This window comes from Kribbella sp. C-35 (assembly GCF_046549195.1).
Classification (GTDB): Bacteria; Actinomycetota; Actinomycetes; order Propionibacteriales; family Kribbellaceae; genus Kribbella.
Map to the genome: position 1 here is coordinate 1,110,487 of NZ_JAJPWG010000001.1, position 54,972 is coordinate 1,165,458.

The window sequence follows — 54,972 nt, forward strand, 5'->3', positions numbered from 1 at the left end:
GCCGCCGATCGCTCCGCCGCGGCCGTGATGCGGGTGGTTGTCCTTCTTCCGCTCCGGGAAGTTCCCCGGCGCGGGCGCCGGCTTGCTGTCCTGCACCACCTTGGGCGTCTCGTACGTACGCATGGCCGGCAGGTCGCGCACCAGCGGCTCGAGCTCGCCGTACGTCTGCACGGTGTAGAGCTGGTCGAGCCGGGACGAGAACTCGGGCTGGTCCAGCCGGCCGTCAGCGAACGCATCCCGCAACCGCCCGACGATCTTGTCCCGGTCGGCTTCGGTGAAACGCTGGTGCGGCTGGTACTGAGGCATGTCACAAGTGTGCCTCAGCCCCGGTCCCCTCCGCGTCCCCCAACGGGTGGACCCGGAGGGTCCGTCAGTCGGCCAGGGCGCCGAACTTGATGCCCAGGTCGGCGAGGTGGGATTCGCCGCCGTCGAGCGCGGTCAGCACCCATGGCCCGGCTGGTGTCAGCGTGAAGGTGTGCTCGGTGTGGGCGGCGTACCGGCCGTCGTCCGTGACGACCGTCCAGTCGTCCTCGAGCGTGTGGTTGTCCTGCTTGCCGAGCGTGAGCATCGGCTCGACGGCCAGGGCCATGCCCTCGACCAGCTTCGGCCCGCGACCGGGACGGCCGAAGTTCGGCACGTTCGGCGGCTGGTGCATCGCCGAACCGATCCCGTGCCCGACGAAGTCCTCGACGATCCCGTACGACGAGTTCGCGCGGACGTGCGCCTCGACCGCGGCCGAGATGTCCGACAGCCGCGCGCCGAGCCGCGCTGCGGCGAACCCGCGCCACATCGACTCCTCGCAGATCCGGGCGAGCTCCAGCAGTTCCGCGTCCACCTCACCGACCGGCACGGTGATCGCGGCGTCGCCGTGCCAACCGTCCACGATCGCACCGCAGTCGATCGAGATCAGATCGCCGTCGGCCAGCACCCGGTCACCCGGAATGCCGTGCACGATCTCGTCGTTCACCGACGCGCAGATCGAGCCGGTGAACCCGTGGTACCCCTTGAACGACGGTGTCGCGCCGGAGGACCGGATGTTGTCCTCCGCGATCGCGTCCAGCTCGCCGGTGGTGATGCCGGCCCGGACCGCCCCGCGGAGCAGCTCCAGCGTGCGGCCGACCACCAGGCCGGCCTTACGCATGGAGAGGATCTGCTCGCGGGTCTTGATCTCGATACCGCGATCCCTGAACATCATCGGGCTAGTCGGTCACCGTCTTGAGGGCGGCGAGCACCCGCTCGCTCACTTCGTCGATCTCGCCGACGCCGTCGACCTCGACCAGCAGGCCGCGCTCGGCGTACACCTGCAGCAGCGGCTTGGTCTCGGCCGCGTAGACGTCCTGCCGGTGCCGGACGACTTCTTCGGAATCGTCCGTCCGGCCCTCGATGTGCGCCCGCTTCGTCATCCGCTCGACGAGTACGTCGATGTCGGCGACCAGCGCGACCACGGCATCCAGCTTGTGACCGTGGTCGGCCAGGATCTCGTCCAGCGTGCCGACCTGGGCCAACGTCCGCGGGTACCCGTCGAGCAGGAAGCCCTCGCCCGCGTCGGCCTCGGACAGCCGGTCGCGCACCATCGCGTTCGTGACCTCGTCCGGGACGTAGTCGCCGGCGTCCATGTACCGCTTGGCCTCGAGACCCAGCGGCGTCTCGGCCTTCACGTTCGCACGGAAGATGTCGCCGGTGGACACGGCCGGGATCTTCAGGCGTTCCGCAAGCACCTTTGCCTGCGTGCCCTTGCCCGCCCCGGGCGGACCCATCAGCAACATTCTCATCAGCGCAGGAACCCTTCGTAGTTTCGCTGCTGCAGCTGACTCTCGATCTGCTTCACCGTGTCGAGTCCGACGCCGACCATGATCAGGATCGACGTACCGCCGAACGGGAAGTTCTGGCTCGCGTTCAGCAGGACGAGAGCGACCAGCGGGATCATCGAGATCGCCGCGAGGTAGATCGCGCCGGGCAGCGTGATGCGGTCCAACACGTACTTCAGGTATTCCTCGGTCGGCCGACCCGCCCGGATGCCCGGGATGAAGCCGCCGTACTTCTTCATGTTGTCGGCGACCTCCTTCGGGTTGAAGGTGATCGAGACGTAGAAGTACGTGAAGAAGATGATCAGAGCGACGTACGTCGCCATGTAGATCGGGTGGTCGCCCTTGACCAAGTTGCCCTGAATCCAGTTGGACCAGCCCTTGCCCTGCTGGAACTGACTGACCAGAACGGGGAGATACAGCAGGCTGGAGGCGAAGATGACCGGGATGACGCCGGCCTGGTTGACCTTCAGCGGGATGTACGTCGAGGTGCCGCCGAACATCTTGCGGCCCACCATGCGCTTGGCGTACTGCACCGGGATCCGGCGCTGGGCCTGCTCGATGAAGATGACCGCGGCCATGATGACCAGACCGATCGCGATCACCACGACGAACGTGGTGACGCCCTTCTGCTTGCGGATGCTCCACAGCTGGGTCGGGAAGGTGGCGACGATCTGGGTGAAGATCAGGATCGACATACCGTTACCGACGCCACGGTCGGTGATCAGCTCGCCGAGCCACATGATCACGCCGGTGCCGGCGGTCATGGTCAGCACCATCACCATGATGGTGAACCAGTCGTCCTTGTACAGCAGCGGCTCGCTGCAGCCCTGGAACAGCCGTCCCGGCGTCCGGGCCAGCGCGACGAACGCGGTGGACTGCAGGATCGCCAGACCGACGGTCAGGAACCGGGTGTACTGCGTGATCTTGCCCTGGCCCGCCTGGCCTTCCTTCTTCAGCGATTCCAGCCGCGGGATCACCACGGTGAGCAGCTGCAAGATGATGCTGGCGGTGATGTACGGCATGATGCCGAGCGCGAAGATCGCGAGCTGCAGCAGTGCGCCGCCGGAGAACAGGTTGATCAAGTTGTACAGGTTGGCGTTCTGACCGCCCTGCGAGATCTTGATACACGTGTGCAGCGACTGCACGTTCACACCGGGAGCCGGAACGACGGAGCCGATCCGGAAGATCACGACGATGAAGAGCACGAACAAGATCTTCCGGCGCAGGTCCGGAGTCTTGAACGCGTTGGCAAAGGCGCCTAACACCCTGTCCTCCCACAAGTTTCCCTACCGCGGGCACGGCAGGGGCCTAGCTAAGCCGCTGGGCAAGAGACGAACCAGGGCCCGTCCGACCGGCGCAGGATATCAAGCACCGGGCGTTACGAGCCCTGGACCTCGTGTCACACCTCGGTCGTGGTTCCCCCAGCCGCCTGGATCTTGTCCGTGGCGGACTTGGAGAACTTGTTTGCCGAGACCTGCAGTGCCACGGTCAGTTCGCCGTCACCCAGTACCTTGACCGGCTGACCGCTACGAACCGCGCCCTTGGCGACCAGGTCGGCAATGCCGACCTCGCCACCTTCGGGGAACAGTTGTCCGAGCTTGTCCAGGTTAACGACCTGGAACTCCACCCGGTTCCTGCTCTTGAAGCCCTTCAGCTTCGGGAGCCGCATGTGCAGCGGCATCTGGCCACCCTCGAACCACTCGGGGATGTTGTTACGCGCCTTGCTGCCCTTGGTACCGCGGCCGGCGGTCTTGCCCTTGCTGCCCTCACCACGACCCACGCGGGTCTTGGCGGTCTTGGCGCCGGGCGCCGGACGCAGGTGATGAACCTTGAGCGCCATGTCAGTCGACCTCCTCGACGGTGATGAGGTGGCGAACCGCACGCACCATGCCGCGAACCTCGGGCTTGTCCTCGTGGACGGCGCTGTCGCCGATCCGCTTGACGCCCAGGGTGCGCAGCGTGTCGCGCTGGTTCTGCTTGCCACCGATGCCCGAACGGGTCTGGGTCACCTTCAAGCGTGCCATCAGGAAGCCGCCTCCGCCCGCGCCTTCAGCAGCGCCGCCGGAGCGACGTCCTCGACCGGCAGGCCACGGCGCGCGGCCACGGCCTCCGGGGTCTCCAGGCTGCGCAACGCCTCAACGGTGGCGTGCACCACGTTGATGGAGTTGGACGAGCCCAGCGACTTGCTGAGGATGTCGTGGATCCCGGCGCACTCCAGTACGGCGCGCGCCGAGCCACCCGCGATCACACCGGTACCGGGAGCGGCCGGACGCAGCATGACAACGCCTGCGGCCTTCTCGCCCTGGACCGGGTGCGGGATGGTGCCCTGGATCCGCGGCACCTTGAAGAATGCCTTCTTGGCCTCCTCGACACCCTTGGCGATCGCCGCGGGCACCTCCTTGGCCTTCCCGTAACCCACACCGACGGTGCCATCGCCGTCGCCGACGACCACGAGGGCGGTGAAGCTGAAGCGACGACCACCCTTCACGACCTTGGCGACACGGTTGATGGCTACCACACGCTCGATGTAGGCGGTCTTGTCCGCCTGCTGACCGCGACCACCGTCGCGGCCACGGCGCTCACCACCGGCGCCGCCTCCGCGACGCTGCTGGCCTCCGCTCATTTCGAACTACCTTCTTCCCTTGTCGCCATCAGAAGCCGAGCCCGCCCTCGCGGGCGGCGTCGGCCAGGGCCGCGATGCGGCCGTGGTACTTGTTTCCGGCCCGGTCGAAGACGACCGAGTCGATGCCGGCGGCCTTGGCCCGGTCGGCGATCAGGCCGCCGACGGTCTTGGCCTTGTCGGTCTTGTTCGCCTCCGCGCCGCGCAGGTCGGCTTCCATGGTGGAAGCCGAGACCAGCGTCTTGCCGGCGACGTCGTCGATGACCTGCGCGAACAGGTGCTTCGACGACTTCGAGACCACCAGGCGCGGCCGGTCGGCCGTGCCGTTGATCTTCTTCCGGACCCGGATCTGCCGACGCAGCCGGGAAGCCGTCTTCTTGGCGGAGTGCTTGTGCGGACGCAGTCCGATCGCCATGGTTACTTACCAGCCTTTCCGACCTTGCGGCGCACCTGCTCGCCCGCGTACCGCACACCCTTGCCCTTGTACGGCTCGGGCTTGCGCAGCTTGCGGATGTTGGCGGCGACCTCACCGACGGACTGCTTGTCGATGCCGATGACCGAGAAGCGGGTCGGGGCCTCCACGTTGAAGGTGATGCCGTCGGGGGCATCGACCGTGATCGTGTGGCTGTACCCGAGCGAGAACTCCAGCTGGGTCGGTCCCTTGGACAGGACGCGGTACCCGACGCCGACGATCTCGAGCTTCTTCTCGTAGCCGTCCGTCACGCCGGTCACCAGGTTGGCGATCAGGGTGCGGGACAGGCCGTGCAGTTCCTTGCTCTTGCGCTGGTCGTCGGGGCGGGTCACGGCAATCGCGCCGTCCTCGTCCCGGTCGACCGCGATGGGCTCAGCGACGACGTGCGACAGCTGACCCTTGGGACCCTTGACAGTGACCGTCTGGCCGTCGATCGTGACGTCGACGCCGGACGGGACCGTGACCGGGAGCTTACCGATGCGAGACATTTCTGTGGTCCTCCTTCCGGTTCTTCGTCACCAGACGTAGGCGAGGACTTCCCCGCCAACGCCCTTGTTCTTGGCCTGACGGTCGGTCAGCAGTCCCTGGGACGTCGAGATGATCGCGACGCCCAGGCCACCGAGGACCTTGGGCAGGCTGGTCGACTTCGCGTAGACCCGCAGGCCCGGCTTGCTGATCCGGCGGACGCCCGCGATGGAGCGCTCCCGGCTCGGGCCGAACTTCAGGTCAACGGTCAGAGTCTTGCCGACGGCCCCTTCCTTGGGGTCCTCGACCTGGTAGGAGGCGATGTAGCCCTCCTGCTGGAGGATGTCGGCGATGCCCTGCTTGATCTTGCTGTACGGCATCGTGGTCGACTCGTGGTACGCCTGATTGGCGTTCCGCAGACGCGTCAACATGTCTGCGATCGGGTCGGTCATCGTCATGGCCTGGGGCCTCTTTCCCGCCGTGGTTTCGCCGTTCGGCGACCTACGGTGACTAGATGGTTAATAGGGAGAAGTTCGGGGGTGGAGACGGTCACCAGCTGGACTTGGTCACGCCGGGCAGCTCGCCCCGGTGCGCCATCTCCCGCAGGCAGATCCGGCACAGGCCGAACTTGCGGAAGACCGCCTTCGGCCGGCCGCAGCGCTGGCAGCGCGTGTAGCCACGCACCGCGAACTTCGGCTTCCGGGCCTGCTTGACCTTGAGTGCTGTCTTCGCCACGTCAGTTCTCCTTGAACGGGAAGCCGAGCGCCCGCAGCAGGGCCCGGCCCTCGTCGTCGTTCTTCGCGGTGGTCACCACGGTGATGTCCATGCCCCGGACCCGATCGATCCGGTCCTGGTTGATCTCGTGGAACATCACCTGCTCGGTCAGACCGAAGGTGTAGTTCCCGGTGCCGTCGAACTGCTTCGGGGACAGGCCGCGGAAGTCGCGGATCCGGGGCAGCGCGAGCGCCAGCAGCCGGTCCAGGAACTCCCACATCCGGTCGCCGCGCAACGTCACGTGGGCGCCGATCGGCATCCCCTCACGCAGCTTGAACTGCGCGATCGACTTGCGGGCCTTGGTGACCTGCGCCTTCTGGCCGGTGATCGCGGCCAGGTCCTTCACGGCGCCCTCGATCAGCTTCGAGTCGCGCGCCGCCTCGCCGACGCCCATGTTCACCACGATCTTGGTGAGCCCGGGCACCTGCATGACGTTCGCGTACTGGAACTGCTCGTGCAGCTGGCCGACGATCTCCTCGCGGTACTTCGTCTTCAGCCGCGGCTGGACCTTGTTCTCGGTTACTGCGGTGGTCATCAGATCTCCTCGCCGGTGCGCCGGGCGACCCGGACGCTCCGGTAACCCGTGTACGTCGAACCGTCGGGACGGCGCTTCTGCACCTCGACACGGTTGTAGCCGACGCGCGTGGTCACCTTCTCCTTCTTGCCGTCCTTCTCGACCTCGACAAGAAGCGCCACGTTCGAGACGTGGATCGGGGCTTCCTGGGTGACGATGCCACCGGTGGTGCCGCCGCGCTGGGCCTGCTGCACCTTGGTGTGCTTCTTCACCCGGTTGACGCCCTCGACGATGACCTTCTCGTCGTCCGGGAAGACCTGGATGATCTTGCCCTCGAGGCCCTTGGACCTACCGGCGATCACGCGGACCTGATCGCCCTTCTTCACGTTCAGCTTCTTCTGCTGGGCCATCTCAGAGCACCTCCGGCGCGAGCGAGATGATCTTCATGAAGCGCTTCTCGCGCAGCTCCCGGCCGACCGGCCCGAAGATACGGGTGCCGCGCGGCTCGCCGTCGGCCTTCAGGATCACCGCGGCGTTCTCGTCGAAGCGGATGTAGGAGCCGTCCGGACGCCGGCGCTCCTTCACGGTACGCACGACGACCGCCTTGACGACGTCACCCTTCTTCACACCGCCGCCGGGGATCGCGTCCTTGACGGTGGCGACGATCGTGTCACCGACACCGGCGTAGCGCCGACCGGAGCCACCGAGAACGCGGATGCACAAGATCTCCTTGGCACCCGTGTTGTCGGCGACCTTCAGTCGCGACTCCTGCTGGATCATCTGTTGATCTCCTGGTTGTCTCGCTGGTTCTCACTCACGTGAGCCTTGCGGAACGAATAATTTCGATTGGTTGCCGATCGCGCCGCTTGTCAATGGGCGCAGCCCGGGAACAGCTAGAATTACTTGGCCTTCTCGAGGATCTCGACGACGCGCCAGCGCTTGGTCGCCGACAGCGGCCGGGTCTCCATCAGGAGGACGCGGTCGCCGATGCCGGCGGCGTTCTGCTCGTCGTGCGCCTTGAGCTTGCTGGTACGACGGATGACCTTGCCGTACAGCTTGTGCTTGACCCGGTCCTCGACCTCGACGGTGACGGTCTTGTCCATCTTGTCGCTCAGCACCAGGCCCACCCTGGTCTTCCGGTGGGCTCGCGCCTCGGGGGTCGTGCTCACGGTCTCGTCCTTCACGTTCTCGGTCATGCGTTCGCCTTCTCACTGTCGTCCGCTTCGTCGGCGACGACCTCGGCCTCGACCGGGGCGTCGACCTCCTCGGTGATACCGAGCGCACGCTCGGACAGCACCGTGTAGATGCGGGCGATGTCCTTACGGACGGCACGCAGCCGGCCGTGGGACTCCAGCTGGCCCGTGGCAGCCTGGAACCGGAGGTTGAACAGCTCCTCCTTGGCTTCGCCGAGCTTCGTCATCAGCTCGTCACGACCCAGGTTCCGCAGCTCAGCGGCGGTCAGGGTAGCCATCAGTTCTCACCTGCCTCTCGGGTGATGAAGCGGCACTTCATCGGCAACTTGTGGATCGCGCGGCGCATCGCCTCGCGAGCGATGTCCTCCGGCACACCGGAGAGTTCGAACATCACGCGACCGGCCTTCACGTTGGCGATCCACCATTCCGGCGAACCCTTACCGGAACCCATCCGGGTCTCGGCCGGCTTCTTGGTCAGCGGGCGGTCGGGGTAGATGTTGATCCACACCTTGCCGCCACGCTTGATGTGCCGGGTCATCGCGATACGCGCGGCCTCGATCTGCCGGTTGGTGACGTAGTGGCTCTCCAGCGCCTGGATGCCGAAGTCACCGAAGGCGAGCGTCGTACCACCCTTGGCCGCGCCGGAGCGCGTCGGGTGGTGCTGCTTGCGGTGCTTGACCTTGCGGGGGATGAGCATTGTTCAGCTCTCCGTTCCGGTCGTCTCGGCGGGCTTGTCGGCCGCCGGCGCGCTCGCCTCGGCGGCAGGCGCCGCGTTGTTGTTGCGCGCGTCGTCGCGCCGGTCGCCACCGCGACCGCCACGGTCACCGCCGCGACCGCCACGGTCACCGCCGCGTCCGCCACGGTCACCCCGGTCGCCACCGTCACGGCGGGCCGGACGGCCACGCTGCTGGGTAGCAGCGCGGGCAGCAGCCTGCGCCTCGCGCTCGGCGCGAGTGCCGGCGACGTCGCCCTTGTAGATCCAGACCTTCACGCCGATCCGGCCGAAGGTCGTGCGGGCCTCGTAGAAGCCGTAGTCGATGTCGGCCCGCAGCGTGTGCAGCGGGACGCGGCCCTCGCGGTAGAACTCCGACCGCGACATTTCCGCGCCACCGAGCCGGCCGGAGCACTGGATCCGGATGCCCAGGGCGCCGCCACGCATGGTGGTCTGCATCGCCTTGCGCATCGCGCGGCGGAACGCCACGCGGCCGGACAGCTGCTCGGCCACGCCCTGCGCGACCAGCTGAGCGTCGACCTCGGCGTTCTTCACCTCGAGGATGTTCAGCTGCACCTGCTTGCCGGTGAGCTCCTCCAGGCTGCCCCGAATCCGGTCCGCCTCGGCGCCGCGGCGACCGATGACGATGCCCGGACGAGCGGTGTGGATGTCGACCCGGACCCGGTCACGGGTGCGCTCGATCTCCACGCGGGAGATGCCGGCGCGCTCCATGCCCTTGCTCAGCAGACGACGGATCTTGACGTCCTCGCCCACGTAGTCCTTGTACAGCTTGTCGGCGTACCAACGGCTCTTGTGGTCGGTGCTGATGCCGAGACGGAACCCGTGCGGGTTTACCTTCTGTCCCACGTCAGGACTCCTTCTTCTCAGCGGTGGCCTTCTTGGTGGCCGCCTTCTTGGCGGTCGCCTTCTTGGCCGGCTTCTCGGCGGCCTCGGCCGGCTTGTCGGCGGCCTTCTTGGCCGCCTTCTTCGCCGGTGCCTTCTTCGCCGTGTCAGCGGTGTCCGCGGACTTCTTCGCGGCGGCCTTCTTGACCGGGGCCTTCTCGACCGGCTCGTCGGTGACCCGCGGGGTGACCACGATGGTGATGTGGCTCGTCCGCTTGTCGATCCGGGTGGCCCGGCCCTGTGCACGCGGGCGGTGACGCTTCAGCGTCGGTCCCTCGTCCACGAGGACCTTGGCCACGACCAGGTCGGCCCGGTTCAGGTGCTCGGTGCCCTCGGCGTTCGCCGCGGCGCTGTCGACGACCTTGTACACGGTCGCGGCAGCGGCCTGCGGGGCGAACTTCAGAGTGGCGAGTGCGTCGTCGACGCCCAGACCGCGCACCAGATCACCCACGCGGCGCGCCTTCATCGGCGTCACGCGGACGAAGCGCGCGACCGCGAAGGCCCCGGGCTGCTCGCCCAGCAGGCTCTCGCGACGGGCGCTGATCGCCCTACGCTCTTGAACGCTCATGATGTTCGAATCTCTCCGTAGATTGCTTTCGCTTCGTCACTGTCCCTGCGGGATCAGCGACGCCGTGACTTCCGGTCGTCCTTCTCGTGACCCTTGAACGTCCGGGTCGGGGCGAACTCGCCGAGCTTGTGCCCGACCATCGAGTCCGTCACGAACACCGGCACGTGCTTGCGGCCGTCGTGCACCGCAATCGTGTGGCCGATCATGTCCGGCACGATCATCGATCGGCGAGACCAGGTCTTGATGACGTTCTTGGTGCCCTTCTCGTTCTGCACCTCCACCTTCTTGGCCAGGTGGTGGTCGACGAACGGGCCCTTCTTCAGGCTGCGTGGCATTCTGGCCGGCTCCTATCAGCGCTTCTTGCCGGCCTTGCGGCGCCGGACGATCATTCGGTCGCTTTCCTTGCGGGTGCGGGTCCGGCCTTCCGGCTGGCCCCACGGGGACACCGGGTGGCGACCACCCGAGGTCTTACCCTCACCACCACCGTGCGGGTGGTCGACCGGGTTCATCGCGACACCGCGGACGGTCGGGCGCTTGCCCTTCCAGCGCATCCGGCCCGCCTTGCCCCAGTTGATGTTCGACTGCTCGCCGTTGCCGACCTCACCGAGGGTGGCGCGGCAGCGCACGTCGACCATCCGGACCTCGCCGGACGGCATCCGCAGGGTGGCCATCCGGCCTTCCTTCGCGACCAGCTGAATGCTGGTACCGGCGGAGCGGCCCATCTTGGCGCCACCACCCGGACGCAGCTCGACAGCGTGGATCGTGGAGCCCACCGGGATGTTGCGCAGCGGCAGGTTGTTACCGATCTTGATGTCGGCGGCCGGGCCGTTCTCGACGACGGTGCCCTGCTTCAGATTGGTCGGGGCGAGGATGTAGCGCTTCTCGCCGTCGACGTAGTGCAGCAGCGCGATCCGCGCGGTCCGGTTCGGGTCGTACTCGATGTGCGCGACCTTGGCCGGCACGCCGTCCTTGTCGTACCGCTTGAAGTCGATCAGCCGGTACGCCCGCTTGTGACCGCCACCGTGGTGCCGGGTGGTGATCTTGCCGGAGTTGTTCCGGCCGCCCTTCTTCGGCAGCGGACGCAGCAGCGACTTCTCGGGGGTCGAACGGGTGAGCTCGACGAAGTCGGCCACGCTCGAGCCACGGCGGCCCGGCGTTGTCGGCTTGTACTTGCGGATTCCCATTACGACTGGCCTCCGAAGATATCGATGCGGTCGTCACCCTTGAGGGTCACGATCGCCCGCTTGGTGTCCGGGCGCTTGCCGAAACCGGACCGGGTCCGGCGGCGCTTGCCCTTGCGGTTCAGGGTGTTGACGTCGCTGACCTTGACCTTGAACACCTTCTCGACCGCGAGCTTGATCTCGGTCTTGTTGGCGTCCGGTGCGACCTCGAACGTGTACTTCTGCTCGTCCAGCAGGCCGTAGCTCTTCTCGCTCACGACCGGCCGGAGCAGCACGTCACGCGGGTCCTTGTTGACTCCGTGGCTCATGCCTCTACCTCCTCGGCCTCAGTCGACGTTGCGACGGCCTTGACGGACTTGCCCTTGGGCGCGCCGGCGACGAACGAGTCGAGCGCGCTCTTGGTGAACACGACCGCGTCGCTGCACAGCACGTCGTACGCGTTGAGCTGGTCGGCGGCGATCAGGTGCACGTGCTGCACGTTGCGCAGGCTCAGCCAGGTGAGCTCGTCGGCGCGGTCGACGACGACCAGCGCCTTGCCCGGCTCGGTCACCTCGCCCAGGACCTTCAGGGCCGACTTGGTGGAGGGCTTGTCGCCGTCCACGAAGCTCTCGACCACGAACACCTGGCCGTCACGGGCCCGGTCGGACAGCGCACCGCGGAGCGCGGCGGCGATCATCTTCTTCGGGGTCCGCTGGCTGTAGTCGCGCGGCGTGGGGCCGAAGACGACGCCACCACCGGTGAACTGCGGCGCGCGGGTCGAACCCTGGCGGGCGCGACCGGTGCCCTTCTGGCGGTACGGCTTGGCGCCACCGCCGGACACCTCGCCCCGGGTCTTCACCTTGTGCGTACCCTGGCGGGCCGCGGCCAGCTGGGCCACCACGACCTGGTGGATCAGCGGCACGTTGACCTGGACGTCGAACAGCTCGGCCGGAAGCTCGGCGGAACCCTTCTTGCTGACCTTGTCGCCCTTCACGACGACGACGTCGACGGTGCTCACTTCGAAGCTCCCTTCGCGGCGTTGCGGATCAGCACGAGGCCGCCCTTGGGGCCGGGGACGGCGCCCTTGATCAGGATCAGGCCGCGCTCGACGTCGATCGCGTGAACCGAAACGTTCTGCGTGGTGACCTGCTCGTGGCCCATCCGGCCCGCCATCCGCAGGCCCTTGAAGACCCGGCCCGGGGTGGCGCAGCCGCCGATGGAACCCGGCGAGCGGTGCTTCTTGTGCACACCGTGGGTGGCGCGCAGACCGTGGAAGCCGTGCCGCTTCATGACGCCGGCGAAACCCTTGCCCTTGCTGGTCGCGGAAACGTCGACCCGCTCACCGGCCTCGAAGGCCTCGGCCTTGATCTCCTGGCCCAGGGTGTACTCGCTGGCGTCGGCGGTGCGCAGCTCCAGCAGGTGGCGCCGCGGCGTCACGCCGGCCTTGTCGAAGTGACCGCGCATCGGCTTGGTCACCTTGCGCGGGTCGATGTCGCCGAAGGCGATCTGGACGCCGTCGTACCCGTGGCTGGCCGAGGTGCGAACCTCGGTCACGACACACGGGCCGGCCTGGACCACGGTCACGGGGACGACGCGGTTGTTCTCGTCCCAGGTCTGGGTCATGCCGAGCTTGGTGCCCAGCAGACCGCGCGTGTTCTTTAGCTTGCTCATTGGCTGTTCGCGTCCCTCAGAGCTTGATCTCGATGTCGACGCCGGCCGGCAGGTCGAGACGCATCAGCGAGTCGACGGTCTTCGGCGTGGGGTCGATGATGTCGATGAGCCGCTTGTGGGTGCGCATCTCGAAGTGCTCGCGGCTGTCCTTGTACTTGTGCGGCGAGCGGATGACGCAGAACACGTTCTTTTCCGTCGGCAACGGCACCGGGCCAGCAACCTTCGCACCAGTACGCGTCACCGTGTCGACAATCTTGCGTGCCGAGCTGTCGATGACCTCGTGGTCGTAGGCCTTCAGCCGGATGCGGATCTTTTGTCCCGCCATCGCTTCGCTTCGTCCTTCTCTATCGTCTTCGCCTTCGTTGCTCCGACCCCCGCGGTCGGGTGTGTCGCGTGCGCGGAACGCGCGTGACCCACCGCTTCGTCGACCTGGATTGGAGATCGGGGCCCGGTCTCGGACCGGAACCTCGGCATGGTCTCCGGTCCAGCGCGCCAGCCAGATCAAGAAGATCTGGGGCGCACCCCGGCGGCCTCGCCTGAGCAACCTGAATATTGTGCCATCGATCGGCGTCGGAACGCCAATCGGGTGGCTTCACGCCTGATCCGGTACCACCTGAGCGCCGGATCAGGCGCAAAGCAGAGGTCCGCGAGGGCTCAGTACCGCAAGCCCTCGCGGACCTCGTGAGATCACTTGATGATCTTGGTGACCCGGCCGGCGCCGACGGTGCGGCCACCTTCACGGATCGCGAACTTCAGACCGTCCTCCATGGCGATCGGCTGGATCAGCTCGACCAACATGTCGGTGTTGTCGCCCGGCATGACCATCTCGGTGCCCTCGGGCAGCGTGACGACACCGGTGACGTCGGTGGTACGGAAGTAGAACTGCGGGCGGTAGTTCTGGAAGAACGGCGTGTGACGGCCGCCCTCCTCCTTCGAGAGGATGTAGACCGACGCCTCGAAGTTCGTGTGCGGGGTCGTGGTGCCCGGCTTGATGACGACCATGCCGCGCTCGACGTCCTCGCGCTTGGTGCCACGAAGCAGCAGACCGACGTTCTCACCGGCCTGGCCCTCGTCGAGCAGCTTGCGGAACATCTCGATACCGGTGACCGTGGTGGTCTGCTTGGTCTCGCGGATGCCGATCAGGTCGACGGTCTCGTTGACCTTGACCACACCGCGCTCGATCCGGCCGGTGATGACCGTGCCGCGACCGGTGATGGTGAAGACGTCCTCCACCGGCATCAGGAACGGCTTGTCGATCTCGCGCTCCGGCTGCGGGATGTAGTTGTCGACCGCGTCCATCAGCTCGAGGATCGACTCGCCCCACTTGGCGTCGCCCTGCAGAGCCGGGTGCGCCGCGACCTTGATGACCGGTGCGTTGTCGCCGTCGAACTCCTGCTCCGAGAGCAGCTCGCGAACCTCGAGCTCGACGAGCTCCAGGATCTCCTCGTCGTCGACCATGTCGCACTTGTTCAGGGCGACGACCATCGCCGGCACGCCGACCTGACGGGCGAGCAGCACGTGCTCACGCGTCTGCGGCATCGGGCCGTCGGTGGCGGCGACGACCAGGATCGCACCGTCCATCTGGGCCGCACCGGTGATCATGTTCTTGATGTAGTCCGCGTGACCCGGGCAGTCGACGTGGGCGTAGTGCCGGGCCTCGGTCTGGTACTCGACGTGCGCGATCGAGATGGTGATGCCGCGCTGGCGCTCTTCCGGCGCCTTGTCGATCTGATCGAAGGCCGACGCCTCGTTGAGGGTCGGGTACTTGTCGTGCAGCACCTTGGTGATCGCCGCGGTAAGCGTGGTCTTACCGTGGTCGATGTGACCGATGGTGCCGATGTTGACGTGCGGCTTGGTCCGCTCGAACTTCGCCTTCGCCACTGGGGCCCTCCTGGATAAATGTTGACTACGCCGTACGCCGACGCGCTTTGGGTGTGGTGGTCAGGAGCGAGAAGTTACTCGCCCCGGGCCTTCTTGATGATCTCTTCCGCCACGTTCTTCGGAACCTCGGCGTAGGAATCGAACTGCATCGAGTAGGACGCGCGGCCCTGGGTCTTGGACCGCAGGTCACCGACATACCCGAACATCTCGGACAACGGCACCAGGGCCTTGATGGCCCGGCTGCCACCGGGGCCTTCGTCCATCGACTGGATCTGGCCACGGCGCGAGTTGAGGTCGCCGATCACTTCACCCATGTAGTCCTCGGGCGTGATGACCTCGACCGCGAACATCGGCTCGAGGATGACCGGAGTCGCCCGGCGGGCGGCGTCCTTGAAGGCCATCGAACCGGCGATCTTGAAGGCGAGCTCGGACGAGTCGACATCGTGGTAGGCGCCGTCGGTCAGCGTGACCTTGACGTCCACCATCGGGTAGCCGGCCAGTACGCCGAACTCCATCGCCTCCTGGGCGCCCTCGTCCACCGACGGGATGTACTCCCGGGGGATCCGGCCACCGGTGACGGAGTTGACGAACTCGTAGCCGCCTTCGCCGCCGGCCTCGACCGAGGTCGGCTCGATGTTGATGATCACGCGCGCGAACTGACCCGAACCACCGGTCTGCTTCTTGTGCGTGTAGTCGACCTTCTCGACCTTCTTCTTGATGGTCTCGCGGTAGGCGACCTGCGGCTTGCCGACGTTGGCCTCGACGCGGAACTCGCGCTTCATCCGGTCGACCAGCACCTCGAGGTGCAGCTCGCCCATACCGGCGATGATGGTCTGGCCGGTGTCCTCGTCGGTCCGGACCTGGAAGGTCGGGTCCTCCTCGGCGAGCCGCTGGATCGCGACGCCCAGCTTCTCCTGGTCGGCCTTCGACTTGGGCTCGATGGCGACCGAGATGACCGGGGCCGGGAACTGCATGGACTCCAGCACGACCGGCTTCGCCGGGTCGCACAGGGTCTCACCGGTGGTGGTGTCCTTGAGGCCCATCACGGCGACGATGTGGCCGGCGCCGATCGATGCGATCTCCTCACGCTTGTTCGCGTGCATCCGGTAGATCTTGCCGATCCGCTCCTTGCGGCCCTTCGTCGGGTTCAGCACCTGGGTGCCGGTCTCCAGCTTGCCCGAGTACACCCGGATGAAGGTCAGCTTGCCCAGGTGCGGGTCGGCCGCGATCTTGAACGCCAGCGCCGAGAACGGCTCGCTGTCGTCCGGCTTGCGCAGCACGACCTGCTCGGCGTCCTTGACGTCGTGGCCCTCGATGGCCGGGACGTCGATCGGGCTCGGCAGGTAGGCGTTGATCGCGTCCAGCAGCGGCTGGACGCCCTTGTTCTTGAACGCCGTACCGGTCAGCACCGGGGTCAGCTTGCTCGCGATGGTCGCGCGCCGGATCGCCGCGACGAGCTGCTCCTGGGTGGGCTCGTCGCCCTCCAGGTACATCTCCATGATCTCGTCGTCGGCCTCGGCCAGCGTCTCGACCAGCTTGTCGCGCCACTCGGCGGCGATCTCGGTGTGGGTCGCCGGGATCTCCTCGACGGTGTAGTCCTCACCCATCGTGGTCTCGCCGCGCCAGGTCAGCGCGCGCATCCCGATCAGGTCGACGACGCCGATGAAGTCGGCCTCGGACCCGATCGGCAGCTGCAGCACCAACGGCACCGCGGCCAGCCGGTCGACGATCATGTCGACACAGCGCATGAACTCCGCGCCGGTCCGGTCCAGCTTGTTCACGAAGCAGATGCGGGGTACGCCGTACCGGTCGGCCTGACGCCAGACCGTCTCCGACTGCGGCTCCACGCCGGCGACACCGTCGAACACAGCGACGGCACCGTCGAGGACGCGCAGCGAGCGCTCCACCTCGACGGTGAAGTCGACGTGGCCCGGGGTGTCGATGATGTTGATGGTGTGGTCTTTCCAGGTGCAGGTCGTCGCGGCGGACGTGATCGTGATGCCGCGCTCCTGCTCCTGCTCCATCCAGTCCATCGTGGCGGCGCCGTCGTGGACCTCACCGATCTTGTAAGTGATACCGGTGTAGAAGAGGATCCGCTCGGTCGTCGTCGTCTTGCCGGCGTCGATGTGGGCCATGATCCCGATGTTGCGGACCTTGGCCAGGTCGGTGGTGATTTGTACGGCCACCTCGGTGGTCTACCTCTCGATTCTGTTACTGCGTCAAAGGGGTGAGTGCTGGAGTCCGGATCGGACTCCGGATCACCAGCGGTAGTGGGCGAAAGCCTTGTTGGCTTCGGCCATCTTGTGCGTGTCCTCGCGGCGCTTCACCGACGCACCGAGACCGTTGGACGCGTCCAGGATCTCGTTCATCAGGCGCTCGGACATGGTCTTCTCGCGACGCGCACGGGAGTACGACGTCAGCCAGCGCAGGGCGAGCGTGGTCGAGCGACCCGGCTTGACCTCGATCGGCACCTGGTACGTGGCTCCACCGACGCGGCGGCTCTTCACCTCGATGCTCGGCTTCACGTTGTCCAGCGCACGCTTCAGCGTGATCACCGGGTCGGTGCCGGTCTTGGTACGAGTGCCCTCGAGCGCGTTGTACACGATGCTCTGCGCGATCTGCTTCTTGCCGTCGACCAGGATCTTGGAGATCAACTGGGTGACGAGCGGCGAACTGTAGACCGGGTCGATGATGACCGGGCGCTTCGGGGCGGGGCCCTTGCGCGGCATTAGCTCTTCTCCTTCTTCGCGCCGTAGAGGCTGCGAGCCTGCTTCCGGTTCTTCACACCCTGGGTGTCGAGCGAACCGCGGATGATCTTGTACCGGACACCCGGGAGGTCCTTCACACGACCGCCACGCACGAGCACGATCGAGTGCTCCTGCAGGTTGTGGCCGACGCCGGGAATGTAGGCGGTGACCTCGATACCGCTGGTCAGGCGGACACGCGCAACCTTGCGAAGCGCGGAGTTCGGCTTCTTCGGCGTGGTCGTGTAGACGCGCGTGCACACACCACGACGCTGAGGGGAACCCTTCAGGGCGGGCGTCTTGTTCTTGGACACCTTGTCCTGGCGGCCCTTGCGGACCAGCTGGTTAATGGTGGGCACCGCGTGGGTCTCTTTCTGTCGTCCGGCTGGGTTTGTAGCTTTTGCCTGACCCCCGCGGTCGGGTGTGTCGCGTGCGCACGAGCAGACCGAAGCCGTAATCTTCCAGACTGTCGGCAGGAGTCCCGTGCCACGCGGCCCGATCCGTTGGACGAGGGGCACGCATGACGGCCCAGGAAAGACCCCGGGCACGATCGTTAAGACTAGCGGCTGCCTCAAGTGCGGTCAAAATGAGTAAAAGACCGCGGTCGGAGACCTTCCGCTAATCAAGTGTACAGGGCCCCTGGAACGACTCTCGGCAAACGCTTCCAGAGGCCCTGATCAGGTGTCGTCAGACGCGGAACTCGACGTCCGTTATCAGGCCGTCGGCGACCCGGTAGAGGGCGAGCTGCGGGGTGGATCCGCCGTCGTCGTACGTGACCACGTGCTCCACCACCCACTCCCCCAGCATCAGCCGCTGGACGACCTCGGTCTTGCAGCGGCCGGCCGCGAAGCGCGGGCGGTAGAACTCGCGCAGGAACCGGCGGCCCTTGAGTTCGGCGCCGTCCGCGAGCAGGATCCGGGCGGTCGGCGAGTACATGGCCAGGAAGGCCTCGAGGTCGTGTGCGTCGTACGCCGCGTGCTCTCGGCCGATCACCCGCGCAGCCGGGGTGTCGGCGGTGACCGCCGCGACAGTCGCCGCTCCCAGGCCCGCCAACGGGGGCTGAGGCGCGGCGGAGACAACGGGTGCGGGGGTGACAGGTGCAGGGGCGGCAGGCGGCTGACTAGCGGGTACAGCCGGAGCCGGGGTTTCCTGCACCGCGACGGCTGCCTTGGGTGCAGGCGTCGTACGGCGGGTTGAAGTGGTCTTCTTCTTGGCCGGGGGTGGGACGAGGAGCTTGCCGTCGGCGCCAGGCTCTTCGCCGAGGTGGGCGATCGCCCAGTCCAGAGCCTTGGTCACGGCGGCGCGTGATTCTTCGGTGTGGTCGAGCATGTCGAACCCGTGGTGCCCTTTCGGTACGTCGATGATGTCCAGCGCGGCGCCGCCCGCGGAGACGAACTCCGCTACCGGACCGGCGAGCTCCTCACGCTCGAGTCCAGCTCTGGTCAGCAGCACCGGCAGGTCCTTGTGTTTGCCGATCACTTCGGCGGCGGTTACCAAATCGTCGACACCGGGCGGGGTGGCGAGCAGGGGGTAGGTCAGGGCGACGAAGCGCAGCCAGTCGGGGCGGCTGTCCAGCCACTCCCCGGCCAGCAGGCCGGCGCCGGAGAAGAACCACAGCCCGACCCGATCGGGGTCGACCCGTGGGTCGGAACGCAGTACGCCGACCGCTGCCTCCACCTCGTCCGCGGCCGCGACCAGTCGGTCGAGGCCGTGGATCAGGCTGTGGTCGACGACCGCGGCCACCAGGCCCCGCCTGGCGGCAGCCGTCGCGTAGCCCTTGTAGACCGGCCAGTCCCGAGGCATCACCTCGAGGCCGGCAGGTCCGGGTCCCCCGTGCACGAAGAGAATTGCGCCGCCTCGGGCGGTACCGGGCGGGCGGTACAGGTCGATCTCCCCCAGGCGATCGACGCGTACGTCAGAACCTTCCAGAACCCCCAAGACGAAAGGCCGCAGGTAGGCCGGCAGATCCGTCATGCACCAATCTTGGCGCATAGCGGGCACCTTTACAGCCGCCACCCCGAGTGTCTTTTCCGGCACCCGTCGTACTGGCGCGTAAATGCGCCGAGGGCGGCACCTCCCAGCAGGGAAGTGCCGCCCTCTTTCAGGCGTTGACTGCGCTCAGTTCTGGTACGAACCGAGGTCGAAGTCGTCGAGCGGGACCGACTGACCGCTGGACGGGCCGAAGTCGTAGTCGTACGACTCGTAGCCGACCATCGAGTACATCGCGGCCTTCGCCTCCTCGGTGGGCTCCACCCGGATGTTGCGGTAACGGTCCATGCCGGTACCCGCCGGGATCAGCTTTCCGATGATGACGTTCTCCTTCAGACCGACCAGCGAGTCGGACTTGCCGTGGATCGCGGCCTCGGTCAGGACGCGGGTCGTCTCCTGGAAGGAGGCGGCCGACAGCCACGACTCGGTGGCCAGCGAGGCCTTGGTGATACCCATCAGCACCGGACGACCGGAGGCCGGCGTACCGCCCTCGGCCACGACGCGACGGTTCTCCGCCTCGAACATGATCCGGTCCGCCAGCTCGCCCGGCAGCAGGTTCGCCTCGCCGGACTCGATCACCGTGACCCGGCGCAGCATCTGCCGGACGATGATCTCGATGTGCTTGTCGTGGATGGCCACACCCTGCGACCGGTACACCTCCTGGACCTCGTCCACCAGGTGCTCCTGCGCCTTGCGGACACCCAGGATCCGCAGAACCTCCTGCGGGTCCGGCGTACCCTGCGTCAGCTGCTGACCGACCTCGACGTGCTGACCGTCCTCGATCAGCAGACGGCCGCGCTTCGACACCGGGTAGGCGACCTCCTCGGAACCGTCGTCCGGGGTGAGCACCAGCTTCCGGGTCTTGTCGGTGTCCTCGATCGCGATCCGGCCCGCGGCCTCCGAGATCGGCGCCTTGCCCTTGGGCTGACGCGCCTCGAACAGCTCGACCACACGCGGCAGACCGTGGGTGATGTCATCACCCGCGACACCACCGGTGTGGAAGGTCCGCATCGTCAGCTGCGTACCCGGCTCACCGATGGACTGGGCCGCAATGATGCCGACCGCCTCGCCGATGTCGACCGGCTTACCGGTCGCCAGCGAACGGCCGTAGCACTTCGCGCAGGTACCGGTCTTGGCGTCACAGGTGAGCACAGACCGGACCTTGACCTCCTCGAGCCCGGCCGCGACCAGCTTCGCGATCGACACGTCGCCCAGGTCGGCGCCGCCGGCGAGCACGACGTTGCCGTCGGCGTCCAGGGCGTCGGTGGCCAGGGTCCGCGCGTACGCGCTGGTCTCCACGTTCTCGGCGTGCACGACCTTGCCGGACGGGTCCTTCTCGCCGATCTGCTTCGGCAGGCCCCGCTCGGTCCCGCAGTCCTCCTCGCGGATGATCACGTCCTGCGACACGTCCACCAGACGACGGGTCAGGTACCCCGAGTCGGCGGTCCGCAGCGCGGTGTCGGCCAGACCCTTCCGGGCGCCGTGGGTGGCGATGAAGTACTCGACCACCGACAGGCCCTCGCGGAAGTTGGACTTGATCGGCCGGGCGATGATCTCGCCCTTCGGGTTGGCGACCAGGCCACGCATACCGGAGATCTGCCGGATCTGCATCATGTTGCCTCGGGCTCCCGAGTGCACCATCATCCAGATCGGGTTGTCCTTGGCGAAGTTCTCCTCCATCGCCTTACCGACCTCGGCGTTGGCGCCGGTCCAGATCTCGATCAGCTCCTGACGCCGCTCGGACGAGGTGATCAGACCCCGCTCGAACTGCTTCTGGACCTTCTCGGCCTGGGACTCGTACCGCGCCATGATCTCCGGCTTGGACGGCGGCGTGCTGAAGTCGTCGATCGACACCGTCACGCCGGAACGCGTGGACCAGTAGTAACCGAGGTCCTTCAGCGCGTCCAGGGCGTGCGCGACCTCGACCTTGGTGTACCGCTCGGCCAGGTCGTTGACGATCCCGCCGAGCTGCTTCTTGCCCACCTCGGTGTCGACGAACGGGTAGTCCGCCGGCAGCGCCTCGTTGAACAGCGCCCGGCCCAGCGTGGTCTCCAGCGCGAAGCCGCCGTTGCCCAGCTCGAGCGCGTTCTGCGGTGCGGCCGAACCGTTGAGCCGGATGGTGATCTTGGCCTGCAGCGCCAGTTCGCTGCGGTCGAAGGCCATCATCGCCTCGGCCACCGAGCTGAACGCCCGGCCCTCGCCCTTGGCGCCTTCCTTCAGCATGGTCAGGAAGTAGATGCCGATGATCATGTCCTGGGTCGGCATCGTGACGGGGCGACCGTCGGCCGGCTTCAGGATGTTGTTCGTCGACAGCATCAGGATCCGGGCCTCGGCCTGTGCCTCGGCCGACAGCGGCAGGTGCACCGCCATCTGGTCGCCGTCGAAGTCCGCGTTGAACGCGGAGCAGACGAGCGGGTGGATCTGGATCGCCTTGCCCTCGATCAGCTGCGGCTCGAACGCCTGGATGCCGAGCCGGTGCAGCGTAGGCGCACGGTTCAGCAGCACAGGGTGCTCGGTGATGACCTCTTCCAGCACGTCCCAGACCTGGGCGCGCTGACGCTCGACCATCCGCTTGGCGGACTTGATGTTCTGCGCGTGGTTGAGGTCGACCAGCCGCTTCATCACGAACGGCTTGAAGAGCTCCAGCGCCATCGCCTTCGGCAGACCGCACTGGTGCAGCTTCAGCTGCGGGCCGACCACGATGACCGAACGGCCCGAGTAGTCGACGCGCTTGCCGAGAAGGTTCTGACGGAAGCGGCCCTGCTTGCCCTTGAGCATGTCGGACAGCGACTTCAGCGGCCGGTTGCCCGGACCGGTGACCGGACGGCCGCGGCGGCCGTTGTCGAACAGCGCGTCGACGGCCTCCTGCAGCATCCGCTTCTCGTTGTTGACGATGATCTCCGGCGCGCCCAGGTCGAGCAGTCGCTTGAGCCGGTTGTTCCGGTTGATCACCCGGCGGTACAGGTCGTTCAGGTCCGAGGTGGCGAACCGGCCACCGTCGAGCTGGACCATCGGCCGCAGGTCCGGCGGGATCACCGGGACGCAGTCGAGCACCATGCCCATCGGGCTGTTGTTGGTGGCCAGGAACGCGGTGACGACCTTCAGCCGCTTCAGGGCGCGGGTCTTGCGCTGGCCCTTACCGGTCTTGATCGTCTCGCGCAGGTTGTCCGCCTCGGCCTTCAGGTCGAAGGTCTCCAGCCGGCGCTGGATCGCGGCGGCGCCCATGGCGCCCTCGAAGTACTTGCCGAACCGCTCCTTCATGGCGCGGTAGAGGATCTCGTCGCCCTCGAGGTCCTGGACCTTCAGGTTCTTGAACCGGGTCCAGACCTCGTCGAGACGGTCGATCTCGCGCTGCGAGCGGTCGCGCAGCTGCTTGACCTCCCGCTCGGCGCCTTCCTTGACCTTGCGGCGTACGTCGGCCTTGGCGCCCTCGGCCTCGAGCTGCGCCAGGTCCTCCTCGAGCTTCTTCATCCGCTGCTCGATGTCGTTGTCACGACGGTTCTCGAGCTGCTTGCGCTCCACGTCCACGCGGCCCTCGAGCGAGGACAGGTCGCGGTGCCGCGACTCCTCGTCGACGTCGGTGATCATGTACGCCGCGAAGTAGATGACCTTCTCCAGGTCCTTCGGGGCGAGGTCGAGCAGGTAGCCGAGCCGCGACGGGACACCCTTGAAGTACCAGATGTGGGTGACCGGCGCGGCCAGCTCGATGTGGCCCATCCGCTCGCGGCGCACCTTGGAGCGGGTGACCTCGACGCCACACCGCTCGCAGATGATGCCCTTGAAGCGAACGCGCTTGTACTTGCCGCAGTAGCACTCCCAGTCCCGGGTGGGACCGAAGATCTTCTCGCAGAACAGACCGTCACGCTCGGGCTTGAGCGTCCGGTAGTTGATCGTCTCGGGCTTCTTGACCTCGCCGTGCGACCACTGGCGGATTTCATCCGCGGTCGCCAGGCCGATCCGAAGCTCGTCGAAGAAGTTCACGTCGAGCACGATGTGTTATCTCCCGTTGCTAAAAATGGTCTGAGTGAGTTGGTTGTTGATCTCAAGCGGCAACCCGCTCAGACCTCCTCGACGCTGTTCGGCTCGCGCCGGGACAGGTCGATGCCCAGTTCCTCCGCTGCACGGAAGACGTCCTCCTCGCTGTCGCGCATCTCGACCCGGCTTCCGTCGGACGAGAGCACTTCCACGTTCAGACACAGGGACTGCATTTCCTTGACCAGAACCTTGAAGGACTCCGGGATACCCGGCTCCGGGATGTTCTCGCCCTTGACGATCGCTTCGTACACCTTGACGCGGCCGACCACGTCGTCCGACTTGATGGTGAGCAGTTCCTGCAGCGCGAAGGCGGCACCGTAGGCCTCCAGGGCCCACACCTCCATCTCGCCGAACCGCTGGCCGCCGAACTGGGCCTTACCGCCCAGCGGCTGCTGCGTGATCATCGAGTACGGACCGGTCGAACGCGCGTGGATCTTGTCGTCGACCAGGTGGTGCAGCTTCAGGATGTACATGTAGCCGACACCGATCGGGTCCGGGAACGGCTCACCCGAACGACCGTCGAACAGCTTCGCCTTGCCCTGCCCGTTGACCATCCGGACGCCGTCCCGGTTCGGCAGCGTGGAGCTGAGCAGGCCGGTGACCTCCTCCTCCGTGGCGCCGTCGAACACCGGAGTGGCGACGTTCGTCATCGGCTCGGCCGCACCGGCGCCGATCTTGATCAGCCGCTGCGCCCACTCCTCCTCGTTCTCCGGGTCGACCTCCCAGCCGCGGCTGGCGATCCAGCCGAGGTGGGTCTCCAGGACCTGGCCGACGTTCATCCGGCCGGGCACGCCCAGCGGGTTCAGGATGACGTCGACGTGGGTGCCGTCCTCGAGGAACGGCATGTCCTCGACCGGCAGGATCTTCGAGATGACGCCCTTGTTGCCGTGCCGGCCGGCCAGCTTGTCACCGACCGAGATCTTCCGCTTCTGGGCCACGTAAACGCGGACCAGCTGGTTGACGCCCGGCGGCAGCTCGTCGCCGTTGTCCCGGTCGAAGACGCGGACACCGATGACGGTGCCCTCCTCGCCGTGCGGAACCTTCAGCGACGTGTCGCGGACCTCGCGCGCCTTCTCACCGAAGATCGCGCGCAGCAGCCGCTCCTCCGGGGTGAGCTCGGTCTCGCCCTTCGGCGTGACCTTGCCGACCAGGATGTCACCGGTGGTGACCTCGGCGCCGATCCGGATGATGCCGCGCTCGTCCAGGTCGGACAGCATCTCGTCGGAGACGTTCGGGATGTCCCGGGTGATCTCCTCCGGACCCAGCTTGGTGTCGCGGGCGTCGACCTCGTGCTCCTCGATGTGGATCGAGGTCAGCAGGTCCTGCTGTACGACGCGCTGGCTGAGGATGATCGCGTCCTCGTAGTTGTAGCCCTCCCACGTCATGAACGCGACCAGCATGTTGCGGCCGAGGGCCATCTCGCCCTCGTCGGTGCACGGACCGTCGGCCAGCGGCGTACCGATCTCGACCCGCTGACCGGCGTCCACCAGCGGGCGCTGGTTGATGCAGGTGCCCTGGTTCGAGCGGCGGAACTTCGCCATCCGGTAGGTCTGGTACGTGCCGTCGTCGGCGGCGATCTCGATCAGGTCGGCCGAGACCTCCTTGACCACACCGGGCTTGTCGGAGACGACCACGTCTCCGGCGTCGACCGCACCGCGGAACTCCATGCCGGTACCGACCAGCGGGGCGTCCGAGGTGATCAGCGGCACCGCCTGGCGCTGCATGTTCGAACCCATCAGCGCGCGGTTGGCGTCGTCGTGCTCGAGGAACGGGATCAGCGCGGTCGCCACCGACACCATCTGGCGCGGCGAGACGTCCATGTAGTCCACGTCGTCGACCGGCACGAGCTCGACCTCGCCGTGCCGGCGACGGACCAGCACGCGCTCCTCGGCGAACCGGTTGTCGTCGTTCAGCGCCGCGTTGGCCTGAGCGATGACGAAACGGTCCTCCTCGTCGGCGGTCAGGTAGTCCACCTGGTCGGTGACCTGGCCGTCGACGACCTTGCGGTACGGCGTCTCGACGAAGCCGAACGCGTTCACCCGGCCGTACGACGCGAGCGAGCCGATCAGACCGATGTTCGGGCCTTCCGGCGTCTCGATCGGGCACATCCGGCCGTAGTGCGACGGGTGCACGTCACGGACCTCGAACCCGGCCCGCTCACGGCTCAGACCACCCGGGCCGAGCGCGTTCAGCCGGCGCTTGTGGGTCAGGCCCGCGACCGGGTTGGTCTGGTCCATGAACTGCGACAGCTGGGAGGTGCCGAAGAACTCCTTCAGCGCCGCCACCACCGGACGGATGTTGATCAGGGTCTGCGGCGTGATCGCCTCGACGTCCTGGGTCGTCATCCGCTCCCGGACCACGCGCTCCATCCGGGCCAGGCCGGTGCGCAGCTGGTTCTGGATCAGTTCACCGACGGTCCGCAGCCGGCGGTTGCCGAAGTGGTCGATGTCGTCTTCCTCGACCACGATCTCGCCGGTCGGGGCGGGCAGCTCGGTCTTGCCTTCGTGCAGCGCGACCAGGTACTTGATCGTGGCGACGATGTCGTCGACGGTCAGCACCGCCATGTCGTGCGCCTCGTCACGGCCGAGCTTCTTGTTGATCTTGTAGCGGCCGACCTTGGCCAGGTCGTAGCGCTTGCCGTTGAAGTAGTAGTTCTCCAGCAGCGCCTGCGCGGCCTCGCGGGTCGGCGGCTCACCCGGACGCAGCTTGCGGTAGATGTCGAGCAGCGCGTCGTCCTGGCCGGACGTGTGGTCCTTCTCCAGGGTGAGGCGGATCGACTCGTAGTCCCCGAACTCCTCGAGGATCTGCGCGTCGGTCCAGCCGAGCGCCTTCAGCAGCACGGTGACGTTCTGCTTGCGCTTCCGGTCGAGGCGGACGCCGACCATGTCCCGCTTGTCCACCTCGAACTCCAGCCACGCGCCGCGCGACGGGATGATCTTGGCGGTGAAGATGTCCTTGTCGGACGTCTTGTCCGGCGTGCGCTCGAAGTACACACCGGGCGAACGGACGAGCTGCGACACGACGACACGCTCGGTGCCGTTGATCACGAAGGTGCCCTTGCGCGTCATCAGCGGGAAGTCGCCCATGAAGACGGTCTGGCTCTTGATCTCGCCGGTCTCGTTGTTCATGAACTCGGCGGTGACGAACAGCGGGGCGGAGTACGTGACGTCCCGCTCCTTGCACTCGTCCACCGTGTTCTTCGGCGGCTCGAAGCGGTGGTCGCGGAACGACAGCGACATGGTGCCGCTGAAGTCCTCGATCGGGGAGATCTCCTCGAAGATCTCTTCCAGGCCGCTGGGGCCGGACAGGTCCGACCGCCCCTCGGCCTCGGCGGCGGCCACGCGGGCCTGCCACGTTTCGTTACCGACCAGCCAGTCGAAACTGTCCACCTGCAGCGCAAGCAGATCCGGAACCTGGAGAGGCTCGGAGATCTTTGCGAAGGAGATGCGGCGGGGGCCGGTGACGTTGGAAATGCTGTCGGACTGGGGGTTGCGCGAGGCGACCAAGGGGCGTCCTTCCACGGGCTCGCAAAATCACATCGGTGCTGGGTGCGCACGCCAAGCCGCCCCAGTCAAGTCGGAGACCCGAGCAGAGGCGAGAGAAAAGGCAGCGCAAAGCAATAGGCTACCGGATCCAGGCAAGCCTGTCCAATGGGGTCCAATAGTTTGCCGTCGGACCACCCTCTCCGTCAAGGACCGACCCGGAGTCTCCAGCGGGTAGATCACCCACGAGACACCCGGCGCCCCTCTGGTGCGGAGTTACCTAGAGATTACAGTCCGGCGATCTCCTGGACCAGCCATCGGTCGCCGTTTCGGACCATCGTGAACCGGGTCCGGTTCAGGTCCACCCGGGGACTACCCTTCGTGATCGTGCTGGTGGTCGTCTGGTTGACGAAGATGATCAGCGTGACCCGGTCGGCGTCGCCGTCGCGGACCCCGACCTCGCGGACGTCGGCCTTCACCGTGGCCTTGGTCTTGGTGGCCAGTTCGCCGGCCACCTTCGCGGTCTCGTCGAACTTCGCGGCGAACTCCGGAGTCATCGTCGCGCGCGCGGCGGCGAAGCTTTTGTCCAGGTCACGGTAGTCATAGCTGAGCGCCGTCTCAGCCGCCTTCCGGCCCGCGGCGGCGGCCTGATTGCGGGCGTCCTCGGCCTGCTGGCCGTGCCAGGCTTTGATCCCGAGCACTGCGGCGACGGTCAGGGTGAGGACCACGACGATGCCGAGCGCAGCGGTCAGCGCAGTACCCAGACCGCGGGCAGGTTGCTCACTCTCCGTAGATATTTCTGGTTCGGGTGTCTTCTCGACAACCTCATCCACGACCTCTGCTGTGGCCGGGGTCACATCCTCTTCGACCGGCTCGATCTCGGCAACGTCCGGTTTCGCCGTACGGCGCTGGCCGGCGATCCGCGGGCGGCTGCGGCGGTCGGACATCAGCCCACCACCTGCAGGTCGGCGGTCAGCCAGCGGTCCTTCTCGCGAACCATGTCCAGCTTGATCCGGTACCGGCGCTGGACGCCCTCGGCCGAGGCCGTGTTCGTCACCACCGCGTTCACGATCACCAGCACCTGGGCGGAGTCCTTGTCGTTCGAGACCACGGCGGCCTCCTTGACGTCGCCCTTGGAGGTCGCCTTGTTGGTCACCACGTCGGTCTTCACCGCGTCGATCCCCTGCTGGAACTCCTGCTTGAACTGCCCGGTGGAGTCGTCGATGACCCGCTTCGAGTCCGCGTCCCAGGTCTGGTAGTCGTACGTCGTGAAGTCCAGCGCCAACTGCCGCGCCGCCTTCATCGCGCCGTCGCGTTGCGAGTCGTCGGCCCGCTGCTTGCTCAGGGCGACGACCGACAGCGTGAGGCCGGTGATCGCCACCAGGAGCAGCAGGCTGAGAGCCCAGGCCAGCACCAGCCGGCCGTTCCGTGCGATCACTGGCCGGTCACCGGTCCAAGGATGAGTGCTTTCCAGGAGTCACTGCCGAGCAGGTCCTGCTGTCCGCCGGTGGAGCCGAGGATCATTCCCGGCGTCCCACCGGTCCCGCCTACGGCACCGGTCGCCGGGTCGTAGCCGACCCCGTACCCGCCCCGGTTGAGGTCGCTGCTCGACGACGGGGTCGGCTTGTTCTGCGAGCCGCGGACGTTGATCCCGGTCGACGGGTCCGCCGTACATCCGGCCTTGGTGTTCGCCGGGGTGGGCTTGACGTCCTGCGGGACCCGTTTGTCCGTGCCGCCGTACCCGGGCCGGCAGGCGGGCGGGCTGATCCCGAGGACCAGGCCGAAGTGCGCGTCGTAGTGCCCGGTCCCCGGGTCCTTCGCCGGTACGACGTACCCGCCCATCGACACCAGCGGGTACACGACGAACAACTGCTCGACGGCGTCCAGCCGGACCGCGGTCAACTCGCTCACCGTCAGCAGGTTACCGAGCAGCACCGCGATCGATGCGCTGTTGTCCTGGATCAGGCCGGTGAGCTGGGTGGACGCGAGCGAGCCCTGGTCGATGACCGTCCGCAGGTTCTTGTCCGAGCTGACCAGGGTGTCGGACAGCAGCGCCAGGTTCTTCGCCCAGGTCTTGATCGCGTCGCCGCTGGCCACCTGGGTGGCGAGCACGGTGTCGCCGTCGTTGATCAGCTTGATGGTCTGCAGCACGTTCGCGTCCGCGTCGTCGATCAGCTTGCCGGAGCTGTCGATGATCTTCTGCAGGTCGGTGCCCTTGCCCTTCAGCGCCGTCCCGAGCTCGCGCACGGTGGTCCGCAGGCTCTCCTTGTCGACCGAGTTCACCAGCTGGTCCAGGTTCAGCAGCAGCTCGGTGGTGTCGATCGGGATCGCGGTGTCCTTGCGGTCGATCTTCGAGTTGTCCTGCAGGTACGGCGCCCCGTCGCGGCGCGGCTGCAGGTCGACGTACTGCTCGCCGATCGCCGACCGGTTCGCGACCACCGCGAGCAGGTCGTTCGGGATCTTGAACTTCTTGTCGATGTCCATGTCCACCTGGACGCCGTCGTCGAGCAGCTTCAGCTGACCGACCCGGCCGACCGGCTGGCCGCGGTAGGTCACCTCGGCGCCGGCGAAGATGCCGCCGGACTCGACGAAGCTGGCGCTGACGGTGTAGTCGGTGTTGACGATCAGCTTGTCGATCTGGGCGTACTTCGCGCCGACGAAGGCGACGCCGACGACGGTGATCAGCAGGAACACCATCAGCTGGATCCGGACCGCTCTGGTGATCATCCGACCACCCCCGGCATCAGCGCTTTCGCCAGGTCAGGGTCGAACCCGGACCGGTTCAGCTTCGGCGAGCAGACCGGCAGCCCGAGCACGGTGATGCAGGTCGTCGCGGTCCCGGTCGGGACCGGCAGCGACGGCAGCACGCTGCCTTGGGCCGGACTGGTCGGCAGGTGCACCGGGAGGCTGATCCGGTTGGTCGGGATCGCGGTCGGGCCGACCGTCGGCAGCTGGATCCCGAGCAGGCCGTCGAGTGCCTTCTTGGTGTTCACGTCCAGTGTGATCCCGAGGTTGGTGTAGTCACCCTTCGCGGCCTTGGCGGCGTTGTCGGGGAACGGATAGGTGAACAGCAGCTCCAGCGACTTCGGCAGGTTCTCCCCCGCCTCGGCCAGCTTGGTGAGGATCGGGTACAGCGACTGCAGGTTGGCCACCAGGTCCTTCTGCGCGGACGTGATCACCCGGGTCGCGGTGTTGCCCAGCGTGGCCAGCGCCTGCAGCGTCTTGACCAGCGCGGCGCGCTGCTTGTCCAGGGTCGCGATCGACGTCGGCAGCGAGTCGATCGCGGTCGCCAGCGTCGCCTTCTGCGCGTTCAGCTTCTTGGCGAGCGCGTCCACCGACTTGATCGCGGTGACGATCCGGTCCTTGTTCTGGTCCAGGGTGCCGACGAACGTGTTCAGCTGGGTGAGCACGCTGCGGATGGCCGGCTCGTTGCCGGTCAGCGCCTTGTTCAGCTCCTGCGTGATGATCTGCAGCTGGGCCACGCCGCCGCCGTTCAGCAGCAGCGAGAGCGCGGACAGGACTTCCTCGACCTCGACGTTGCTGGTGGTCCTGGACAGTGGGATCAGCTCGCCGTTGTCGAGCTTGCCGCGCGGCTTCTCGGACCCGGTCGGCGCGGCCAGCGACACGAACTTCTCACCCAGCAGGCTGGTCTGGCGGATCGTGGCGTGCGTGTTGTCCGGCAGTGCGAGGCTCTTCGGCAGCTTGATCCGCACCTTGGCGACGTACCCGTCCAGCCAGACCTTCTCGACCGTGCCGACGGTGACGTCGTCGACCTTCACCGACGACTTCGGCACCAGGTCCAGGACGTCCGCGAACTCCACGGTGACCGTGTACGACGGCCCCTTGATCTTCGCGCCGCCCGGCAGCGGGAGCGAGTAGACGGAGAAGTCGCAGCCGCTCAGCAGCGTCGCGAGCGCGATGACTCCGGCGACGATCGACGTACGGCGTCTCACTTGACCAACCCCCCGAGCGTCGGGTCCACGGGGTCGGGGCTGTTTAGCGGGGCCTTCGGCGTCGGCGCCCACGGCGTACCGGCAGGGCCGCCGCTGACCGGTGCGGTGCCGGTCAGCTGCTCGAGCAGCGGCAGCTTGGCGAGCGCGTCGAGGACCGGCTTCAGCGTGGAGCACATCGACATCGACTGCCCTGCCTGCAGCAGCAGCGAGCAGACGAACGTCGCCGGGTCGTCGAGCTGTCCCGGGTTGATGCGCTGGTCCAGCGTGCCGAACTGCGGGTTGTAGATCCGGGCCAGGTTGCCAAGACCGAGCGGCGCGGTGTCGAGCACCTCGGCCAGCGCGGCCTTCTCGTTCACCAGGATCTGCGACAGCTTGGTGGCGCCGGTGACCGTGTTCTTCACCAGCGTCCGGTTCTCCTTGACGAACGTCGCGACCTCACCGAGCGCGGTGGCGAGCAGCGACAGCGACGCACCCAGATCCTTGCGCTCACCGGCCAGCGTGGTCGAGACCGTGGCGAAGTTCGTGTTGAACTGCCGGACCAGCTGGTCGTTCGCGGCCAGCGCGGACACGAACGTCTGCAGCTGCCGGATGGTGTTGAACAGCGCCGACGAGTTGCCCGACAGCGTGCTGGTCAGCTTCGAGACGTCGGTGATGGTCTGGTTCAGCTTGGCGCCCTGGCCGTTCAGGTTCTTCGCCGAGACGTCGAGCAGCCGGGCCAGCGCGCCCTGGTCGTTCGCGCCCTTCGGCCCGAGCGCCACGGACAGGTCGTTGAGGCTCTGGTAGATCTGGTCGAGCTCCAGCGGTACGGCGGTCCGGTCGAGCGGGATCTGCGCGCCGTCGGCCATCACGGCGCCCTTGGAGTACGCCGGGGTGAGCTGCACGTACCGGTCCGCGACGATCGACGGCGAGGCGATCACCGCCTTCGCGGTGGCGGGGACCTTGTGCTTGGCCTCCCACCAGAACTTCACGCGCACGCTACGGCCGGCCGGCGTGACGCTCTCCACCTCGCCGACCTTGATGCCGAGGATCCGGACGTCCGATCCCGGGTACACCGAGACCGCGCGCGGGAAGTACGCCGTCGCCGTCACCCGCTCGGGCTTCGGCCACAGAGACACGGCGCCGACCACGATGATCACCAGGACCACCGCCATCGCGATCAGCCTCGAAATCGCGTTCACCCGCATCAGCCGCCACCTCCCAGGATCGGGGGCAGCCCGGTGGGCAGCACCTTGGGCAGTGGGATCTCGGGCACCGGCACCAGGTTCTGCAGGTACGTGTCGAACCACGGCCCGGTGCCGAGCGTGTTCGTGAAGACCCGGACGAACGGCGCCAGGCCCTTGATGCTCGCGTCCAGGGAGTTCTGGTTCTGCAGGAGTACGGCGAGCACCGCGTTCACCTTCTGCAGCGTCGGCCCGAGGTCCTTGCGGTTCTCCCGGACCAGCGCGGTGATCTGCGCGGACAGCTTCTGCGTCGACACCAGCAGCTGGTGGATCAGCGCCCGCCGGGCCTGCACGGCCTGGAAGACCTTGTTGCCGTCCTTCATCAGCTTGATCAGCTGCTGGTTGCGGTCGGCAAGAACCTTGGTGACCACGTTCGAGTGCTGCAGCAGCAGCTTGAGCTGCTCGTCGCGGGCGGCCACGTTCCGGGACAGGCGGGACAGGCCGGTGAGCGACGCCTTGACCTCTTCGGGTGTGTTCTTGAACGTCGCCGACAAGGTGTCCAGGGCCTTCGCCAGCTGAGCGGTGTTGATCCGCTCGGTGGTGTTGGCCAGGTCGGTGAAGGCGTCCACGACGTCGTACGCCGAGATCGTCCGGGCCAGCGGGATCTCGGAGCCCGGCTTCAGCTCGCCGGGGCCGGCCGGGTTGAGCTTCAGGTACTTCTGGCCGAGCAGGGTCTTGATCTTCATCTCGGCGCCGGTCTGGTCGCCGAGCTTCACGCCCTTGTCGACCACGAAGTCGACCCGGACGTGGGTGCCCTCGAGTTCGACGTCGCGGACCTTGCCGACGCGGACGCCGGCCACCCGGATCTCGTCGTTCGCCTTCAGGCCGCCGGCCTCGGAGAACTGCGCGGAGTACTTCGTCCCGCCGCCGATCAGCGGCAGATCCTGCGCCTTGAACGCGGCCAGCATGATCAGGCCGATCACCGTCAGCCCGATCACGCCGATCGTGACCTGGTTCTGCTCGCGGAAGGGCTTCACTTCGCGCACCTCGCCGAGTTGAGCTGGTACGAGACCGGGATGCGGGTGCCGGTGGGCAGCGTGACGTTGCCGTCGAAGTTGCACAGGTAGAAGTTGAACCAGGAGCCGTACGACGCGGTCCGGGTCATCGTGTTCAGCTTCTCCGGCATGAACTGCAGGGTCTTCACCCAGATCGCCTGGGTGTCGTCCAGCGTGCTGGCGACGGCGCGCAGCTTGTCCAGGTCGGCCTTGATCGGCACCCGGGTCTGCTGCAGCAGGCCCGCGGTCTTGGTGTTCAGCGAGTTGATCGAGGTCAGCGAGCTGAGGATCGGGTTGATGTCCTGGCTCAGACCGGTGATGAACTGCTGCAGGTTGATCAGCAGCTGGGAGAAGTTCGCCTGCCGCTGGGACACGATCTGCAGCGTCGAGGTCAGGTTCGTGATCAGGTCGCCGATCACCTGGTCGGCGTCGGCCAGCGTGGTGGTCAGCGACGCCGTCTTGGCCAGCAGCGACTCGATCGTGCCGCCCTCGCCCTGCAGCACCTTGATCACCTCGAAGGCGAACTGGTTCACGTCCGCCGGGGTGAGCGCGGTGAACAGCGGCTTGAAGCCGTTGAACAGCACCGACAGGTCGAGCGCCGGCGTCGTGCGTTCCTTCGGGATGACGCCGTTCTTCTTCAGCCGGTCGCCGCCGCCGATGCCGTCGGTGAGCGCGAGGTACCGGTTGCCGACCAGGTTGCGGTAGCGCAGCGTCGCATGTGTCGAGGTGTCGATCACCTGGTCGGAGTCGACGCTGAACGTCACCATCGCCAACGTGTTCTCGTACAGGGCGATCTTGTCGATCTGCCCGACCTTCACCCCGGCGATCCGGACGTCGTCGCCTTGGTTCAGCCCGACCGCGTCGGTGAAGACCGCACGGTACTTCGTGGTCGGGTTGAAGCTGATGTTCCCGATCGTCACCGCCAGCAGCGCGGTCGCGACGGTCGTGACCACCACGAAGATCCCGAGCCGGACGGTGTCGAACGTCGTCTTCCGGTCGAAGAAGCTCATTTGAGGTTCACCTGCCCGCCGCGGAGGAGAGGCCCGACCATCAGGGTCGTCAGATCCGGTACGTCGTTCGCGGCGACGCCCATCTCCGGGCCGACGACCGAGTCGATCACCTTCTGCTCGGCCGGCGATCCGACGCCCTGGGTGTCCATCGCGAACCCGGGCATGGCCCGGTTCAGCTGGAGGTCGAGCGGGAAGCGCTGGTTCTTGTTGTGGTCGCCGATCACGCCGTCGTCACCGGTGATGTACGGCGCCGGGTTCTGCTGGTTGTACGGACCCGGTTTCGAACCGGGGTGGCTGTAGTTCTTGCCGACACAGGTCGGGCCGCGATGGTCGGCGTACACCGGCTTCTCGTTCGGTTCGTACGGCGTCGGCTGGTTGGTGATCAGTTCGAGGTTGATGTTCAGCCGGCCGTCGCGGAACGTGTCGTTCAGGATCGGGGCGGTCTCGGTCATCACCTGGAGGAAGCACGGCACCTCTGGCGCGTACTTCTCCAGCAGGTCGAGCACGGGGCGGCTGACCTGGCCGAGCCGGATCACCCGGTCCTCGTTCGCCTTCAGGAACGTGTCGCCGGTCGTGGACAGGTTCTGCACGTCGACGAAGAACTGCTGCAACTGCTTCTGCTTCTCGACGACCGTGTTGCCGGTGATCGTCAGGTTCCGCAGCGCGCGGACCAGGTCCGGCGTCGCGTCGCCGTAGATGTCGGAGACCTGGGTGAGCTTGGCGAGCGCGTCCATCAGCTTCGGGACGTGCGGGTTCAGCTTCTTCAGGTACCCGTCGAGCTGGGTGAGGGTGCCGGCGATCTCGGCGCCGCGGCCCTCGAGTGCGGTCGCGAGCGTGTTCAGCGTGGCGTTCAGGTCGGCCGGGTCGACCGCCTGGAGCAGCGGCAGCGCGTCGTTCAGCACCTTCTCGATCTCGATGCCGACCGCGGTCTTGTCCCGGCTGATCACGTCGCCGGCCTTGATGTGCCGACCCCCTGTGCCAGCTGGACCGCTCGGCGGCACCAGCGCGACGTACTTCTCGCCGAACAGCGTCTTCGGCAGGATCCGGGCGCTGACCGCGGCGGAGATCTCGTCCACCTGGTCGGGCTTGAGCGCCAGGTCGACGGTCGCCTCGTCGCCGTCGGTGGAGACCCCGCGGACCTCGCCGACGATGATGCCGCGCAGTTTCACGTCCGCGTGCTCGTTGAGCTGCAGGCCGATGTGGCTGGTCTTGAGCTCGACGTCCACGGTCTTCGTGAAGACCTTGGCGTAGAACGCGTAGGTCAGCCAGAGCAGGAAGACCAGGACGCCGATGAACGCGACGCCCAGCACCTTGTGCGAGATCAGTCTCGTCATCCGGCCAGCCTGACGGTGGTCGTCGTACCCCAGATGGCCATCGACAGCAGCAGGTCGACGACGTTGATCACGACGATGGACGTCCGTACGGCGCGACCGACGGCGACGCCCACACCAGCGGGGCCGCCACTCGCGTGGTAGCCGTGGTAGCAGTGCACCAGGATCACCAGGACCGAGAACACCAGCACCTTGCCGAACGACCAGAGCACGTCTCCGGGTGGCAGGAACAGGTGGAAGTAATGGTCGTACGTGCCCGTACTCTGCCCGTAGAACGTGGTGACGGTGAGTCTGGTCGCGAAGTACGACGAGAGCAGGCCGACGACGTACAGCGGGATCACCGCGATCAGGCCGGCGATGATCCGGGTGGTGACCAGGAACGGCAGCGACGGGATCGCCATCACCTCGAGGGCGTCGATCTCCTCGCTGATCCGCATCGCGCCGAGCTGCGCGGTGAAACCGCAGCCGACGGTCGCGGCGAGCGCGATACCGGCGATCAACGGGCCGATCTCACGGGTGTTGATGTACGCCGACACGAAGCCGGCGAACGCCGACGTACCGATCTGGTTCAGCGCCGAGTAGCCCTGCAGGCCGACCTCGGTGCCGGTGAAGAACGCCAGGAACGTGATCACGCCGACGGTGCCGCCGATCACCGCGAGCGCGCCGCTGCCGAGGGTGACCTCGGCGAGCAGCCGGAGGATCTCCTTGCGGTACCGCGTGACGGACTTGCCGGACCAGGCCAGCGCCTTGATGTAGAAGGCGAGCTGCTCACCGAGATGGTCGAGCGAGTTCAGTGGCTTCTTGACCAGCACGTCCACCCAGGCCGACACGTCAGGCCCCCTTCGGCGGAACGAGCTGGAAGTAGATCGCGGTCATCGAGAAGTTCGCGACGAACAGCAGCATGAACGTGATGACGACCGACTGGTTCACCGCGTCGCCGACGCCCTTCGGCCCGCCGCCCGCGTTACAGCCCTTGTACGACGCGACGACCGCGGCGATGAACCCGAACACCAGCGCCTTCGCCTGCCCCTGCCACAGGTCGGGCAGATGCGCGAGCGCCGTGAAGCTCGCGATGTAGCTACCGGGTGTGCCGTCCTGGAGGACGACGTTGAAGACGTAGCCGCCCATCACACCGACCACGCTGACGAAACCGTTCAGGAAGAACGCGACCAGCATCGTCGCCAGCACCCGCGGTACAACGAGGCGCTGGATCGGGTCGATACCGAGCACCATCATCGCGTCCAGCTCTTCACGGATCTTCCGCGAGCCGAGGTCCGCGCAGATCGCCGAGCCACCAGCCCCGGCGATCAGCAGCGCGGTCGCGATCGGCGACGCCTCCCGGACGACGGCCAGTACGGCGGCGGATCCGGTGAAGGCCTGCGCGCCGAACTGCTTGATCAGGCCGCCGACCTGCAGCGCGATCACCGCGCCGAACGGGATCGCGACCAGTGCGGTCGGGATGATCGTCACACTCGCGACGAACCAGGCCTGCTGGAGGAACTCCTTCACCTGGAACGGCCGGCGGAACGTGGCCCGGCCGGTGTCGAGAGCGAAGGCGAACAGCGAACCTGCCTGCTTCAGCGGGGCGGTGGCAGAAACAGTCACCTGGCCCCCACCGTCGAAGTGGCGAACGAGCCGGGTGGCGGCGTGACGCCGTGCTCCCGGCACCAGGCGCCCGGCTCCCGCTGAGTGGGCCGGAGCATGCCGCTGCTCGGCAGCTGCTGGATCGGGATCGGCGGCAGCGGCGGCAGTTCCTGGCCGGCCTCGGCGGCCAGTTCGTCGGCGTCCTTCTCCTCGGACATGCCGATCGGGCCGACCATCTGCGCGTTCAGGAACTGGCGGACCACCGGCTCCTCGCTGGACAGCAGCATCTCCCGCGGGCCGAACATGGCCAGGTGCCGGTGGTAGAGCATGCCGATGTTGTCCGGCACGGTGCGCGCGGTGTTGACGTCGTGCGTGACGATCAGGAACGTCGGGCTGAACGCCTCGTTCAGGTCGATCATCACCTGGTTCAGGAACGACGTACGGACCGGGTCCAGGCCGGAGTCGGGCTCGTCGACCAGGAGGATCTGCGGATCCAGCACCAGCGCGCGGGCCAGGCCGGCGCGCTTGCGCATACCGCCGGAGATCTCGCCGGGCAGCTTCTTCTCCGCGCCCACCAGGCCGACCATCTCCATCTTCTCCATCACGATGGAGCGGATGTCGGACTCGGACTTCTTGGTGTGCTCGCGGAGCGGGAACGCGACGTTGTCGTACAGGTTCATCGAGCCGAACATCGCGCCGTCCTGGAACAGCACGCCGAGCAGCCGCCGGACGTCGTACAGCTCGCGCTCGCTGCAGGTGGCGATGTCGGTGCCCTCGATATACACGTGGCCCTTGTCGGGCTTGAGCAGACCGATCAGCGTCTTCAGGAACACGGACTTGCCGGTACCGGACGGGCCGAGCATCACGCAGATCTCACCGGCCGGCAGCGTCAGGGACACATCGCCCCAGATCAGCTGGCTGCCGAAGGACTTGGTGAGACCTTCGACGCGGACTTCTACGCCCACCGGCCCTCCTCACGGGAATGTTCTGGCTGCCCCGAACCGACGAGTACGCGGTTCCAACGACGGAGCAGTGGCCTAGGTTACGCACGAGTACGGTTTTGCGTAACCCCTGGAAGTCAAGCGGTTGCGATACTAACCATCACGTAATGGCAGAAGGGCGGCCCCCTTGCGGGGACCGCCCTTCTCTACACATTCGTTACGCTCCTTGACGGAACGTAAGCGACATCACTTCAGGGTGACGGTGGCGCCGGCGCCCTCGAGGGCCTCCTTGGCCTTCTCCGCGGCAGCCTTGTCGACCTTCTCCAGGATCGGCTTCGGGGCCGACTCCACGAGGTCCTTGGCCTCCTTCAGGCCGAGGCTCGTGAGACCGCGCACCTCCTTGATGACCTGGATCTTCTTGTCGCCGGCCGACTCGAGAACGACGTCGAACTCGTCCTGCTCCGCAGCCTCTTCGGCAGCGGCAGCCGGCGCGCCCGGAGCGGCGGCAACGGCGACCGGGGCGGCGGCGGTGACGCCGAACTCCTCCTCGAACGCCTTAACGAACTCCGACAGCTCCAGCAGGGTCAGTTCCTTGAACTGGCCGAGGAGCTCTTCGGTGCTGAGCTTCGCCATGGTGGCGGTCCTTCCTAACAAATGGTGCTTGGTGATCACTGATGGGGTGTTGCGGTGAGATGCCTCAGCTGTCAGCTGCGGCGGTCTCCTCGGTGCTCGCCTCGGCAGGTGCCTCGACCGTGTCCTGGACGGTGTCCTGAACATCCGCCGCCGCTGGGGCGTCGGCGGCCGGCAACTTGTCCTGCAGCGCCGCGAACAGGCGCGCGGCCTGCGACAGCGGAGCAGCGAACAGCGACACCGCTTGCTGCGGGGCCGCCTTCATCGCACCTGCGAGCTTCGCGAGGAGGACCTCACGCGACTCCAGGTCAGCGAGCTTGCTGATCTCGTCAGAGCCGAGTGCCTTACCGTCCAGCACTCCACCCTTGATGACGAGCAGGGGATTCGCCTTGGCGAAGTCACGCAGACCCTTGGCCGCAACCACCGGGTCGCCCTTGATGAAGGCGATTGCCGAGGGGCCTTCGAGCAGCGAGTCGAACGAGTCGACTCCCGCATCCTTGGCCGCGATCTTGGTCAGCGTGTTCTTCACCACGGCGTAGTTCACGTCGTCACCGAGCGAAACTCGAAGCTGCTTGAGCTGCGCAACGGTGAGACCGCGGTACTCGGTCAGCACGGCGCCGTTGGAGCTACGGAACTCGTCCGTCAGCTCCGCGACAGCGGCTGCCTTGTCCGGCCTCGCCATGGGGGTCTCCTTCTTTCGGCTTCCTTGCCTAAGACCCCTGACAATGTCTGTGCCCCAAAAAGAAAGCGCCCCTGCACAGGTGCAAGGGGCGTGAACATACAGATATCACTATCCAAGTCACCTGCGCGGGCCGCCCACCTGAGTGGGACCTTCAGTCACTCGAAAGTGACAACCAGCGGTCTTCGGCAATGAACAGTGTGCCTTGCGTACACACGCTTAATCAAATCGGGCGCCGATGGGCAGGGATCCACCGGTGCATCGCCGTGGCCGCGGCCCACCCGGTTCCGGCCATGATCACGATCGCCGGCCCCAGTCCGAGCAGCGCAGTCGCACCTGCGAGCAGTAGTGGTCCGGCACCGTTGCCAGTATCTGCGAAGAGCCTGAACGCACCGAGGAACTGGGCTCGTCCGACCGGCGGCGACGCGTCCGCGCCCAGGGTCATGATCACGCCGGCGCCCAGCCCGTTCCCGATCCCCATCAGCAACGCGACCGCTGTCAGGGTGGCCGTGCTGTGCGTCAACGGCAGCAGCAGATGCGCTGACCCCAGCACGAACATCGACGGTACGGCGACCCACTTGCGACCGAGCCGGTCCATCACCGAACCGGCCGGATAGAAGAGCAACATGTCCACCGCACCGGACAGTCCGAAGATGATGCTGGTCGTCTGCGGGTCCAGTCCGATGTGCAACGCCCACAGCGGGATCACCACCTGCCGCGACGCCCGCACCGCCCCGACGAGCAACGCTCCGACACCGAGAGTCCGCAGTACCGGGAAGTGGTCGCGGATGACGCCCCAGGTCGACTGTGCCGCGATCGGTCCCTTCCCGCGTCGGTTGGCGACGTCCGGCAGGCTCACGAGGACAGCACAGGCGAGTACGGCGGCCACCAGGTGCACCCAGTACGCGCCGTCCGTACCGAGGAACTTCATCGCGCCTGCACCGAGGAACGGACCGATGAACGAGCCGATGCGCTGTACGCCGCCCAGTGTGGACAGCGCACGGGCCCGTCGCTCGATCGGTACGGCTTCACTCAGGTAGGCCTGCCGGGCGAGGCCCCAGACGGCACCGGCCAGTCCGGTGCAGCCGATGGCGATGGCCAGACCCCAGACGGTTGGAACGACCAGGCAGGCCGCTAGTGCAAGCGCTACGAGGACGGTGGCGGACAGCATCGCGCTGCGCTCACCGATGCGGTTCGTGAGTGCGCCAGCTGGGATGTCGCCGATCACCTGGCCCAGTCCGGCTGCAGCGACGACCAGACCGGCTACGGCGACCGAGGCGCCCAGGTGCGTGGCCGACAGCGCTACGACGGGTGCGATCGCGCCCTGACCGATTCCGTACAGCAGAGCGGGCAGATAGACCGCAGGTGCGATTTTCCAGAGGCTTCGGGCCTGTGACATCACCGGCCGCCGGCCAGCGCCGTACTGCGGTCCCGGGCGACCGGGGTGGCCCCCAGCAACTCCGACACCGACCAGGCACCTTCGGCGACCCTCATCCCGAACTCCTCCATCCGCTCGACCGGCATCCGCATCTCGGGGCCGGACACACTCAGACAACCGGCGACCTCGCCGGAGTAGCCGAACACCGGCGCCGCGACGCTGCAGATCCCTGGCGTCCGCTCGGTCCGCGACATCGCGTACCCGCGCCGGCGGATCACCGCGAACTGCTCCGCGAGCACCTCCGGGTCGGTGATGGTCGCGGGCTGCACCTGCTCGAGCGGGCCCTTCAGGACCTCCTGCTGCCGCTCGAACGGCAGGAACGCCAGCAGCACCTTCCCCGGTGCACCGAGTGGCAGCGCGACCGGCAGGCCGAACTCGGTGTAGGTACGGCGCAACTGGTGATGGCTCTCGACCTGGTCGAGGACGACGCGCTGCCCTGACGGGAGCAACTCGTGCACGGCCGCGGTCTCCCCTGTGTCATCGCGGAGTGCACGCAGCACCGGCAGGGCAGCGTCGCGCAGGCCGGCCGGAATCCCGCCGCTGTGCGCCAGCTGCACGACCAGCGGACCGATCGCGTACCGCCGGTGGGCGGTCTGCCGGACGAGCCCGTTCTCCTGCATGGCGAGCAGTAGCCGGTGCACGGTGCTCGTGGACAGACCGGTCGCCCGCGCCAGGTCACTGATCCCGAGGTCCGGCGTCCGCGCGTCGAAGCAGCGAAGGATCGCCACAGCGCGGTCGATCGACTGCACCGAGCCACGCGCTTCCTGCATGGTGAAACCATATCCCGCGATACGGGAAACCTGTCGAGGTAATGTCCAGCCGGTGAGCATCACCGCCTCCTGGAGCCGGCTCGACGAGTGGCTCGCCCAGAACGCTCCGACGACGTACGCCGTCCTCGCCGCGCCGGTCACCGACGCAGAACTGGAAGCGGCCCAGAGCGTGGTCGAGCTGCCACCCGAGCTGATCGAGTCGCTCAGGTGCCACAACGGCCTGACGTCCTGGGCGAACCTCCTGCCTGAGGCGCCGCCGTCGAGCGCAGCCCAGATCGCCGAGAACTGGCAGCTGCGGATGGACCTGGCCGCGGACGTCGACGGTTTCGCCGTCCATCAGCCGGAGTCGGAGCCCTACTGGCATCCGGCCTGGATCCCGTGGGCCGATGGCGACGGCGATCTTCAGGTCATAGACCTGCGCCCCGGTCCTGTGCGCGGTCGACTGGGTATGGCGGCGCACGACGGTACCGGCGACTTCACGGTTAGTTGGCCGGACCTCACGTCGTACCTCTCAGATGTGGTGCACTCCCTGCACCACGGCACCGGCGTCAACGGGTGGTACCCGTACCTCACCACCTACCAGGAGCTCTGGTGGGACCGCGGCCCGGACCAGCGGACCGTCAACGACGAGCCACTGATCCGGGTGCCGGTTTAGCTCAAGACGGCGAGCGCGTCGATCTCGACCAGCATGTCCGGCAGCGGCAGGCCGGTGAAGACAGTGGTCCGCGACGGCAGGACGCCGCTCGGCGTACGGGTCGACACGAACTCGGCGTACGCCTCGTTCATCGCGGCGAAGTCCTCGCGCTGGGTGAGGTAGACGCGCAGCATCACCACGTCGTCGATGCTCGCACCGCCGGCCTTCAGGATCGCCTCGATGTTCTGCAGGACCCGCGTGGTCTGGCCCTTCACGTCACCGGTGAACACGAAGTCGCCGCTGGCCGGGTCGACCGAGCCCTGGCCGGAGACCTGCAGGATGTTGCCCTTGCGGACGCCCTGCGAGAACACCGGCATCGGCGCCGGCGCGTCGGTGGTGGAGACTGCGCTCTTGTCGGACATGAGACCTCTCATCAGTTGTAGTCGGCACTGATCGCTTCTGCGGTGGCGAGCAGGTCTGGCAGCAGCTCGAGCACCTGGTCATAGTTCAGCAGTACGTCGGGCACGGACAACGACACGGCCCCGACAACGCGTCCGGTGCTGTCACTCAGCGGCGCACCGATGCAGTTGATGAACGACTCGTGCTCTGCCTTGTCCTGCGCCCAGCCACGCTCTTTGGTCAGCTCCAGCTCGTCCCGCAACCGGTCCGCGTCAGTGATGGTGTTGGGCGTGTACACCTTGTAGTCCAGCGTCGCCAGCACCGCCTCCCGCTGCCGCTTCGGCTGCGCAGCCAGCAGTACCTTGCCGACCGCAGTGCAGTGCAGAGCCGCCGGTACGCCGACCTGCGAGTACATGCGCACCGAGCGCACACTGTCGAGCTTGTCGACGTAGATGACCTCACCGTTCTCCCAGGCGGCCAGGTGAACCGTCTGGCCGGTCTTCTGGTTCAGCTCACGCAGATGCGGTGCAGCAACCTGCCGTACGACGTGTTGCTCGCGCGCGACGTCAGCGAGCGCGAACAGACGCGACCCCAGGCGGTACCGGTGCTGGGCGTCCCGCCGTACGAACCGCTCTGCCTCCATGGTGCGCAGCAGACGCAGGACCGTCGTCTTGTGCACGCCCAGCTCGGTCGCGAGCTGGTCCAGCGATCGCTCCCCCTCGCCGAGGCTCTTGAGGATCTGCAACGCCCTGCCGAGGCTCTGACTCATGCCGCACCGATCTTCGTCGCCGCCCACTCCTCGTCGGTCGCGTTCAGCAGGCGTTCGCGCTCAGCCGCGTCCGGCGGCGGTGCGTGGTCCTCCGGCGCAGTCAGCACCGCGGCAGCGTTCAAATGCCCCAACCGCAGCCGCTGCACCATCGGCAACCCCTGCAACGTCCCCGCTAGAAAACCGGCCGCAAACGCATCCCCGGCACCCACCGTCTCTACGACGTCTACCGTGAGCGCTGGAACCTCAGTGCGGCCGCCTGACTCAAGAACCATCGCCCGGTGCGCGTCGTCCTTCACAACCAGGACAGGCGTTTCGAGCCGCTCGTACAGCTCGTCCGGGTCGCCTGTGCCTGCGAAGACCTCTGCCTCGTCCGCACCGATCAGCACGATGTCGGCTGCCTTCAGCAACCGCCACAACGGCTCAGGGTCCCTGTCACGCCACAGCGCCGGCCGCCAGTTCAGGTCCACGCTGAGCAGGTACTCGCGCGGCTCGGTCGCCAGCCGCTCCAGCATCTCCGCACTGGTCGTGGAGATCGCTGCAGTGATTCCGGTCGTGTGCACGAGCTTGGCCTGCTTGAGTCGCTCGCTGACCTCGGGCCGGTCCAGGAACTCCGTGTTCATGGCAGCTGCCGCCGAGCCGGTCCGGTAGTAGTGCATCCGGGAGCGCCCGTTCTCCGACTCCTTCACGTAGAGCGCGGTCGGCCGGACCGGGTCCAGCTCGACACCTCCGACGTCGACGCCACGCGTCTGCAAATCCCGCAGTACGTGCTGACCGAAGCCGTCGTCCCCGAGCCGCGAGATCCATCCCGTCGGTACGCCGAGCGCCGCCAGCCCACCGGCGACGTTGCACTCCGCTCCGCCGACCGACCGCCGGAACGTCTCCACGTCTTTGAGGGGTCCCGGCCCGCCCGCCAGCATGATCATCGCCTCACCCAGGCAGATCGCGTCCGTCTCAGGGAGCGGTTCGGGCATCGGCACTCCTTGGCGGCGGGGTGATGGGATGTGCGTTGACGCGACTTCGGGCGCGATGCTACAACCGACGAGTCAGAATGCGCAATGAGCGTTGCGTATTCTGCAATCCCAAACCCCAGGGGGTCAGATGCCTGCTTACGATGCCGACACCGTCGCCGCGCTCGCCGATCAGCAGGTGAGCTGGCAGGACAAGGCCCTGCCGCCCGCCTTCTGGGGCCGCACCGTCGCGGAGGTGCTGGCCGACCGGCCTCGGCTGTCCCAGCTGCCCACTCCGCTGATGACGCTGTCGGCCCCCGGACTGCGACACAACGTCGACACCCTCGCCACCTGGTGCACCCGGCACGGCGTGGAGCTCGCACCGCACGGCAAGACCACGATGGCGCCCGCCCTCTGGGCGATGCAGCTCGACGCCGGTGCTTGGGCGATCACGCTGGCCAACGGATTCCAGCTCGGCGTCGCCCGCGCGTACGGCGTACAGCGGGTCCTGATCGCGAACGCGGTGATCTCGCCCCTGCAGCTGCGCTGGATCGCCGACGAGCTCGCGGCCGACCCGTCGTTCGAGGTGATGGTGTGGGCCGACTCGGTCCGTACCGTCCAGCAGATCGAAGCGGCCCGCTCGGCGTACGTCGGCGCGGACGCGCGACCGCTCGACGTGATGGTCGAGGTCGGCGGCATCGGCGGCCGGACCGGCGCGCGGGATCTCGAGACCGCACTGGCCGTCGGTGAGGCGATCGCCGGCGCGTCGACCCTTCGGCTCGTCGGCGTGGCCGGGTACGAGGGCGCGATCGGGCACGGCGTCGACGAGGCCAACCTCGAGGAGGTCCGCGCGTACCTACGGGAGCTCGCGACCGTTCACCACCGCCTGCGGCCGCTGTACGACGAGGACGTCGTACCGATCGTCAGCGCGGGCGGGAGCCAGTACTTCGAGCAGGTCGCGAAGGTGCTCGCCTCGGAGGCCGGCGAAGGCGCTCGCGTGGTACTGCGGTCCGGCGCATACATCGCCCACGACGACGGCCTCTACCGTCGGTTGTCGCCGCTCGGCGAGCACCCGCGGACGGACGGCGAGCAGCTCGTGCCGGCGATGCACGGCTGGATGCGCATCACGTCGCAACCCGAGCCGGGCCTGGCGATCTTCGACGGCGGGCGCCGCGACTTCCCGTTCGACCAGGACTATCCCGAGCCGCAGCTGATCCGGCCGCGGTCGGAGGGCTCACCGATCCTGCCGGCCACCGGGATGAAGGTGACGAACCTCAACGACCAGCACGGCTACCTGCAGTTCGGCGACGACCAGGACGTGGTGATCGGCGACGAGCTGCGGGTCGGCCTGTCGCACCCCTGCACGGCCTTCGACAAGTGGGGCCTGATCCCGGTCGTCGACGACCCGGACGCCGCCGATCCCGTGATCGTCGACCTGGTCCGGACGTTCTTCTGACATGAGGGATCTGCTGATCACGGGGGCCCTGGTCGTCGACGGCTCGGGCGGGCCCGGGTACCACGCCGACGTCGCGATCGACGGTGGGCGGATCGTGGCCATCGGCAACGACCTCCCGGCGGCGCACCGGACGATCGACGCGGACGGGCTGGTGCTGTCGCCCGGGTTCATCGACATGCACTCGCACTCGGACCTGCAGATCCTGGTCAACCCGGACCACACCGCCAAGGTCAGCCAGGGCGTCACACTCGAGGTCCTCGGCCAGGACGGCCTGTCCTTCGCCCCGATCGACGATCCGACACGAGCCGTCGTACGCCGCCAGATCGCCGGCTGGAACGGGGAACCGGACGACTTCGACTTCTCCTGGTCGACGGTCGCCGGGTACCTCGACCGCCTCGACCAGGGCGTCGCCTGCAACGCGGCGTACCTGGTCCCGCAGGGCACGTTGCGCCTGATGGTCGTTGGCACCTCCAACCGTCCGGCGACCGTCGACGAGCTCGCGCGGATGAAGCAGCTGCTCGCCGACGGACTGCGCGACGGGGCGGTCGGGATGAGCAGCGGGCTGACGTACACGCCGGGCATGTTCGCCGGCACCGACGAGCTGGTCGAGCTGTGCGAGGTCGTCGCGTCGTACGGCGGGTACTACGCACCACATCAACGCTCGTACGGCAAGGGCGCCCTCGAGGCGTACGCCGAGATGGTCGACGTGGCCCGCCGCTCCGAGTGTGCGCTGCACCTGACCCATGCGGTGATGAACTTCGCCCCGAACGCCGGCCGGGGCCCCGAGCTGGTCGAGATGATCGACAAGGCGCTCGCGTCGGGGGTGGACGTCACGACCGACACCTATCCGTATCTCCCCGGGGCCACGACCCTGGCTGCGATCCTGCCGAGCTGGACGGCCGAGGGCGGACCGGACGCGCTGCTCGCCCGGCTCCGCGACCCGTCCGCGCGGGAGCGCATCAGCTACGAACTGGAGCAGGTCGGGTCCGACGGCTGCCACGGCTGCGTGGTGGAGTGGGACACGATCGAGATCGGCGGCGTCCGCAACCCGGCCCTGTCCGACGCGGTCGGCAACACCGTCGCGGCCCTCGCGGAACGCACCGGCAAACCGGCCTCGGAGGTCTTCTTCGAGATCCTGCTCGCCGACGACCTCGCCACCTCGATCCTGCAGCACGTCGGCCACGAGGAGAACGTGCGCGCGATCATGCAGCACCCGTCGCACACGGGCGGCTCGGACGGGATCCTGGTCGGCGGGAAGCCGCACCCGCGGTCGTGGGGCACGTTCCCGCGGTACCTCGCCCGCTATGTCCGCGAGCTCGGCGTACTCGACCTTGCCGACTGCATCCACCACCTCACCGGCCGCCCCGCCCGCCGCCTCCGACTCCCGGACCGCGGGCTGATCCGCGAGGGGTACGCCGCCGACCTGGTCCTCTTCGACCCTGCCACGGTCCAGGACACCGCTACGTTCCCCGAACCCCGCCGGCAGGCCGCAGGCATCCCGTACGTCTTCGTCAACGGCACCCCTGTCATCGACGACTCCCACCGAACGTCGACCCGCCCCGGCCGCGCGATTCGCCGTACCTCAGCTGAAAGGAACCTGTTGTGAACACCCTGGAGCTGCTCCGAGCCGATCGGGTTCTGACTGTCGTCCGCGCCGCGGAGATCTCGGACGCTCGCGACCTGTGCGCCGCGTTGGTTGCCGGCGGCATCCACGTCGTCGAGCTCACCTACACCACCCCGGACCTCCCCCGGCACCTGGAGCGCGCCGCTTCCACCGCGGCGGAGACCGGCGCGGTCGTCGGCGCCGGCACCGTCCAGACCGGCGACCAGGCCACGCAGGCAATCAACGCCGGCGCCCAGTTCCTCGTCACCCCAGGGCAGGGCCCCGAGGCGGCCGCGATCGCCGAAGCCGCGCGTGCCGCCGGCATCCCGGTCGTGCTCGGCGCCTTCACGCCGTCCGAGGTGATGACCGCGCTCGCCCTCGGCTCGGCCGCGGTGAAGATCTTCCCCGCCCACCAACTGGGCCCGAAGTACTTCAAGGACCTCAACGGCCCGTTCCCCGGCGTCCCACTGATCCCGTCCGGCGGCGTCAACGCTACGAACGCCCACGACTTCCTGGCCGCCGGCGCCCTGGCTGTCAGCGCCGGCACCGACGTCGTCTCCCCCGCCGACGTAGCCGCCGCCAACTGGGAGTCCATCACCGCCAAGGCCAAGACCTTCTGCGCAGCTATTGAACGGTGATGCTGCCGTAGCTGGTTCGTAGGTAGAGGCGGTTCGAGGAACTGGAGTCGTTCGGTAGGTCGATCTCGGTGGAGCCTTGCGCCGCGAGCGCGTCGATCGCGTATGTCGCCGTACTCGGGAGCTGGACCATGAGGGAGCCGTCGCTGGCCGTGGCGGTGACCTGGTTCGGCGCGCTGTCGAAGAGCATGTCGATCGAACCGTGCACCGCGTCCACCGAGACCCGCGGGCTGCGCAGGCGGGTCAGGGTGACCGAAGCATCGTTGGCCTCCACCGTCAGCGGCGAAGCAACGCCGACCGCGGACATCGACGTACCGTCGGCCTTCGCGTGGACGGCGGCCGTACTCGGCACCTCCACCGTCAGCTCTACATCGCAGTGCACATCGGGACAGGTGGTCTCGATGTCCAGCACCCCGCCGACCGTCGACGCCTTCACGTCGGGCTTCGCGACGGCGTACGACCCGTCGACCGTCACATGCACCTGTCCGTCCGCGCTCGCCAGCAACTGCATCGCCACACCCGACACCACCTTCACCCCTTGCGGTCCGGGCGTGAACGAGGCCGAGTACTCGTACGGCAGCTTCCCCCGGATCAACGACACGGTCACCGCCGCGCCGGTGATCACGAACACCAGCACCGGCACCAGTCCGATGATCAGCATCCTGCGCTGCGCGGTCGTCATCACGTATCCAGGTACTTGAGCACGGCGAGCACCCGCCGGTGTTCGCCGTCGGTCGGGGACAACCGGAGCTTCAGGAAGATGTTGCTGATGTGCTTCTCCACGGCGCCTTCACCGACGACGAGCGCCTGGGCGATCCCGGCGTTCGACTTGCCCTCCGCCATCGCCCGGAGAACGTCCTGTTCCCGTGGACTCAGCACCGCCAGCGGATCCAGCTTCCGCGACCGGACCAGCAACTGCGAGATCACCTCCGGATCCAGCGCGGCGCCACCGCCCGCGACCCGGCGCAGCCCTTCGATGAACTGATCGACATCGGCCACGCGGTCCTTCAGCAGGTACCCGACACCACCGGGGTTCCCACCGATCAGTTCACTCGCATAGCGCTCCTCGACGTACTGCGACAACACCAGTACGCCGACCTCGGCGTACTGCTCGCGGATCACCAACGCCGCCCGCAGTCCCTCATCGGTGAACGTCGGCGGCATCCGTACGTCGACCACGCACACGTCAGGCCGATGCGCCTCGACCGCCTTCAGCAGCGCATCGCCGTCGCCGACTGCCGCGACCACGACGCAGTCCTGCTCCTCCAGCAGCCGCACGATGCCCTCACGCAACAGCACCGAGTCCTCGGCGATCACCACCCGCATCCGCTCAATCTCCTCAACCACAGCGTCCTCAACCACAGTGTTCTCAGCCACAGTGTTCTCAGCCACAGTGTTCTCAGCCACAGTGTTCTCAGCCACAGGGCACCTCCGCCGTCAGCGTGGTCCCGCCGCCCGGTGGACTGTCCACCGTGAGCCATCCGTCGACGCCGGCCACCCGATCGGTCAGCCCGCGCAACCCGGTGCCCTTGGAGGGATCGGCGCCACCTCGACCGTCGTCCCGCACCTCGATCCGCAGGACGTCGCCGACCCGCCGCACCGTTACCTCCGCGTGCGCCGCCTCAGCATGCTTGGCCACGTTGGCCAGCGCCTCCGTCACCACGAAGTACGCGATCGATTCGATCGTCAGCGACGGCCGGCGATGGATGCCGATCCGCACGTGGATCGGCACCGGTGATCGGACCGCCACCGCCGACAGCGCCGCGTCCAGACCGCGATCGGTCAGCACCGGCGGATGCAGTCCTCTGGTCAGGTCGCGGATCTCGACGATCGCCTGCATCGCCTCCGAATGCGCCTCCTCGATCAACGCGCGCACCGCGGGCTCCTTGCTCCCCAGGCGGTTCTTGGCCCGGCCGAGCGTCATCGCCAGCGAGACGAGCCGCTGCTGGGCGCCGTCGTGCAGGTCGCGCTCTATCCGCCGCCGCTCGGCCTCGACGGAGTCGACCACCTGCTGCCGGCTCGTCACCAGCTCCGTGACGCGCTCCGCCAGGGCACCACTCTCGGACCGGCCGAGCAACCTCCGCGCGAGCTCGGCGTCCAGGGCCGACGCCAGCCGCATCAGCAACGGCGACACCACGAGCAGGAACACGGCCGCGGCGATCGCCACCATCGCAGCGGACTTGGGCGAGTCGATCACGAACGGCCCGAGCTGCGCCTGCGAGGCGGCGAACCGGTTGTAGTAGAGCGGCAACGCGATCAGCACCGGCGGCACCGACCACGCGGCCAGGATGAGAACCAGCCAAACGATTGCCAGCGGCAACAGCAACAGGTAGTACAGGAACTGCTGCCACATCCCCCGGTCGCTCACTGCGAGCCTGGCGTCAGCGGGGCGTGATCCGGTCGGCAGCGGCGGGATCAGCGGAGGAATGACCTGCCCGCGCGTGATCCGGGCCCGCGCTCGCTCCCATCCGGCCACCCGGTACACGAACCGGTTCGCGCCGACGCTCAGCGGGATCCCGACGTACCCGAGCGGCCAAGCCAGCAAGGCGACCAGGACCGTGCCCAGCACCAGCAGGCCGGACGTGAGCACCACGACCGCGTCACCCAGAAGGTGGATCGTTGCCAACCACAAGTACGGCGAGCGCCAGAGTCGCCAGGGTGTCCGGGGAACCGGATTCGCAGCAACCGTCATCCGGAACCACCTCCCCGTGTCAGCGCCTGCTTGCCGTCACAACTTACGTCGTCGGCCTAGCCCGACGGCAGGAGGACAGCCCACGGAACCGGCCGGGGGTTATCCCTACCTCGGTTCGTGGGCTGGCCGGACTGTGCCGAGCGGCCGTCGCCGGAATCCTCGAAGGTATGACGACGACAGCGATCACCGGCGATCTCAGCCGGACCATGGACGGGAGACTCGGAGACGCGATCGACGACCGCGTGGCCGACGCGCTCGAGGACTACATCGCCGAGGGCCGGCTCGACGGCAGGATCCGCGCCCGCCGCTCACCCGGAGGGCTGGCCGCGCTCGTCGCCGCCGGTGTCGCGGCAGTGCTGCTTCCTTGGTGCCTGATTCTCGCCGCCACGCTGCCGAGCACCTACCAGGCGGGCCACTGGAAGCTCACCTGGATCGGCCTCGACTGCGGCACCGCGATCGCCGCCGGTCTCACGGCGTACCTGCTGCACACCCGCAACAGGTATGCCGCCTTGACCGCGATGGCTGCCGGGACACTGCTGACAGCCGACGCCTGGTTCGACGTGAGTACGGCGGCGGCCGGGTTCGACCGCACCCTCTCGGTGACCGAGGCGCTCGTCCTGGAGCTGCCGCTGGCCGTGTGCGCGTTCGTGGTCGCCGCCCGCGAGCTCAGACGATGAGCTCCAAGACCGGACCTTCATGCAGAGCTCGGTAGACCTTGTCCCGCAGGACATTGGCCTCTGCATCGGTGAGCGTACGGTCCACCGGGCGGAGGACCAGTCTGACCAGGACATTGCGTTGTCCCGGAGTCATCTGGAGGCGCTCACGGGCGGACGTCGGCAAGTCGTCGTACGACGTTTCGCCCAGCACCTCCAGCGACTCCGCTGCATCGGCGTCGGGGCCGAGTGCGGCGCGGACCTTGTCTCCGAGGACCTCCGCCGACACGTCCGCCGACTCGTCGACGACGACGGACAGGTCGCGACGGACCGGCGGCATCGACGAGACCGCCTTGTACGGCGCGAGATCCAGCATCTGACCCGCCACCCGTGGATCCGTCGAGCGGAGCAGGCGGATGTCGCGGATCCCCTTGCGGAGCATCATCAGCCGGTCCAGGCCAGGGCCCATCGCGAGCCCGGTCCAGCTGTCGTCCAGGCCGGCCATGCGGAGGACGTGCGGCGCGGCGACCCCGCATTCACCGATCTCGATCCACTGATCGTCCAGCAGGACATCGATCTGCCGGCCGTGGATCGTGTACGGGTGAACGGCCGGAACGGTGCGATACGTCTGGCCGGGCAGGACAGTGTCGACCAGACGGGCGATCATGTCCTCCAGCTGCGGTTCGCCCAGCGTCACGTTGCGGCTGACCCGCCACAGGTCGAGCTGATGCGGCGTACCGGTGTGCTGCCAGTCGACCGAGTCCCGGCGGTAACAGATGCCGGCGCAGATCATCAGCACATCGGACGACTCCGACCCGGCGAGCTCACGGAGCGCGGGCGGAATCATCGCCGACGTGTGACTCCGCAACACCTCGGTCTCGGACACGTAGCGGGTGTAGCGAGCCTCCCGAGTCACCGCGTCGGCGGCGTACCCGAGGTTGTCGTAGTTGTCGGCCATCGGTACGACGGGATGGTCGCGACGGGTCCAGATCTCGGTGTACGGCCACACGGCGCCGAGCGCCGTACGGATCGAATCGACGACGAGCTGGACGGCGTGCGGGCCCTGGGCCGGGTCGGTGAGGTCGCGCAGCGCCAGGGCAGAGTGCAGTTCTTCGACAGTGAGGACAGACATGGGTTTCTCTCCAGGATGACGGTCTCGACGGGGGTCCACCCCGGTCGGCCGCGGTCACCTCAGGAGAGAGCGCAGCAGCAGCTCACCCCGTCGGCACCGTCGTGCCGGCCGGGGCGCAGAAATCGCCGCCCGTACTGCGTCATACCGTCCACTGTACCGTCCGGCCACCACCCTCCGCCGCGAAATTCGGTCCGCTGCGGAACCACCGGGTGCGACGATGGGCCGCATGCGATGGATCGACACCCTGGAAGGCGCGGCCGCCGAGAAGCTGCCGGAGGCCGTGCACCGCTACTTCCGGCAGGGCTCGGCCGGCGGAGTCAGCGTCGGCGAGGCGACCTCGGCCTGGTCGGCGTACCGCTTCCGTCCGCACGTGCTGAACGACGTGTCCACGGTCGACCTGAGTACGACGGTGCTCGGCACACCCGTCGACGCGCCGATCTTGGTCGCGCCGTCGACGATGCAGCGGCTGGCCGACCCGGACGGCGAGCTCGCGATGGCACGCGGCGTCGCCGCAGCGAGGTCGGTGCTCGGTGTGTCCAGCAACGCCGGTACGACGTTCGCCGAGCTCGGAGCGACCGGGGTTCCGTGGTGGCTGCAGATCTACGTCGTGCGGAACCGGGAGATCACCGTCCGGATGCTCGACGCCGCCGTCGAGGCCGGAGCGCGGGCGGTCGTGCTCACCGTCGACACCCCGGTGGTCGGCCGGAAGGAAGACGAGGGCGAGACCGTCTGGGACGTGGCGCAACCCGGACAGTTCCTGGCCAACCTGCCCGACGGCGACTGGACCGACGACGACCTCGACAAGGCCGACGACCTGAACCCCGACGTGATCGGCTGGCTCGCGGAACGCACCGGCCTCCCCGTGGTGGTGAAGGGCGTCCTCCGCGGCGACGACGCCAAGCGCTGCGCGGACGCGGGCGCCGCCGGCATCATCGTCTCGAACCACGGCGGCCGTCAGCTCGACGGCTCGATCCCCACGGCGCGGGCGCTGCCCGAGGTCGCCGAAGCCGTCGCCGGAAGCAACCTGGAGGTGTACGTCGACGGCGGCATCCGCCGCGGCGAGCATGTCCTCGCCGCCCTGGCCCTCGGCGCCCGCGCGGTGTTCGTCGGCCGCCCCGCTCTCTGGTCCCTGACCGTCGGCTCGTCCGACGGCGTCACCCGGCTGCTGACCGAGCTCGGCACCGAACTCGACCACACCCTGCGGCTGCTCGGCGTCTCCACACCGTCGTCGCTGACACCAGACCTCGTCACGAACTGAACCACCTGGGGAGTTGAAAAGCAGAAAACCCCCGGGAGATCCCGGGGGTTTCTGGTGACTGCGGTGCTGAGGCTCAGGCCTCGGCCGGCTCCTCGGTGAGGTTGCGGCTCAGGTTGGGGTCAACCTGGACGCCCGGCCCCATCGTGGTCGAGAAGACCGTCTTCTTGATGTAGCGGCCCTTCGAGCTGGCCGGCTTCAGCCGGAGGATCTCCTCGAGCGCGGCGCTGTAGTTCTCCACCAGCTGGGCCTCGTCGAACGAGACCTTGCCGATGATGAAGTGCAGGTTCGCGTGCCGGTCGACCCGGAACTCGATCTTGCCGCCCTTGATGTCGTTCACGGCCTTGACCACGTCCGGGGTCACCGTGCCGGTCTTCGGGTTCGGCATCAGACCACGCGGGCCGAGCACGCGACCGAGGCGGCCGACCTTGCCCATCAGGTCAGGAGTCGCGACGACGGCGTCGAAGTCGAGCCAGCCGTCGGTCACCTTCTTGATCAGGTCGTCGTCGCCCACGAAGTCGGCGCCGGCGGCCTTCGCGGCCTCGGCCTTCTCACCGGTGGCGAAGACGAGGACCCGTGCCGTCTTGCCGGTACCGTGCGGAAGGTTGACGGTGCCGCGCACCATCTGGTCGGCCTTGCGGGGGTCGACCCCGAGGCGCATTGCGACGTCGATCGTGGAGTTGAACTTCTTGCCCGTCGCGCCCTGCTTGGCCAGCTTGATGGCCTCGAGCGGGGTGTACAGGTGGTCGAAGTCGATCTGCTCCGCGCTGGCGCGATATGCCTTACTGCGCTGTGCCATGAGTGGTTCCTCTCTGGGGTGTGGTCTCCGGGCGGCGCTTCGCCCTGCCACTACTGCGTGTGTGAAGTGGTGCTGATCAGCCGTCGACGGTGACGCCCATGGAGCGCGCCGTACCCTCGATGATCTTCATCGCCGCGTCGATGTCGCGGGCGTTCAGATCCGGCATCTTGGTGGTGGCGATCTCGCGGACCTGGTCCTTGGTGATCTTGCCGACCTTGTCCTTCTGCGGGACGGCCGAGCCCTTCTGCAGACCGGCGGCCTTCTTGATCATCTCCGGCGCCGGCGGCGTCTTGGTGATGAAGGTGAAGGAACGGTCCTCGTAGATGGTGATCTCGACCGGCACCACGTTGCCACGCATGGATTCCGTCTGGGCGTTGTACGCCTTGCAGAACTCCATGATGTTGACGCCGTGCGGGCCGAGCGCGGTACCGACCGGCGGGGCCGGCGTCGCAGCAC

Annotated in this window: 62 protein-coding genes (2 of these 62 cut by a window edge); 6 read left to right on the plus strand and 56 right to left on the minus strand. The window is 67.4% G+C overall.

All coding sequences use genetic code 11. The features are described from left to right. The 47 genes from ACLJOO_RS05695 to ACLJOO_RS05925 form a co-directional block, all read right to left on the minus strand. A protein-coding gene (locus tag ACLJOO_RS05695; RefSeq protein ID WP_410785755.1) for a DUF1707 domain-containing protein crosses the window boundary here: on the minus strand, positions 1-306 show its 5' portion. The gene continues 144 nt to the left of window position 1, outside the view; 306 of the gene's 450 nt are visible here — the first part of the coding sequence; its start codon is at positions 304-306; its stop codon lies off the left edge, out of view. Positions 307-370: 64 nt separating this feature from the next. Beyond that, positions 371-1,195: a type I methionyl aminopeptidase gene (gene map / locus ACLJOO_RS05700; RefSeq protein WP_410785756.1), complete on the minus strand. Its 825-nt coding sequence runs from the start codon at positions 1,193-1,195 to the stop codon at positions 371-373. Between the two features lie 4 nt (positions 1,196-1,199). After that, positions 1,200-1,772: an adenylate kinase gene (locus tag ACLJOO_RS05705; RefSeq protein ID WP_410785757.1), complete on the minus strand. Its 573-nt coding sequence runs from the start codon at positions 1,770-1,772 to the stop codon at positions 1,200-1,202. Then, positions 1,772-3,073: a preprotein translocase subunit SecY gene (gene secY, locus ACLJOO_RS05710; RefSeq protein WP_134008569.1), complete on the minus strand. Its 1,302-nt coding sequence runs from the start codon at positions 3,071-3,073 to the stop codon at positions 1,772-1,774. The genes ACLJOO_RS05705 and secY overlap by 1 nt, the downstream gene beginning before the upstream one ends. 134 nt (positions 3,074-3,207) lie before the next feature. Then, positions 3,208-3,648 carry a 50S ribosomal protein L15 gene (gene rplO, locus ACLJOO_RS05715; RefSeq protein WP_410785758.1) on the minus strand — a complete coding sequence of 147 codons (441 nt, stop codon included), beginning with the start codon at positions 3,646-3,648 and terminating at the stop codon, positions 3,208-3,210. Position 3,649: 1 nt separating this feature from the next. After that, complete coding sequence (gene rpmD / locus ACLJOO_RS05720) at positions 3,650-3,832, minus strand: 50S ribosomal protein L30 (RefSeq protein ID WP_130384629.1); 183 nt, start codon at positions 3,830-3,832, stop codon at positions 3,650-3,652. After that, positions 3,832-4,431, minus strand: coding sequence for a 30S ribosomal protein S5 (rpsE, locus tag ACLJOO_RS05725; RefSeq protein ID WP_133789403.1), 600 nt, complete (start codon positions 4,429-4,431; stop codon positions 3,832-3,834). The genes rpmD and rpsE overlap by 1 nt, the downstream gene beginning before the upstream one ends. 28 nt (positions 4,432-4,459) lie before the next feature. Next, positions 4,460-4,843 (minus strand): 50S ribosomal protein L18, encoded by a 384-nt coding sequence (gene rplR, locus ACLJOO_RS05730; protein ID WP_130384631.1) that lies wholly within the window; start codon positions 4,841-4,843, stop codon positions 4,460-4,462. 2 nt (positions 4,844-4,845) lie between these two features. Further along, positions 4,846-5,388 carry a 50S ribosomal protein L6 gene (gene rplF, locus ACLJOO_RS05735; RefSeq protein WP_410785759.1) on the minus strand — a complete coding sequence of 181 codons (543 nt, stop codon included), beginning with the start codon at positions 5,386-5,388 and terminating at the stop codon, positions 4,846-4,848. A 27-nt stretch (positions 5,389-5,415) separates the two neighbouring features. After that, positions 5,416-5,823: a 30S ribosomal protein S8 gene (gene rpsH, locus ACLJOO_RS05740; RefSeq protein WP_130384633.1), complete on the minus strand. Its 408-nt coding sequence runs from the start codon at positions 5,821-5,823 to the stop codon at positions 5,416-5,418. Between the two features lie 91 nt (positions 5,824-5,914). Beyond that, positions 5,915-6,100, minus strand: coding sequence for a type Z 30S ribosomal protein S14 (locus tag ACLJOO_RS05745; RefSeq protein WP_012923674.1), 186 nt, complete (start codon positions 6,098-6,100; stop codon positions 5,915-5,917). 1 nt (position 6,101) lies between these two features. Then, positions 6,102-6,674 carry a 50S ribosomal protein L5 gene (gene rplE / locus ACLJOO_RS05750; protein ID WP_410785760.1) on the minus strand — a complete coding sequence of 191 codons (573 nt, stop codon included), beginning with the start codon at positions 6,672-6,674 and terminating at the stop codon, positions 6,102-6,104. Continuing rightward, a complete protein-coding gene (rplX, locus tag ACLJOO_RS05755) occupies positions 6,674-7,063 on the minus strand; it encodes a 50S ribosomal protein L24 (RefSeq protein WP_410785761.1) in 390 nt (129 codons plus the stop codon). Before rplX ends, rplE begins: the two co-directional genes overlap by 1 nt. A gap of 1 nt (position 7,064) precedes the next feature. Beyond that, entirely contained in the window at positions 7,065-7,433 is a 369-nt protein-coding gene (rplN, locus tag ACLJOO_RS05760; protein ID WP_012923677.1) for a 50S ribosomal protein L14, read from the minus strand. Between the two features lie 119 nt (positions 7,434-7,552). Then, positions 7,553-7,849: a 30S ribosomal protein S17 gene (gene rpsQ, locus ACLJOO_RS05765; protein ID WP_130384636.1), complete on the minus strand. Its 297-nt coding sequence runs from the start codon at positions 7,847-7,849 to the stop codon at positions 7,553-7,555. Further along, complete coding sequence (rpmC, locus tag ACLJOO_RS05770; protein ID WP_410785762.1) at positions 7,846-8,124, minus strand: 50S ribosomal protein L29; 279 nt, start codon at positions 8,122-8,124, stop codon at positions 7,846-7,848. The genes rpsQ and rpmC overlap by 4 nt, the downstream gene beginning before the upstream one ends. Next, entirely contained in the window at positions 8,124-8,543 is a 420-nt protein-coding gene (rplP, locus tag ACLJOO_RS05775) for a 50S ribosomal protein L16 (protein ID WP_130384638.1), read from the minus strand. The genes rpmC and rplP overlap by 1 nt, the downstream gene beginning before the upstream one ends. A gap of 3 nt (positions 8,544-8,546) precedes the next feature. Further along, a complete protein-coding gene (gene rpsC / locus ACLJOO_RS05780) occupies positions 8,547-9,425 on the minus strand; it encodes a 30S ribosomal protein S3 (protein WP_410785763.1) in 879 nt (292 codons plus the stop codon). A gap of 1 nt (position 9,426) precedes the next feature. After that, entirely contained in the window at positions 9,427-10,029 is a 603-nt protein-coding gene (gene rplV, locus ACLJOO_RS05785) for a 50S ribosomal protein L22 (RefSeq protein ID WP_410785764.1), read from the minus strand. A 53-nt stretch (positions 10,030-10,082) separates the two neighbouring features. Then, positions 10,083-10,364, minus strand: a complete 282-nt coding sequence (gene rpsS / locus ACLJOO_RS05790) for a 30S ribosomal protein S19 (protein ID WP_130384641.1) — start codon at positions 10,362-10,364, stop codon at positions 10,083-10,085. Positions 10,365-10,379: 15 nt separating this feature from the next. Then, the gene (gene rplB / locus ACLJOO_RS05795) at positions 10,380-11,213 is read right to left on the minus strand and encodes a 50S ribosomal protein L2 (protein WP_130384642.1); all 834 of its coding nucleotides are present in this window, start codon (positions 11,211-11,213) and stop codon (positions 10,380-10,382) included. Beyond that, positions 11,213-11,518 carry a 50S ribosomal protein L23 gene (gene rplW / locus ACLJOO_RS05800; protein WP_130384643.1) on the minus strand — a complete coding sequence of 102 codons (306 nt, stop codon included), beginning with the start codon at positions 11,516-11,518 and terminating at the stop codon, positions 11,213-11,215. The genes rplB and rplW overlap by 1 nt, the downstream gene beginning before the upstream one ends. Beyond that, positions 11,515-12,207 carry a 50S ribosomal protein L4 gene (rplD, locus tag ACLJOO_RS05805; protein WP_410785765.1) on the minus strand — a complete coding sequence of 231 codons (693 nt, stop codon included), beginning with the start codon at positions 12,205-12,207 and terminating at the stop codon, positions 11,515-11,517. Before rplD ends, rplW begins: the two co-directional genes overlap by 4 nt. Continuing rightward, positions 12,204-12,860 (minus strand): 50S ribosomal protein L3, encoded by a 657-nt coding sequence (gene rplC, locus ACLJOO_RS05810; protein WP_410785766.1) that lies wholly within the window; start codon positions 12,858-12,860, stop codon positions 12,204-12,206. The genes rplD and rplC overlap by 4 nt, the downstream gene beginning before the upstream one ends. Before the next feature lie 16 nt (positions 12,861-12,876). Next, positions 12,877-13,185 carry a 30S ribosomal protein S10 gene (rpsJ, locus tag ACLJOO_RS05815; RefSeq protein WP_012923688.1) on the minus strand — a complete coding sequence of 103 codons (309 nt, stop codon included), beginning with the start codon at positions 13,183-13,185 and terminating at the stop codon, positions 12,877-12,879. 362 nt (positions 13,186-13,547) lie between these two features. Next, positions 13,548-14,741: an elongation factor Tu gene (gene tuf / locus ACLJOO_RS05820; RefSeq protein WP_410785767.1), complete on the minus strand. Its 1,194-nt coding sequence runs from the start codon at positions 14,739-14,741 to the stop codon at positions 13,548-13,550. 74 nt (positions 14,742-14,815) lie between these two features. Continuing rightward, positions 14,816-16,927 carry an elongation factor G gene (gene fusA / locus ACLJOO_RS05825; RefSeq protein WP_410785768.1) on the minus strand — a complete coding sequence of 704 codons (2,112 nt, stop codon included), beginning with the start codon at positions 16,925-16,927 and terminating at the stop codon, positions 14,816-14,818. A 72-nt stretch (positions 16,928-16,999) separates the two neighbouring features. Beyond that, positions 17,000-17,470: a 30S ribosomal protein S7 gene (gene rpsG / locus ACLJOO_RS05830; RefSeq protein WP_130384648.1), complete on the minus strand. Its 471-nt coding sequence runs from the start codon at positions 17,468-17,470 to the stop codon at positions 17,000-17,002. Further along, positions 17,470-17,844 carry a 30S ribosomal protein S12 gene (gene rpsL / locus ACLJOO_RS05835; protein ID WP_130384649.1) on the minus strand — a complete coding sequence of 125 codons (375 nt, stop codon included), beginning with the start codon at positions 17,842-17,844 and terminating at the stop codon, positions 17,470-17,472. Before rpsL ends, rpsG begins: the two co-directional genes overlap by 1 nt. Positions 17,845-18,172: 328 nt before the next feature. After that, entirely contained in the window at positions 18,173-19,459 is a 1,287-nt protein-coding gene (locus tag ACLJOO_RS05840) for a nuclear transport factor 2 family protein (protein WP_410785769.1), read from the minus strand. 144 nt (positions 19,460-19,603) lie between these two features. After that, complete coding sequence (locus tag ACLJOO_RS05845; protein WP_410785770.1) at positions 19,604-23,464, minus strand: DNA-directed RNA polymerase subunit beta'; 3,861 nt, start codon at positions 23,462-23,464, stop codon at positions 19,604-19,606. A 68-nt stretch (positions 23,465-23,532) separates the two neighbouring features. Then, positions 23,533-27,015 (minus strand): DNA-directed RNA polymerase subunit beta, encoded by a 3,483-nt coding sequence (gene rpoB, locus ACLJOO_RS05850; protein ID WP_410785771.1) that lies wholly within the window; start codon positions 27,013-27,015, stop codon positions 23,533-23,535. A 263-nt stretch (positions 27,016-27,278) separates the two neighbouring features. Continuing rightward, positions 27,279-27,938 carry a hypothetical protein gene (locus ACLJOO_RS05855; RefSeq protein ID WP_410785772.1) on the minus strand — a complete coding sequence of 220 codons (660 nt, stop codon included), beginning with the start codon at positions 27,936-27,938 and terminating at the stop codon, positions 27,279-27,281. Beyond that, positions 27,938-28,429 carry a hypothetical protein gene (locus ACLJOO_RS05860; RefSeq protein ID WP_410785773.1) on the minus strand — a complete coding sequence of 164 codons (492 nt, stop codon included), beginning with the start codon at positions 28,427-28,429 and terminating at the stop codon, positions 27,938-27,940. Before ACLJOO_RS05860 ends, ACLJOO_RS05855 begins: the two co-directional genes overlap by 1 nt. After that, a complete protein-coding gene (locus tag ACLJOO_RS05865) occupies positions 28,426-29,718 on the minus strand; it encodes an MCE family protein (protein ID WP_410785774.1) in 1,293 nt (430 codons plus the stop codon). Before ACLJOO_RS05865 ends, ACLJOO_RS05860 begins: the two co-directional genes overlap by 4 nt. Beyond that, positions 29,715-30,944: an MCE family protein gene (locus ACLJOO_RS05870; protein WP_410785775.1), complete on the minus strand. Its 1,230-nt coding sequence runs from the start codon at positions 30,942-30,944 to the stop codon at positions 29,715-29,717. Before ACLJOO_RS05870 ends, ACLJOO_RS05865 begins: the two co-directional genes overlap by 4 nt. Beyond that, on the minus strand, positions 30,941-32,128 hold the full coding sequence (locus ACLJOO_RS05875) for an MCE family protein (RefSeq protein WP_410785776.1): 1,188 nt from the start codon (positions 32,126-32,128) through the stop codon (positions 30,941-30,943). Before ACLJOO_RS05875 ends, ACLJOO_RS05870 begins: the two co-directional genes overlap by 4 nt. Continuing rightward, complete coding sequence (locus ACLJOO_RS05880) at positions 32,128-33,141, minus strand: MCE family protein (protein ID WP_410785777.1); 1,014 nt, start codon at positions 33,139-33,141, stop codon at positions 32,128-32,130. The genes ACLJOO_RS05875 and ACLJOO_RS05880 overlap by 1 nt, the downstream gene beginning before the upstream one ends. Beyond that, a complete protein-coding gene (locus ACLJOO_RS05885) occupies positions 33,138-34,169 on the minus strand; it encodes an MCE family protein (RefSeq protein ID WP_410785778.1) in 1,032 nt (343 codons plus the stop codon). The genes ACLJOO_RS05880 and ACLJOO_RS05885 overlap by 4 nt, the downstream gene beginning before the upstream one ends. Beyond that, positions 34,166-35,503, minus strand: coding sequence for an MCE family protein (locus ACLJOO_RS05890; RefSeq protein ID WP_410785779.1), 1,338 nt, complete (start codon positions 35,501-35,503; stop codon positions 34,166-34,168). Before ACLJOO_RS05890 ends, ACLJOO_RS05885 begins: the two co-directional genes overlap by 4 nt. Continuing rightward, a complete protein-coding gene (locus ACLJOO_RS05895) occupies positions 35,500-36,330 on the minus strand; it encodes an MlaE family ABC transporter permease (protein ID WP_131335195.1) in 831 nt (276 codons plus the stop codon). The genes ACLJOO_RS05890 and ACLJOO_RS05895 overlap by 4 nt, the downstream gene beginning before the upstream one ends. Position 36,331: 1 nt before the next feature. Further along, positions 36,332-37,105, minus strand: coding sequence for an MlaE family ABC transporter permease (locus tag ACLJOO_RS05900; RefSeq protein ID WP_130384661.1), 774 nt, complete (start codon positions 37,103-37,105; stop codon positions 36,332-36,334). Beyond that, positions 37,102-38,049: an ABC transporter ATP-binding protein gene (locus ACLJOO_RS05905; RefSeq protein ID WP_410785780.1), complete on the minus strand. Its 948-nt coding sequence runs from the start codon at positions 38,047-38,049 to the stop codon at positions 37,102-37,104. Before ACLJOO_RS05905 ends, ACLJOO_RS05900 begins: the two co-directional genes overlap by 4 nt. A 222-nt stretch (positions 38,050-38,271) precedes the next feature. After that, positions 38,272-38,658 (minus strand): 50S ribosomal protein L7/L12, encoded by a 387-nt coding sequence (gene rplL / locus ACLJOO_RS05910; RefSeq protein ID WP_131286391.1) that lies wholly within the window; start codon positions 38,656-38,658, stop codon positions 38,272-38,274. 64 nt (positions 38,659-38,722) lie between these two features. Beyond that, complete coding sequence (rplJ, locus tag ACLJOO_RS05915) at positions 38,723-39,337, minus strand: 50S ribosomal protein L10 (RefSeq protein WP_410785781.1); 615 nt, start codon at positions 39,335-39,337, stop codon at positions 38,723-38,725. 220 nt (positions 39,338-39,557) lie between these two features. Next, a complete protein-coding gene (locus ACLJOO_RS05920) occupies positions 39,558-40,733 on the minus strand; it encodes an MFS transporter (protein ID WP_410785782.1) in 1,176 nt (391 codons plus the stop codon). After that, positions 40,733-41,542 (minus strand): IclR family transcriptional regulator, encoded by an 810-nt coding sequence (locus tag ACLJOO_RS05925; RefSeq protein ID WP_410785783.1) that lies wholly within the window; start codon positions 41,540-41,542, stop codon positions 40,733-40,735. The genes ACLJOO_RS05920 and ACLJOO_RS05925 overlap by 1 nt, the downstream gene beginning before the upstream one ends. 52 nt (positions 41,543-41,594) lie before the next feature. On the opposite strand from ACLJOO_RS05925, the gene ACLJOO_RS05930 reads away from it, so the two are divergent. Beyond that, positions 41,595-42,197: an SMI1/KNR4 family protein gene (locus ACLJOO_RS05930; RefSeq protein WP_410785784.1), complete on the plus strand. Its 603-nt coding sequence runs from the start codon at positions 41,595-41,597 to the stop codon at positions 42,195-42,197. Here ACLJOO_RS05930 and ACLJOO_RS05935 read toward each other — a convergent pair. The 3 genes from ACLJOO_RS05935 to ACLJOO_RS05945 are packed head-to-tail and all read right to left on the minus strand — an operon-like array spanning position 42,194 to position 44,315. Further along, a complete protein-coding gene (locus ACLJOO_RS05935) occupies positions 42,194-42,598 on the minus strand; it encodes a RidA family protein (protein WP_410785785.1) in 405 nt (134 codons plus the stop codon). The two genes, ACLJOO_RS05930 and ACLJOO_RS05935, sit on opposite strands and share 4 nt — an antisense overlap. 11 nt (positions 42,599-42,609) lie before the next feature. Beyond that, complete coding sequence (locus ACLJOO_RS05940; protein WP_410785786.1) at positions 42,610-43,344, minus strand: IclR family transcriptional regulator; 735 nt, start codon at positions 43,342-43,344, stop codon at positions 42,610-42,612. Further along, positions 43,341-44,315 (minus strand): sugar kinase, encoded by a 975-nt coding sequence (locus ACLJOO_RS05945; RefSeq protein WP_410785787.1) that lies wholly within the window; start codon positions 44,313-44,315, stop codon positions 43,341-43,343. Before ACLJOO_RS05945 ends, ACLJOO_RS05940 begins: the two co-directional genes overlap by 4 nt. Before the next feature lie 127 nt (positions 44,316-44,442). On the opposite strand from ACLJOO_RS05945, the gene ACLJOO_RS05950 reads away from it, so the two are divergent. The 3 genes from ACLJOO_RS05950 to ACLJOO_RS05960 are packed head-to-tail and all read left to right on the plus strand — an operon-like array spanning position 44,443 to position 47,988. Further along, positions 44,443-45,747 (plus strand): amino acid deaminase, encoded by a 1,305-nt coding sequence (locus tag ACLJOO_RS05950; protein WP_410785788.1) that lies wholly within the window; start codon positions 44,443-44,445, stop codon positions 45,745-45,747. 1 nt (position 45,748) lies between these two features. Further along, positions 45,749-47,353, plus strand: coding sequence for an N-acyl-D-amino-acid deacylase family protein (locus tag ACLJOO_RS05955; protein ID WP_410785789.1), 1,605 nt, complete (start codon positions 45,749-45,751; stop codon positions 47,351-47,353). After that, complete coding sequence (locus tag ACLJOO_RS05960) at positions 47,350-47,988, plus strand: bifunctional 4-hydroxy-2-oxoglutarate aldolase/2-dehydro-3-deoxy-phosphogluconate aldolase (protein ID WP_410785790.1); 639 nt, start codon at positions 47,350-47,352, stop codon at positions 47,986-47,988. Before ACLJOO_RS05955 ends, ACLJOO_RS05960 begins: the two co-directional genes overlap by 4 nt. Here the strand turns inward: ACLJOO_RS05960 and ACLJOO_RS05965 are convergent. From ACLJOO_RS05965 to ACLJOO_RS05975, 3 genes are all read right to left on the minus strand, one after another. Further along, a complete protein-coding gene (locus tag ACLJOO_RS05965) occupies positions 47,975-48,667 on the minus strand; it encodes a DUF4097 family beta strand repeat-containing protein (RefSeq protein WP_410785791.1) in 693 nt (230 codons plus the stop codon). The two genes, ACLJOO_RS05960 and ACLJOO_RS05965, sit on opposite strands and share 14 nt — an antisense overlap. Beyond that, positions 48,667-49,311, minus strand: a complete 645-nt coding sequence (locus ACLJOO_RS05970) for a response regulator transcription factor (protein WP_410787121.1) — start codon at positions 49,309-49,311, stop codon at positions 48,667-48,669. The genes ACLJOO_RS05965 and ACLJOO_RS05970 overlap by 1 nt, the downstream gene beginning before the upstream one ends. A gap of 88 nt (positions 49,312-49,399) precedes the next feature. After that, positions 49,400-50,677 carry a sensor domain-containing protein gene (locus ACLJOO_RS05975; protein WP_410785792.1) on the minus strand — a complete coding sequence of 426 codons (1,278 nt, stop codon included), beginning with the start codon at positions 50,675-50,677 and terminating at the stop codon, positions 49,400-49,402. Positions 50,678-50,844: 167 nt separating this feature from the next. Here ACLJOO_RS05975 and ACLJOO_RS05980 point away from each other — a divergent pair, with 167 nt between their 5' ends. Next, positions 50,845-51,354, plus strand: a complete 510-nt coding sequence (locus tag ACLJOO_RS05980; RefSeq protein WP_410785793.1) for a hypothetical protein — start codon at positions 50,845-50,847, stop codon at positions 51,352-51,354. On the opposite strand, the gene ACLJOO_RS05985 is transcribed toward ACLJOO_RS05980, so the two are convergent. Continuing rightward, complete coding sequence (locus ACLJOO_RS05985) at positions 51,344-52,462, minus strand: hypothetical protein (RefSeq protein WP_410785794.1); 1,119 nt, start codon at positions 52,460-52,462, stop codon at positions 51,344-51,346. The two genes, ACLJOO_RS05980 and ACLJOO_RS05985, sit on opposite strands and share 11 nt — an antisense overlap. Before the next feature lie 226 nt (positions 52,463-52,688). On the opposite strand from ACLJOO_RS05985, the gene ACLJOO_RS05990 reads away from it, so the two are divergent. Beyond that, entirely contained in the window at positions 52,689-53,720 is a 1,032-nt protein-coding gene (locus tag ACLJOO_RS05990) for an alpha-hydroxy acid oxidase (RefSeq protein WP_410785795.1), read from the plus strand. Positions 53,721-53,793: 73 nt separating this feature from the next. On the opposite strand, the gene rplA is transcribed toward ACLJOO_RS05990, so the two are convergent. Together rplA and rplK are read right to left on the minus strand one after the other, a co-directional pair. Further along, the gene (gene rplA, locus ACLJOO_RS05995; RefSeq protein ID WP_410785796.1) at positions 53,794-54,516 is read right to left on the minus strand and encodes a 50S ribosomal protein L1; all 723 of its coding nucleotides are present in this window, start codon (positions 54,514-54,516) and stop codon (positions 53,794-53,796) included. Between the two features lie 76 nt (positions 54,517-54,592). Beyond that, positions 54,593-54,972 carry the 3' portion of a 50S ribosomal protein L11 gene (gene rplK / locus ACLJOO_RS06000; protein ID WP_410785797.1) on the minus strand. 52 nt of this gene lie beyond the right edge of the window, so only the last 380 of its 432 coding nucleotides appear in the window; its start codon lies off the right edge, out of view; its stop codon occupies positions 54,593-54,595.

Bases quoted from the DNA above. Each gene is read 5' to 3' on its own strand.
- ACLJOO_RS05935 (WP_410785785.1), bottom strand. From the start codon at position 42,598: ATGTCCGACAAGAGCGCAGTCTCCACCACCGACGCGCCGGCGCCGATG.
- ACLJOO_RS05980 (WP_410785793.1), top strand. From the start codon at position 50,845: ATGACGACGACAGCGATCACCGGCGATCTCAGCCGGACCATGGACGGG.
- rpsG (WP_130384648.1), bottom strand. From the start codon at position 17,470: ATGCCGCGCAAGGGCCCCGCCCCGAAGCGCCCGGTCATCATCGACCCG.
- ACLJOO_RS05985 (WP_410785794.1), bottom strand. From the start codon at position 52,462: ATGTCTGTCCTCACTGTCGAAGAACTGCACTCTGCCCTGGCGCTGCGC.
- rplB (WP_130384642.1), bottom strand. From the start codon at position 11,213: ATGGGAATCCGCAAGTACAAGCCGACAACGCCGGGCCGCCGTGGCTCG.
- rplO (WP_410785758.1), bottom strand. From the start codon at position 3,648: ATGGCGCTCAAGGTTCATCACCTGCGTCCGGCGCCCGGCGCCAAGACC.
- rplC (WP_410785766.1), bottom strand. From the start codon at position 12,860: ATGAGCAAGCTAAAGAACACGCGCGGTCTGCTGGGCACCAAGCTCGGC.
- ACLJOO_RS05890 (WP_410785779.1), bottom strand. From the start codon at position 35,503: ATGACGAGACTGATCTCGCACAAGGTGCTGGGCGTCGCGTTCATCGGC.
- rplJ (WP_410785781.1), bottom strand. From the start codon at position 39,337: ATGGCGAGGCCGGACAAGGCAGCCGCTGTCGCGGAGCTGACGGACGAG.
- rpmD (WP_130384629.1), bottom strand. From the start codon at position 3,832: ATGGCACGCTTGAAGGTGACCCAGACCCGTTCGGGCATCGGTGGCAAG.
- rplN (WP_012923677.1), bottom strand. From the start codon at position 7,433: ATGATCCAGCAGGAGTCGCGACTGAAGGTCGCCGACAACACGGGTGCC.
- ACLJOO_RS05705 (WP_410785757.1), bottom strand. From the start codon at position 1,772: ATGAGAATGTTGCTGATGGGTCCGCCCGGGGCGGGCAAGGGCACGCAG.
- rplR (WP_130384631.1), bottom strand. From the start codon at position 4,843: ATGGCGATCGGACTGCGTCCGCACAAGCACTCCGCCAAGAAGACGGCT.
- rpsH (WP_130384633.1), bottom strand. From the start codon at position 5,823: ATGACGATGACCGACCCGATCGCAGACATGTTGACGCGTCTGCGGAAC.
- ACLJOO_RS05950 (WP_410785788.1), top strand. From the start codon at position 44,443: ATGCCTGCTTACGATGCCGACACCGTCGCCGCGCTCGCCGATCAGCAG.
- ACLJOO_RS05865 (WP_410785774.1), bottom strand. From the start codon at position 29,718: ATGATCACCAGAGCGGTCCGGATCCAGCTGATGGTGTTCCTGCTGATC.
- ACLJOO_RS05855 (WP_410785772.1), bottom strand. From the start codon at position 27,938: ATGTCCGACCGCCGCAGCCGCCCGCGGATCGCCGGCCAGCGCCGTACG.
- rpsJ (WP_012923688.1), bottom strand. From the start codon at position 13,185: ATGGCGGGACAAAAGATCCGCATCCGGCTGAAGGCCTACGACCACGAG.
- ACLJOO_RS05970 (WP_410787121.1), bottom strand. From the start codon at position 49,311: ATGCGGGTGGTGATCGCCGAGGACTCGGTGCTGTTGCGTGAGGGCATC.
- ACLJOO_RS05975 (WP_410785792.1), bottom strand. From the start codon at position 50,677: ATGACGGTTGCTGCGAATCCGGTTCCCCGGACACCCTGGCGACTCTGG.
- rplX (WP_410785761.1), bottom strand. From the start codon at position 7,063: ATGGCCCAGCAGAAGAAGCTGAACGTGAAGAAGGGCGATCAGGTCCGC.
- rplL (WP_131286391.1), bottom strand. From the start codon at position 38,658: ATGGCGAAGCTCAGCACCGAAGAGCTCCTCGGCCAGTTCAAGGAACTG.
- rpsE (WP_133789403.1), bottom strand. From the start codon at position 4,431: ATGAGCGGAGGCCAGCAGCGTCGCGGAGGCGGCGCCGGTGGTGAGCGC.
- rpmC (WP_410785762.1), bottom strand. From the start codon at position 8,124: ATGGCTACCCTGACCGCCGCTGAGCTGCGGAACCTGGGTCGTGACGAG.
- ACLJOO_RS05920 (WP_410785782.1), bottom strand. From the start codon at position 40,733: ATGTCACAGGCCCGAAGCCTCTGGAAAATCGCACCTGCGGTCTATCTG.
- ACLJOO_RS05955 (WP_410785789.1), top strand. From the start codon at position 45,749: ATGAGGGATCTGCTGATCACGGGGGCCCTGGTCGTCGACGGCTCGGGC.
- ACLJOO_RS05990 (WP_410785795.1), top strand. From the start codon at position 52,689: ATGCGATGGATCGACACCCTGGAAGGCGCGGCCGCCGAGAAGCTGCCG.
- ACLJOO_RS05945 (WP_410785787.1), bottom strand. From the start codon at position 44,315: ATGCCCGAACCGCTCCCTGAGACGGACGCGATCTGCCTGGGTGAGGCG.
- rplE (WP_410785760.1), bottom strand. From the start codon at position 6,674: ATGACCACCGCAGTAACCGAGAACAAGGTCCAGCCGCGGCTGAAGACG.
- ACLJOO_RS05885 (WP_410785778.1), bottom strand. From the start codon at position 34,169: ATGAGCTTCTTCGACCGGAAGACGACGTTCGACACCGTCCGGCTCGGG.
- rplP (WP_130384638.1), bottom strand. From the start codon at position 8,543: ATGCTCATCCCCCGCAAGGTCAAGCACCGCAAGCAGCACCACCCGACG.
- ACLJOO_RS05965 (WP_410785791.1), bottom strand. From the start codon at position 48,667: ATGACGACCGCGCAGCGCAGGATGCTGATCATCGGACTGGTGCCGGTG.
- ACLJOO_RS05925 (WP_410785783.1), bottom strand. From the start codon at position 41,542: ATGCAGGAAGCGCGTGGCTCGGTGCAGTCGATCGACCGCGCTGTGGCG.
- ACLJOO_RS05875 (WP_410785776.1), bottom strand. From the start codon at position 32,128: ATGCGGGTGAACGCGATTTCGAGGCTGATCGCGATGGCGGTGGTCCTG.
- ACLJOO_RS05840 (WP_410785769.1), bottom strand. From the start codon at position 19,459: ATGACGGATCTGCCGGCCTACCTGCGGCCTTTCGTCTTGGGGGTTCTG.
- map (WP_410785756.1), bottom strand. From the start codon at position 1,195: ATGATGTTCAGGGATCGCGGTATCGAGATCAAGACCCGCGAGCAGATC.
- rplF (WP_410785759.1), bottom strand. From the start codon at position 5,388: ATGTCTCGCATCGGTAAGCTCCCGGTCACGGTCCCGTCCGGCGTCGAC.
- rplW (WP_130384643.1), bottom strand. From the start codon at position 11,518: ATGAGCCACGGAGTCAACAAGGACCCGCGTGACGTGCTGCTCCGGCCG.
- rpsS (WP_130384641.1), bottom strand. From the start codon at position 10,364: ATGCCACGCAGCCTGAAGAAGGGCCCGTTCGTCGACCACCACCTGGCC.
- rplV (WP_410785764.1), bottom strand. From the start codon at position 10,029: ATGAGCGTTCAAGAGCGTAGGGCGATCAGCGCCCGTCGCGAGAGCCTG.
- rpsQ (WP_130384636.1), bottom strand. From the start codon at position 7,849: ATGACCGAGAACGTGAAGGACGAGACCGTGAGCACGACCCCCGAGGCG.
- rplA (WP_410785796.1), bottom strand. From the start codon at position 54,516: ATGGCACAGCGCAGTAAGGCATATCGCGCCAGCGCGGAGCAGATCGAC.
- ACLJOO_RS05940 (WP_410785786.1), bottom strand. From the start codon at position 43,344: ATGAGTCAGAGCCTCGGCAGGGCGTTGCAGATCCTCAAGAGCCTCGGC.